The following is a 57260-nucleotide window of genomic DNA, read 5'->3' on the forward strand; positions in this document are numbered from 1 at the left end:
GCACGGCTGGGACGGAAGTCGCTGTCGTTCTCAAAATCGGTGGAGCTGCATGACAAAGTCATCGGGCATTATCTGAACATAAAACACTATCAATAAGTTGGAGTCATTACCCAGAAAATGAATTGGAAAATCAGGAGAGCGTTTTCAATCCTACCTCTGGCGCAGGTGATATGTAAGGCGGTGATGTTATATCGCGTTGATTATTGATGCTGTTTTTAGTTTTAACGGCAATTAATATATATGTTATTAATTGAATGACTTTTATTATTCATTATATATATATGTAGAATCGTGCGCAGGAGAAATATTCACTCAGGAAGCAAAGAGGATTACAGAATTATCTCATAACAAGTGTTAAGGGATGTTATTTCCCGGTTCTCTGTGGCATAATAAACGAGTAGATGCTCATTCCATCTCTTATGTTCGCCTTAGTGCCTCATAAACTCCGGAATGACGCAGAGCCGTTTACGGTGCTTATCGTCCACTGACAGATGTCGCTTATGCCTCATCAGACACCATGGACACAACGTTGAGTGAAGCACCCACTTGTTGTCATACAGACCTGTTTTAACGCCTGCTCCGTAATAAGAGCAGGCGTTTTTTTATGTATCAGAAAGGTCCCGGAGGTGCTTGCCTCTGGGTGAGAAAGAACTACTGTGGCGGGTTGTTCTGCAACGTTAACATCAAACCGTCGCGGCGCATCGCTGCAGCTTCTTCTGGTTTGTGCAGTCTGTCCAGCGCGTCGGCAAGCCATGCGTAATCGTAGGCGTCCGGACGTTGTTTCAGCGCCGCGCGGAAGGCGAGCGATGCTTCCTGCCATTCGCCGTGCTTCATCAGCGACTGACCCAGTGTGCTCCACAACAACGGGCGATCGCCCACGTTTTTGATCTGTTGGCGCAGCACTTTTTCCAGCTGTTCCGGGTTATTGGTTTTCAGACGCGGGATCGGCAGCAGCAGGCGATCGTCATACTGGCGTTTCAGGCCGTCGATGATAATTTGCTGGGCGGTGTCATGGTCATCACACTCAATAAGGTGTTCCGCCATTGCCACCTGTAACGCCACCTGATGACGCGTTTTCCGGCTTTGGTTTTTCCACCAGTTACGCAAACCTTCGCTACCGTTATCGGCACGCGCCTGATCCATCAGGCCAATCCATGCCTGTTGTTCCAGCATTGCACGATGTTCTTCATCGCCAACGTGGGCTTTCGCCATTGATGGGATGATATCCAGCAGCGAACTCCATGCACCAGTGCGGATATACGCCTGTTCCGCCAGACGTAATACTTCCGGATGGCGTGGCGTAACTTCCAGCAGCTTATCCACGCCGTGGCGTGCAGCATGGTTTTCATTACGGGCCAGTTGCAGACGTACACGGGTGATTTCTACCGGAATTGTGTCGTTGCCGGCCAGCTCCGCTGCGCGTTCCAGATGTTGGTTGGCGCGTGCTTCATCACCGCGTTGTTGCGCGGCTTCGGCAGCCAGCAGATAGTTCACCACCGGTTGTTCAGCGTGATCGGCATTTTTCGCCATCAGCTTTTCAACTTGCTGATAATCGCCTTCCGCTAGTTTCAGCAGCGCCTGTTCGGTCTGCTTACGGGCACGGCGACGCTTACGTCCGACAAACCACCCACGGGTGTGTGCGCCTGTGCGGAAGATCCGCCGCAGTAGCCACTCAATGGCAAACAGCACTACCATCGCCAGAATCAAAATAATCGCCAGGCCAGTGACGCTGGTTTCGATATTGTAGTTGTCGGTCTGGATCAGCACGTAACCCTGATGACCGGCAATCATCGGGCCAACCACGATCCCCGCAATCAGCAAAACAAAGAGCAATAACACTTTTAGCATGGTTATTCTCCTTGCGGCGCGGCTGCCGGAGTATCAGCTTGCGGTGCAGGTGCAGGTGCAGGTGCAGGTGCAGGTGCAGGTTTAGCTTCCGTTGTCCCCGCTGCCGGTTGTGCCAGCAGGTTACGCACGCGAGTCTGCATCAGTTTTTCCAGCATCGCCTGGCTTTGCAGGGTTTCCGGGAGATCCATCGAGATATTTTGCTGGCTTAACTGGTCCACCTCGTCGAGGAACGCTTTGGTGGTGGCATCATCAGTATCGTAGTAAGCACGTACCCAGGTGGAGACATTCTCCAGCGCCTGGCGATAAGTCTCTTCCTGATGACGCGGTACAGCTTGTGCAGCGACCAGCAGGCGAGAGCGAATATTTTCGCGCAGATAGATATCCTGATTTGGCGCTAACAGCGGTACGGCGGTGTCATCACGACGGCGAATCGTAATGAAGTTGTCCATAAAGTTCTGCCAGCTTTTTTGCAGATTGATACGCCATTCGCTGATGGAACTGGAAAGCTCTTCACCGTCGGAATCCATCGGCGAACCATCGCTGTCATTATCAGCCAGACGCAGGTTATCTACCTGATTTGAAAGCTGATTAAGCTTAAGGATAATGCCGTCATAATCCACCTGCGATACCGCAGAAAGGCTGGCGATATCATCGGTAATTGCCCGGCGAACGGTAATCAGACTCGGGTCATTCATATCCGCCAGGCTGGCGTCTGCACTTTTCAGCAACGCTGCAGCGGTCGTGACGTCCTGATCGCTCCACAGCTTCCGTCCGGCGAGTTTCACCAGGAAATCAGCCTGAGCCAGCAGCCAGGTTTTAGCATCGCTGCCGGAAATAGTCGCGACCTTTTGTTGGACTTCATCCAGCTGTTTTGCCAGCGTTTCTTGCTGACGATTCGCCTGCTCAAGCTGTACAGCTTGTTGCTTGATAATGCCTTCCAGCTCAGCTTTTTGGCTCTCCTGGGCTTTTTGCAGTGCCGTCAGTTGATTAGCCAGGGCATCGCTGGTGGCAGTCTGATTGACGGCCTGTTGTTTACCCCAGCCATACAAACCGACGCCCGCCGCCAGAGCAATAGCGATAGCCACCGCGCTGAGAATCAATGCGGTATTGTTCTTACTCTTTTTTTCTGTTGCGACAGGTTGTGACGTGGTGTCCACGGCCTCCCTGGTCTCTTCAACCACGGCGGAGGTTTTTTCTTGTTCCGTCATTATGGCTTCCTGTTATGAGAGTTATTGTAATGCCCGTAAAAGCGCATCGTTGTCAGCGTTATCGGCGACCTTAATGTCTTGCCAGCCCAGTTCCCGGGCTAGTTTCGCCAAACGCTCACTGACGACCAATAGTCGACAGCGTAGTAACCAGTGCTCACGATACCATTGTGGGATCAGCGACCAGAGTTGCTGCAACATTTCACCGCTGGTAACAACGACTGTCGTCACCTCGCGGGATTGCCAGCGCATCGCTTCTTCTGCACCATCGTAATGGATTGCGCATCGTTGATAACATTCACAAAAAGTGACCTCAGCACCGCGCGCCATCAGGGTATCCCCAATTAGCTCACGACCGCCATTGCCACGTAATATCAGCGCACGTTTGCCCGCAATATTTTGTAATTCAGGTAATTGTAGCAAGACTTCGCTGATTTCCCGATCCTGCGGGTAGAGAATCTTCTGTCCGCTTACGGTATGTAGTGCCAGTGCGGTGGTGCGTCCAATGGCGAAATAATCAGGTAGTCGGGGCCATTTACGATCTTGCTGATGCAGCTGTGATTGGGCAAAAGCAACCGCGTGTTGCGAGAGGGCAAACAACAGATCGCTCTCCCCCAGCGCCGCCAGTTGATCAGCAAGTTGTGGTAATTGTCGACCCGGAGAAAACTCAATCAGTGGAAAATGCCAGGCCACCTGCCCCAGTGTGCGCAGACGGCTCACTAACTCTTCTCCAGCGGGAGACGGGCGGGTGACAAGGATACTCATGCCGGGGCGTCTCCATTATAGACTTCAGCGAGGATCTCGCGCGCGCCGTTATTCAGTAGCTCTTCTGCCAGCGAAATCCCCATTTGTTCGGCATCTTGCGGCGCACCGCGGCGTTCACCGCGAATAATCTGCGAACCGTCCGGCGCGCCGACCAGCGCACGCAGCCAGATTTCACCATCAATAAGCTCGGCGTAGCTACCAATTGGCACCTGACATCCGCCTTCGAGACGGGTATTCATGGCGCGTTCTGCGGTAACGCGCAGTGCAGTTTCGTGGTGATTCAGCGCGGCAAGCAGCTCGCGAGTGCGAGAATCATCAAGGCGGCATTCAATACCCACCGCACCTTGTCCTACCGCCGGAAGAGAAATCTCGGGTGGCAATGCGGCGCGAATGCGGGACTCCAGACCTAAACGTTTTAGTCCGGCTACGGCAAGAATGATGGCATCGTATTCGCCGTTATCCAGTTTACTCAGGCGAGTGCCGACGTTGCCGCGCAGGGAGCGGATAATCAGATCCGGGCGGCGTTCAGCCAGTTGGCACTGGCGACGTAAACTGGACGTCCCGACGATACTGCCTGCCGGTAACGCATCCAGACTTTCATAGTTATTGGACACAAAGGCATCGCGAGGATCTTCACGCTCGCAAATGGTGACCAGCCCCAGACCTTGCGGGAATTCAACCGGCACATCTTTCATTGAATGTACGGCGATATCGGCGCGATTCTCCAGGAGCGCGACTTCCAGCTCTTTAACAAATAAGCCTTTTCCGCCTACTTTCGCCAGCGGCGTATCAAGAATCACATCGCCGCGCGTCACCATCGGTACCAGTTCAACGACCAGGCCCGGATGGCTCGCCATCAACTTGTCTTTGACATAGTGTGCCTGCCAGAGTGCAAGTGGGCTTTGGCGTGTGGCAATTCTTAAAACATTGTCTAACATGCTTGTTACCGTCATTATCATCCGTGGTCCATCCTAACATCCTTGCCAGAGCGATGTCAGTGTTGTGGTGAAACGTAGACGCCTGCGCAAACCGTAAAATGAGGTCTGGCAGTGGATCCTGACAGGCGTTTCACGCCGTCGTAATAAGGAATTTACAGAGAATAAACGGTGCTACACTTGTATGTAGCGCATCTTTCTTTACGGTCAATCAGCAAGGTGTTAAATTGATCACGTTTTAGACCATTTTTTCGTCGTGAAACTAAAAAAACCAGGCGCGAAAAGTGGTAACGGTTACCTTTGACATACGAAATATCCCGAATGCCGCGTGTTACCGTTGATGTTGGCGGAATCACAGTCATGACGGGTAGCAAATCAGGCGATACGTCTTGTACCTCTATATTGAGACTCTGAAACAGAGACTGGATGCCATAAATCAATTGCGTGTGGATCGCGCGCTTGCTGCTATGGGGCCTGCATTCCAACAGGTCTACAGTCTACTGCCGACATTGTTGCACTATCACCATCCGCTAATGCCGGGTTACCTTGATGGTAACGTTCCCAAAGGCATTTGCCTTTACACGCCTGATGAAACTCAACGCCACTACCTGAACGAGCTTGAACTGTATCGTGGAATGTCAGTACAGGATCCGCCGAAAGGTGAGCTTCCAATTACTGGTGTATACACCATGGGCAGCACCTCGTCCGTAGGGCAAAGCTGTTCCTCTGACCTGGATATCTGGGTCTGTCATCAATCCTGGCTCGATAGCGAAGAGCGCCAGTTGCTACAACGTAAATGTAGTCTGCTGGAAAGCTGGGCCGCCTCGCTGGGTGTGGAAGTCAGCTTCTTCCTGATTGATGAAAACCGTTTCCGTCATAATGAAAGCGGCAGCCTGGGGGGCGAAGATTGTGGCTCCACCCAGCATATACTGCTGCTTGACGAATTTTATCGTACCGCCGTGCGTCTCGCCGGTAAGCGTATTCTGTGGAATATGGTGCCGTGCGACGAAGAAGAGCATTACGACGACTATGTGATGACGCTTTACGCGCAGGGCGTGCTTACTCCTAATGAATGGCTGGATCTTGGTGGCTTAAGCTCACTTTCTGCCGAAGAGTACTTTGGTGCCAGCCTTTGGCAGCTCTATAAGAGTATCGATTCCCCATACAAAGCGGTGCTGAAAACACTGCTGCTGGAAGCCTATTCCTGGGAATACCCGAACCCACGTCTGCTGGCGAAAGATATCAAACAGCGTTTGCACGATGGCGAGATTGTATCGTTTGGCCTCGATCCATACTGCATGATGCTGGAGCGTGTTACTGAATACCTGACGGCGATTGAAGATTTTACCCGTCTGGATTTAGTACGTCGCTGCTTCTATTTAAAAGTGTGCGAAAAGCTCAGCCGTGAACGCGCCTGCGTAGGCTGGCGTCGTGAAGTGCTAACCCAGTTAGTGAAAGAGTGGGAATGGGACGATGGTCGTCTTGCAATGCTCGATAACCGCGCTAACTGGAAGATTGATCAGGTGCGTGAGGCGCACAACGAGCTGCTCGATGCAATGATGCAGAGCTACCGTAATTTGATCCGCTTTGCGCGTCGCAATAACCTTAGCGTCTCCGCCAGTCCGCAGGATATCGGCGTACTGACACGTAAGCTGTACGCCGCGTTTGAAGCATTGCCAGGTAAAGTGACGCTGGTAAACCCGCAGATTTCGCCCGATCTCTCGGAACCGAATCTGACCTTTATTTATGTGCCGCCGGGCCGGGCTAACCGTTCCGGTTGGTATCTGTATAACCGCGCGCCAAATATTGAGTCGATCATCAGCCATCAGCCGCTGGAATATAACCGTTACCTGAATAAACTGGTAGCGTGGGCATGGTTTAACGGCCTGCTGACCTCGCGTACCCGTTTGTATATTAAAGGTAACGGCATTGTCGATTTGCCTAAGTTGCAGGAGATGGTCGCCGATGTGTCACACCATTTCCCGCTGCGCCTGCCTGCACCGACGCCAAAAGCGCTCTACAGCCCGTGTGAGATTCGCCATCTGGCGATTATCGTTAACCTGGAATATGACCCGACAGCTGCGTTCCGCAATCAGGTGGTGCATTTTGATTTCCGTAAGCTGGACGTCTTCAGCTTTGGCGAGAATCAAAATTGCCTGGTAGGTAGCGTGGACCTGCTGTACCGCAACTCGTGGAACGAAGTGCGTACGTTGCACTTCAACGGCGAGCAGTCGATGATCGAAGCCCTGAAAACCATTCTCGGCAAAATGCATCAGGACGCCGCACCGCCAGATAGCGTGGAAGTCTTCTGTTATAGCCAGCATCTGCGCGGGTTAATCCGTACTCGCGTGCAGCAACTGGTTTCTGAGTGTATTGAACTGCGTCTTTCCAGCACCCGCCAGGAAACCGGGCGCTTCAAGGCGCTGCGCGTCTCCGGTCAAACCTGGGGCTTGTTCTTCGAACGGCTGAATGTATCGGTACAGAAACTGGAAAACGCCATCGAGTTTTATGGCGCTATTTCGCATAACAAACTGCACGGCCTGTCAGTGCAGGTTGAAACCAATCACGTCAAATTACCGGCGGTGGTGGATGGCTTTGCCAGCGAAGGGATCATCCAGTTCTTCTTCGAAGAAACGCAAGACGAGAATGGCTTTAATATCTACATTCTCGACGAAAGCAACCGGGTTGAGGTGTATCACCACTGCGAAGGCAGCAAAGAGGAGCTGGTGCGTGACGTCAGTCGCTTCTACTCGTCATCGCACGACCGTTTTACCTACGGCTCAAGCTTCATCAACTTCAACCTGCCGCAGTTCTATCAGATTGTGAAGGTTGATGGTCGTGAACAGGTGATTCCGTTCCGCACCAAATCGATTGGCAACATGCCGCCTGCCAATCAGGATCACGACACGCCGCTATTACAGCAGTATTTTTCGTGATGAGCGTGCCGGAAAGCGAGGCTTATCCGGCATGCAATCTTAGCGGAAACTGACTGTTTCACCCGCCTGCTGCGTTGCCGCCTGTTCCAGCAAATCCCAGAAGGTTTCGCCGCTGCGATCGCAAATCCACTCATCGCCTTTCATATCAAAATGGTAGCCGCCCTGTTTGGTTGCCAGCCATACCTGGTGCAGCGGTTCCTGGCGGTTGATAATGATTTTGCTGCCGTTTTCAAAGGTAATGGTCAGCACGCCGCCGTTGATTTCGCAGTCGATATCGCTATCGCCATCCCAGTCGTCCAGACGCTCTTCAATGGTCAGCCACAGTTGATCAGCCAGGCGATGAAATTCACTGTCGTTCATTGTTGTATCCTGTTTTTAAGTGATGGCGGCAGTATAGCGGCATGGTGTCAGGGCTTCAAAGTTTACCCGTCTGCTGCTGCGTTCCGGCACGATTCATCCGTCACCGAAATAATAATATCTCTATATAGCGAAAGATTGGTCTTTTCATAAGGGCGCAGGTATACCACGCCTTTTCCCTGTTTCTGGTAAATATTATGTTCAGGCGCGGAAAGCCGACATCCCCATGCCGATGATAAAAACAACGAACAAGACAACAAACAAACCACATTGCGATAGTGCATAAAGCCATCCTGGCGCGAGGTGCCGATCACGAAACTACCAGCAAAACATAAATCCCCACGAGTAAGCGTTATACTCGCAGCATTTCCTCACTTTTCAGACTTCATAAAGAGTCGCTAAACGCTTGCTTTTACGCCTTCTCCTGCGATGATAGAAAGCAGAAAGCGATGAACTTTACAGGCAATCCATAATGAAAAACGTGTTTAAGGCACTCACTGTATTACTTACTCTCTTCAGCCTGACGGGCTGCGGTCTGAAAGGTCCGCTCTATTTCCCGCCTGCAGATAAAAACACACCGCCGCCGACCAAACCGGTAGAGACGCAAACGCAATCCACGGTGCCGGATAAAAACGACCGCGCCACTGGCGATGGTCCATCCCAGGTGAATTACTAAAAGTCAGTTTCTGTACCCGCGTGATTGGAGTAAATGATGCAGTTCTCGAAAATGCATGGCCTTGGCAACGATTTTATGGTCGTCGACGCGGTAACGCAGAATGTCTTTTTTTCACCGGAGCTGATTCGTCGCCTGGCTGATCGGCACCTGGGGGTAGGGTTTGACCAACTGCTGGTGGTTGAGCCGCCGTATGATCCTGAACTGGATTTTCACTATCGCATTTTCAATGCTGATGGCAGTGAAGTGGCGCAGTGCGGCAACGGAGCACGCTGCTTTGCCCGTTTTGTGCGTCTGAAAGGGCTGACCAATAAGCGCGATATCCGCGTCAGCACCGCCAACGGGCGGATGGTTCTTACCGTCACCGATGATGATCTGGTCCGCGTAAATATGGGCGAACCCAACTTCGAACCTTCTGCCGTGCCGTTTCGCGCTAACAAAGCGGAAAAGACCTATATTATGCGCGCCGCCGAGCAGACAATCTTATGCGGCGTGGTGTCGATGGGAAATCCGCATTGCGTGATTCAGGTCGATGATGTCGATACCGCGGCGGTAGAAACGCTTGGTCCTGTTCTGGAAAGCCACGAACGTTTCCCGGAGCGCGCCAATATCGGTTTTATGCAAGTGGTTAAGCGCGAGCATATTCGTTTACGCGTTTATGAGCGTGGGGCAGGAGAAACCCAGGCCTGCGGCAGCGGCGCATGTGCGGCGGTGGCGGTAGGGATTCAGCAAGGTTTGCTGGCCGAAGAAGTACGCGTGGAACTCCCCGGCGGTCGTCTTGATATCGCCTGGAAAGGTCCGGGTCACCCGTTATATATGACTGGCCCGGCGGTACATGTCTACGACGGATTTATTCATCTATGAAGCAACCAGGGGAAGAACTGCAGGAAACACTCACGGAGCTTGATGACCGGGCGGTTGTCGATTATCTGATTAAAAATCCTGAGTTTTTTATCCGCAATGCGCGCGCAGTAGAAGCGATACGTGTGCCGCATCCGGTACGCGGCACCGTTTCGTTGGTCGAGTGGCACATGGCCCGCGCACGTAATCACATTCATGTTCTGGAAGAGAACATGGCGTTGTTGATGGAGCAGGCTATCGCCAACGAAGGCCTGTTTTATCGCTTACTCTACTTGCAGCGTAGTCTCACCGCCGCCAGCAGTCTCGACGATATGCTGATGCGCTTTCACCGCTGGGCGCGCGATCTCGGTCTGGCGGGCGCGAGTCTGCGCCTGTTTCCAGATCGCTGGCGCTTAGGTGCGCCGTCGAACCACACTCATCTGGCATTAAGCCGTCAGTCTTTCGAACCGCTGCGTATTCAGCGTCTGGGGCAGGAACAGCACTATCTGGGGCCACTTAACGGACCGGAGCTGCTGGTGGTGCTACCGGAAGCGAAAGCGGTGGGATCGGTGGCGATGTCGATGCTGGGAAGCGATGCTGATTTGGGTGTTGTGCTGTTTACCAGTCGCGATGCCAGTCACTATCAACAAGGGCAGGGAACGCAGTTACTTCATGAAATTGCGCTGATGTTGCCGGAGCTTCTGGAGCGTTGGATTGAACGCGTATGACCGATTTACACACCGATGTAGAACGCTACCTACGTTATCTGAGCGTGGAGCGTCAGCTTAGCCCGATAACCCTGCTTAACTATCAGCGTCAGCTTGAGGCGATCATCAATTTTGCCAGTGAAAACGGCCTGCAAAGCTGGCAGCAATGTGATGTGACGATGGTGCGCAATTTCGCTGTACGCAGCCGCCGTAAAGGGCTGGGAGCTGCAAGTCTGGCGTTACGGCTTTCTGCGCTACGTAGCTTTTTTGACTGGCTGGTCAGCCAGAACGAACTCAAAGCCAACCCGGCGAAAGGTGTTTCGGCACCGAAAGCGCCGCGTCATCTGCCGAAAAACATCGACGTCGATGATATGAATCGGCTGCTGGATATTGATATCAACGATCCCCTCGCCGTGCGCGATCGGGCAATGCTGGAAGTGATGTACGGCGCGGGTCTGCGTCTTTCCGAACTGGTGGGGCTGGATATCAAACACCTCGACCTGGAGTCCGGCGAAGTGTGGGTGATGGGGAAAGGCAGCAAAGAGCGCCGCCTGCCGATTGGTCGCAACGCTGTGGCGTGGATTGAGCACTGGCTTGATTTGCGCGACCTGTTTGGTAGCGAAGACGACGCGCTTTTTCTGTCGAAACTGGGCAAGCGTATCTCCGCGCGTAATGTGCAGAAACGCTTTGCCGAATGGGGCATCAAACAAGGGCTAAATAATCACGTTCACCCGCATAAATTACGTCACTCGTTCGCTACGCATATGCTGGAGTCGAGCGGCGATCTTCGTGGTGTGCAGGAGCTGCTGGGTCATGCCAACCTCTCCACCACGCAAATCTATACTCATCTTGATTTTCAACACCTTGCCTCGGTGTACGATGCGGCGCATCCACGCGCCAAACGGGGGAAATAATGCGTTTTTACCGGCCTTTGGGGCGCATCTCGGCGCTCACCTTTGACCTGGATGATACCCTTTACGATAACCGTCCGGTGATTTTGCGCACCGAGCGAGAGGCGCTTACCTTTGTGCAAAATTATCATCCGGCGCTGCGCAGCTTCCAGAATGAAGATCTGCAACGCCTGCGCCAGGCGGTACGGGAAGCGGAACCCGAGATTTATCACGACGTCACGCGCTGGCGTTTTCGTTCGATTGAACAAGCCATGCTCGACGCCGGGCTGAGTGCCGAAGAAGCCAGTGCAGGCGCACACGCAGCAATGATCAACTTTGCCAAATGGCGCAGCCGAATCGATGTCCCGCAGCAAACCCACGACACCTTAAAACAGCTGGCGAAGAAATGGCCGCTGGTGGCGATCACCAACGGTAACGCCCAGCCGGAGCTGTTTGGTTTAGGGGATTATTTTGAGTTTGTGTTGCGCGCTGGCCCGCACGGGCGCTCAAAACCGTTCAGCGATATGTACTTCCTGGCGGCGGAAAAACTCAACGTGCCGATCGGCGAGATCTTACATGTCGGGGACGATCTCACCACTGACGTGGGTGGGGCAATTCGCAGCGGAATGCAGGCCTGTTGGATCAGACCGGAAAATGGCGATCTGATGCAAACCTGGGACAGTCGTTTACTCCCGCATCTGGAAATTTCCCGGTTGGCATCTCTGACCTCGCTGATATAATCAGCAAATCTGTATATATACCCAGCTTTTTGGCGGAGGGCGTTGCGCTTCTCCGCCCAACCTATTTTTACGCGGCGGTGCCAATGGACGTTTCTTACCTGCTCGACAGCCTTAATGACAAACAGCGCGAAGCGGTGGCCGCGCCACGCAGCAACCTTCTGGTGCTGGCGGGCGCGGGCAGTGGTAAGACGCGCGTACTGGTGCATCGTATCGCCTGGCTGATGAGCGTGGAAAACTGCTCGCCATACTCGATTATGGCGGTAACGTTTACCAACAAAGCGGCGGCGGAGATGCGTCATCGTATCGGGCAGCTGATGGGCACCAGCCAGGGCGGCATGTGGGTCGGCACCTTCCACGGGCTGGCGCACCGTCTGCTGCGTGCGCACCATATGGACGCCAATCTGCCGCAGGATTTTCAGATCCTCGACAGCGAGGACCAGCTACGCCTGCTCAAACGCCTAATCAAGGCGATGAACCTCGACGAGAAGCAGTGGCCGCCGCGCCAGGCAATGTGGTACATCAACAGCCAGAAAGATGAAGGCCTGCGTCCACATCATATTCAAAGCTACGGTAATCCGGTGGAGCAGACCTGGCAGAAGGTGTATCAGGCGTATCAGGAAGCGTGTGACCGCGCGGGCCTGGTGGACTTCGCCGAGCTGCTGCTACGTGCTCACGAGTTGTGGCTTAACAAACCGCATATCCTTCAGCACTATCGCGAACGGTTTACCAATATCCTGGTGGACGAATTCCAGGATACCAACAACATTCAGTATGCGTGGATCCGCCTGCTGGCGGGCGATACCGGCAAAGTGATGATCGTTGGCGATGACGATCAGTCAATCTACGGCTGGCGCGGAGCGCAGGTGGAGAATATTCAGCGTTTCCTCAATGATTTCCCCGGTGCTGAAACTATCCGTCTGGAGCAGAACTACCGCTCTACCAGCAATATTCTGAGCGCCGCGAACGCCCTGATTGAAAACAACAACGGGCGTTTGGGTAAAAAACTGTGGACCGATGGCGCGGATGGTGAGCCTATTTCCCTCTATTGCGCTTTTAACGAACTCGATGAAGCGCGTTTTGTGGTTAACCGCATCAAAACCTGGCAGGACAACGGCGGGGCGCTTGCCGAGTGCGCCATTCTCTACCGCAGCAACGCCCAGTCGCGTGTGCTGGAAGAGGCGTTATTGCAGGCGAGTATGCCGTATCGTATTTACGGCGGGATGCGCTTCTTCGAACGCCAGGAAATCAAAGATGCGCTCTCGTATCTGCGCCTGATTGCCAACCGCAACGACGACGCGGCCTTTGAGCGTGTGGTGAATACGCCAACGCGGGGTATTGGTGACCGGACGCTGGACGTGGTACGTCAGACATCGCGCGATCGCCAGTTAACACTCTGGCAGGCATGTCGTGAACTGTTGCAGGAAAAAGCCCTCGCCGGACGTGCTGCCAGCGCCTTACAGCGGTTTATGGAGCTGATCGACGCCTTAGCGCAGGAAACTGCCGATATGCCGCTGCATGTACAGACTGACCGGGTAATTAAAGACTCCGGCCTGCGTACCATGTACGAGCAGGAGAAGGGCGAAAAAGGTCAGACGCGTATCGAAAACTTAGAGGAACTGGTGACGGCAACGCGCCAGTTCAGCTACAACGAAGAAGACGAAGATTTAATGCCGCTGCAGGCATTCCTCTCCCATGCGGCGCTGGAAGCGGGCGAGGGGCAGGCGGATACCTGGCAGGACGCGGTGCAGTTGATGACGCTACACTCGGCGAAAGGCCTGGAGTTCCCGCAGGTGTTTATCGTTGGTATGGAAGAGGGCATGTTCCCAAGCCAGATGTCGCTGGATGAAGGCGGACGTCTGGAAGAAGAACGCCGTCTGGCCTACGTTGGCGTAACCCGCGCGATGCAGAAACTGACGCTGACCTACGCGGAAACTCGCCGTCTGTATGGCAAAGAGGTTTACCATCGCCCGTCGCGCTTTATCGGTGAGTTGCCGGAAGAGTGTGTGGAAGAGGTGCGCCTGCGCGCTACGGTAAGCCGCCCGGTCAGCCATCAACGGATGGGGACGCCGATGGTCGAGAACGACAGCGGCTACAAGCTCGGCCAGCGCGTACGCCACGCTAAGTTTGGTGAAGGCACCATCGTCAATATGGAAGGCAGCGGCGAGCATAGCCGTTTGCAGGTGGCATTCCAGGGCCAGGGTATTAAATGGCTGGTGGCGGCTTATGCCCGACTGGAGACGGTGTAATTTACAACTCCGTTGCAGGATGCGGTGCGCCACACCGCATTCGGCATCAGCACCTTACTTAGCGCACTTCTTCACATCAATATTCCAGTCAGCACCAGACGCAACCTGATGTTTCTGCGCAAAATTATCCATATTCAGCGCCACGGAAACATTCAATAAGCTGTTCAGATACACCATCGGCTGGCCTTCCGGCACATCGCCGAAGCTTGCGACATACGGCATTTTCCCTGCGTATTTTTGCTGGGAACCTTCGGAAATGGTCACACACAACGTGTCGTTGAGTTTGATTCCTGCCTGATTCAGCAACTCGTCGCTGATATTGCTCCAGACGTTGCCGTACTGAATATCGAGAATCGGGATATTGCCCTTCACTTCACCTTTTGTTGCTTTTGCTTTCTGATAAGAAAGTTCGACAACTTTTGCAGGAAGCTCTGGCCCCACCTGTTCGAACGTGATCGCTCCGGAAGCCAGACGCGCACCGGTGTAGGCATATACATCGCGACCATGGAAGGTATATGACTTTTCAGAACCTTTCAGGCGGTTAGCTTTTTCGTCGATTTCCCGGACGCTATCAATACCCAGAGTTTGTGCCACCAAAGTGAGCGTACCGTTATCTGGTGAAACGAAGTATTGACCGTTTTTGGTTTTCAGCACTACCGATTTACGGTCAGTGCCTACGCCCGGATCGACCACGCTAACAAACACCGAACCTTGCGGCCAGTAACTGGCAGTCTGATACAGGCGATAAGCGCCTTCCCAGATGTTATACGGTGGAATTTCGTGTGTTAAATCAAAGATTTTAAGATTATGGTCAACGCCGAATGCGACCCCTTTCATCGCCGAGACGGCACCATCTTTCAGGCTAAAATCAGTTTGTAAAATCAAAGCGTTATCCGCATAGGCGGATGATGATCCCAGACACGTTAATAAAAATAACGTTGCGAGCGTTTTTTTCATTTTTGTTTCCCTTCATTTATCTGATGATTTTCCAGCTGTGTAGCCAGTCCCAGTTTGTCTGGCCTCCTCGAGTGTACAATGCTTAACCTTTCCACTCGACGGAAATCATGGTAACAAAAGGATAGTGTTGCCACGGAATTGCCCAGCCTTTCATATACATATGTGAAATTGTGCCATCAAGATAAAGCAGCTGCTCAACGTTCAGTTTCGCTTTGGCATAGCAGGCAAAATCATAAAAATTTGTCGCCTGCTGGCTCAACAAAAACACGGCGTTCCCTTGTTTATTAATCCCTACACCGTTACGAATTTTACGCGAGGCAACATTCGGGTGAATGCGTGGATTAATTACGCCGTTTTCTAATAACATTGGCCCTGACTGCACTGCAAACTGAATCTCTTTACTGGTTTTAAAGGCATCCAGACGAACGATGCCGACTTTATCTCCCGCGACATAAAACACGCCGCCAGGACGAATAAAGAAATTCCCTTCACCTGAAGCGAGATTTAACGCCACCTTCTGCTGACCGTTTTCGATGTACAAACCGAGCGGCGCATAGCTTTCATCATAGATGCCGCCGTTCATCGCCATCTGCACCTGACCCTGACTATTCATATCCGCCAGCAGAGCATGTAACGTTCCCCACGCTTCGCCATTGGCTTTTTGCCAGTACATTTTCACCCGCTCTGTTTGAGGATTAACGGTATACGCCTGTACGGTCAGCGTCGGATCTGAGAGTGCGCAATCATCAGCGGCAACAGCAAACAAGGGAAGTAAGGTGAAGGTGAGAAAAATCCGTTTGAGATTCAAGGTGATCATTCCTTTACCAATGAGTAGCCGATGCGCCATTATAGGTCCTGGATGTGGGATTTTTTTATCCTGTTAGCGACCTTGACGAGTACCAAAAAGCGCGAAGTTCAACTATTGTTCTGTGGTGTTCTGTTGCGTGTTGACGGCAAAATTTTGCTGGCGTAACATGCGCGCACGATCACTCTAAGAGGACATTCGCCTTGGACACACCCAGTAGATACTGGCTCACTATCCTGTCATCCAGGATCAACTCCTAAGGCTATCCCTTTTTGCTGATAGCCTTAGCGGTTGTCAGCGACCTCAATTTTTCCCGTCGCGCTGAGTCAGGCTGTTTAATGGTCTGAAACCCAATTTGTTTCTGTGTGCCCACCGAACTGTCCGATATTTTAAGCATTGGGAGTCCCGGTCATGCTGAGCGCATTTCAACTGGAAAATAACCGACTGACCCGGCTGGAAGTCGAAGAGTCACAACCCCTTGTAAATGCAGTATGGATTGATCTTGTCGAACCGGACGACGACGAGCGACTGCGCGTACAATCTGAACTTGGTCAGAGCCTGGCAACCCGCCCGGAACTGGAAGACATCGAAGCATCGGCACGTTTCTTTGAAGACGATGACGGCCTGCATATTCACTCCTTCTTCTTCTTTGAAGATGCGGAAGATCACGCCGGTAACTCCACTGTGGCATTTACCATCCGTGATGGTCGTCTGTTTACTCTGCGTGAGCGTGAACTGCCTGCATTCCGTCTGTATCGTATGCGTGCCCGTAGCCAGTCGATGGTGGACGGTAATGCCTACGAGCTGCTGCTGGATCTGTTCGAAACCAAAATCGAACAGTTGGCGGATGAAATTGAAAACATCTACAGCGATCTGGAGCAGTTGAGCCGGGTAATTATGGAAGGGCATCAGGGCGACGAGTATGACGAGGCGCTCTCCACGCTGGCGGAACTGGAAGATATCGGCTGGAAAGTTCGCCTGTGTCTGATGGATACCCAGCGCGCGCTCAACTTCCTGGTACGTAAAGCACGCTTACCGGGTGGGCAACTGGAGCAGGCGCGTGAAATCCTGCGAGATATCGAATCCCTGCTGCCGCATAACGAATCCCTGTTCCAGAAGGTGAACTTCCTGATGCAGGCGGCGATGGGCTTTATCAATATCGAGCAGAACCGCATCATCAAAATCTTCTCGGTGGTATCCGTGGTGTTCCTGCCGCCAACGCTGGTTGCTTCCAGCTACGGGATGAACTTTGAGTTTATGCCAGAACTGAAGTGGAGTTTCGGCTACCCAGGCGCGATTATCTTTATGATCCTCGCGGGCCTGGCACCGTATCTGTACTTTAAGCGGAAGAACTGGTTGTAACTTTACGATGTCGCTGTGAGTAAGTTAGTGTGCTGACAGCGACATTTTAGCCGAGGGAATCGCAGATAACATAATTGTTGTGAATAATATCCATGCTACGTTGAGTTGGACGCTTAATGAATCACATCTCACCCCTTCAATTACTGCCGAGATAATAGAAAAAAGTGTCAAACCCAATGAAATCAATACAAAATAGATTGCCTTACATCCAGTATCTCTTATTCTTTTAGCTCCGATATTGATATTCACATACGTATTAGTGATGACCAGAATGAAACTCAAAGCTAGGTTGATATCATTCAAAGTTATTAATATTGTCCATGATGTTAATGTGTAGATTATAAACTGCAAACGTGATAAATGCTCAAGCCTGGATGGGTATAATATATTTCTAATAGATGATTTAAACATTTTTATATTGTTTTGTATATGATTGGTTTAAGTGTATATACATTATTTAGAACATATAGCTTGTTATATCCATGCAATATGACAGCCTTTGTATTGATAACTATACAGTAGTAATTTAGAGTGTGTAAGTTTTTATTGAGGGGAACTATATTTAATTAAATATAATTAAATAATATTTGTTTCTATGAATAATATTTTTGGTGAATGTATTTTATATGGAAAATAGTAACTTTTGGCAGTTGTTCTTGGGTAAAGAACCTTACAGCAAAAAATCTGATTTTGTTAAGGCGTGGTTATTGTGGTGGGCTATTACCATCCTTGTTCTATTTATTTTAAGCCTGACTACGACATTAAATTTAAGAAGTATAGGTATAGGGTTAAGTTTTGGGTTTTGTCAAATCCTTGGTAGATATACGATGTCTCTAGGATGGAGTAAGTACTGGGGAGTTTTGGGGGTATTTCCTGTAACAAATATTGTTCTTTTTCTTATCTTAATTTTTTTCAAAAAAAGATAAATAAGTCAGTGGGTAGGCTTTTAAACGGCCTACCCATGTTAATGCCTAACTTTTTCTACGCTGCGTATAAATCGCATCCATCACAAAAATTGCCAGCGCCACCCAAATAAAGGCGAAGGTCACCATCTTATCGGCACCCGGTTTTTCACCATAAAACGTCACAGCCAGCAGGAACATCAGCGTCGGGCCAATGTACTGAAAAAAGCCTAACGTTGAGAGACGCAGGCGTGTCGCAGCCGCAGTAAAACACAACAGCGGTACTGTAGTGACAATCCCGGCGGCGATCAGCAGTAAATTCAGTGACATCGGGTTTTGCCCCATATGGCTGGTTGAGCTGTCGGCAATAGCAAACAGGTAAATCGCCGCCACGGGCAGCAACCACATAGTTTCGATTAACATGCCGGTTTGCGCTTCAACAGCAATCTTCTTGCGTACCAGGCCGTAGAAGGCAAAACTAAACGCCAGCCCCAGCGCGATAATCGGCAGTGAACCAAAAGTCCACAACTGAACCAACACGCCACATATCGCCAGAATCACCGCCAGCCATTGCATCCGGCGGAATCGCTCGCCGAGGAAAATCATCCCCAGCACAATGTTCACCAGCGGGTTAATAAAGTAACCAAGGCTCGCTTCCAGCATATGGTGATTGTTCACCGCCCAGATAAACAGTAGCCAGTTGCCACCAATCAGCACGGCAGAGACTGCCAGCATAAAAATTTTCTGTGGCGTCTGAATCAGCGTTTTTAAATAGGACCACTGGCGGCAAATGCTCATCAGCACCACCATAAAGAAAAACGACCAGATCACGCGATGCGTCAGGATCTCATCGGCGGGCACGTAGTAAATCAGCTTGAAGTACGCTGGCGCAATACCCCAAATAAAATAAGCGGCAAGAGCGAGTAATACGCCCTGCCGCGTTTGTTTTGCATCCATCGGGAATACTCATTTTTAATTGGTAACAGCAGTTTACCTGTTTTTAGATTTTCAACCTACCATATAGGTGGCGGTGGCACTGGCAATATAAAGCTGTTCTTCATTGTGTAATTCAACGCGGGCGACGGCGACTTTATTGCCTGCACGCAATAGACTACTGGTAGCAGTAAAACGCTCGCCCCTGCCTGGGCGCAGATAATCGACGCGAAGATCAATGGTCCCCATCCGCGATAGCCGCTGGCGTAGTTCATCTTCACTGATGGTTTCGTGGCGGGTTAAGGTACTTCCCACGCACACCAGACCGGCGGCGACATCCAGCGCCGACGCAATGACCCCGCCGTGCAAAATGCTTTGCGCCCAGTTACCCACCATCATTGGCTGATTTTTAAAGGCCAGCTGTGCGAACTCTTTTTCGTAACGCTCCAGTTCCATCCCCAATGCGCGGTTAAACGGCATGTGATAAACAAACATCTCACCCACTAATTTCAGGGCTTGTTCAGCGGTCAGTACGGCAGACATATCATCCTTACACTTCATTAGTTAATGAAATGTTGATTTTATGCTTCTTTGTTGTTGGTTTCTACTTTAGGAAGGGATAACTAACGGCAAAGGAGTTAAGTATGTAAAATAGCCCGCAGAAAAATATTCCTCTAATCAATAATTCGTTACGGAGAACACGACCGATGCGGACTCTGCAGGGCTGGTTGTTGCCGGTGTTTATGTTGCCTATGGCAGTATATGCACAAGAGGCAACGGTGAAAGAGGTGCATGACGCGCCAGCGGTGCGTGGCAGTATTATCGCCAATATGCTGCAGGAGCATGACAATCCGTTCACGCTCTATCCTTATGACACTAACTACCTCATCTACACCCAAACCAGCGATCTGAATAAAGAAGCGATTGCCAGTTACGACTGGGCGGAAAATGCGCGTAAGGATGAAGTAAAGTTTCAGTTGAGCCTGGCATTTCCGCTGTGGCGTGGGATTTTAGGCCCGAACTCGGTGTTGGGTGCGTCTTATACGCAAAAATCCTGGTGGCAACTGTCCAATAGCGATGAGTCTTCACCGTTTCGTGAAACCAACTACGAACCGCAATTGTTCCTCGGTTTTGCCACGGATTACAACTTTGCTGGCTGGACGCTGCGCGATGTGGAAATGGGCTACAACCACGACTCAAACGGGCGTTCAGACCCGACTTCCCGCAGCTGGAACCGCCTTTATACCCGCCTGATGGCAGAAAACGGTAACTGGCTGGTAGAGGTGAAGCCGTGGTATGTGGTGGGGAATACGGACGATAACCCGGACATCACCAAATATATGGGCTATTACCAGCTTAAAATCGGCTATCACCTCGGTGATGCGGTACTGAGCGCGAAAGGGCAGTACAACTGGAACACCGGTTACGGTGGTGCGGAGTTAGGTTTAAGTTACCCGATCACCAAACATGTGCGCCTTTATACTCAGGTTTACAGTGGTTACGGCGAATCGCTCATCGACTATAACTTCAACCAGACCCGCGTTGGTGTGGGAGTTATGCTAAACGACCTGTTTTGATGAATGGTTGTCAAATCTGGAATCCAGCATCCAGGATTACCCTCTCAGAGACTAAAAGCATTGCAGTTTCTCGCGCAGGCGCTGAAAATAGCGCCTGTTTTTATTTCAGGCAATCGGGGTGAATGTGGCGCAGGCGGAAGTGTTGAATCTGGAGTCCGGAGCTAAACAGGTTTTACAAGAAACCTTTGGCTACCAACAGTTTCGCCCCGGCCAGGAAGAAATTATCGACACTGTGCTTTCCGGCCGCGATTGCCTCGTCGTCATGCCCACTGGTGGCGGAAAATCCCTTTGCTATCAAATCCCTGCCTTATTGCTAAACGGCCTTACCGTGGTTGTTTCACCGCTGATTTCGTTGATGAAAGATCAGGTGGATCAACTGCAAGCCAACGGCGTGGCGGCGGCGTGCCTTAACTCGACGCAAACCCGCGAGCAGCAACTTGACGTGATGACAGGCTGTCGCACCGGGCAAATCCGCCTGCTTTATATCGCGCCGGAACGCCTGATGCTGGATAACTTTCTTGAGCATCTGGCGCACTGGAATCCGGTGTTATTAGCCGTTGATGAAGCGCACTGTATCTCCCAATGGGGCCACGATTTCCGCCCGGAATACGCTGCTCTCGGTCAGCTGCGTCAGCGATTCCCGACGCTGCCGTTTATGGCGCTGACTGCCACAGCCGATGACACCACGCGCCAGGATATCGTGCGCCTGCTGGGGCTGAACGATCCGCTGATTCAAATCAGCAGTTTTGACCGTCCGAATATTCGCTACATGCTGATGGAGAAATTCAAACCGCTCGATCAGTTGATGCGCTACGTGCAGGAACAGCGCGGTAAGTCGGGGATTATTTACTGCAACAGCCGGGCGAAAGTAGAAGACACCGCTGCGCGCCTGCAAAGCAAGGGTATTAGCGCGGCGGCCTATCATGCCGGGCTGGAAAATAATGTCCGCGCCGACGTGCAGGAAAAATTTCAGCGCGATGACCTGCAAATTGTGGTGGCGACCGTGGCGTTTGGCATGGGCATCAACAAGCCTAACGTCCGCTTCGTGGTCCACTTTGATATTCCGCGCAATATCGAATCCTATTATCAGGAAACCGGTCGTGCCGGGCGTGATGGCCTGCCCGCGGAAGCGATGCTGTTTTACGATCCGGCCGATATGGCGTGGCTACGCCGTTGTCTGGAAGAGAAGCCGCAGGGGCAATTGCAGGATATCGAGCGCCATAAACTCAATGCGATGGGCGCGTTTGCCGAAGCGCAAACTTGCCGTCGTCTGGTGCTGCTGAACTACTTTGGCGAAGGGCGGCAGGAGCCGTGCGGGAACTGCGATATCTGCCTCGATCCGCCGAAACAATACGATGGTTCAACCGATGCTCAGATTGCCCTTTCCACCATTGGTCGTGTGAATCAGCGGTTTGGGATGGGTTATGTGGTGGAAGTGATTCGTGGCGCTAATAACCAGCGTATCCGCGACTATGGTCATGACAAACTGAAAGTCTATGGCATGGGCCGTGATAAAAGCCATGAACATTGGGTGAGCGTGATCCGCCAGCTGATTCACCTCGGCCTGGTGACGCAAAATATTGCCCAGCATTCTGCCCTACAACTGACAGAGGCTGCGCGTCCGGTGCTGCGCGGCGAATCCTCTTTGCAACTTGCCGTGCCGCGTATCGTGGCGCTCAAACCGAAAGCGATGCAGAAATCGTTCGGCGGCAACTATGATCGCAAACTGTTCGCCAAATTACGCAAACTGCGTAAATCGATTGCCGATGAAAGCAATGTCCCGCCGTACGTGGTATTTAACGACGCAACCTTGATTGAGATGGCGGAACAGATGCCGATCACTGCCAGCGAAATGCTCAGCGTTAACGGCGTTGGGATGCGCAAGCTGGAACGCTTTGGCAAACCGTTTATGGCGCTGATTCGTGCGCATGTCGATGGCGATGACGAAGAGTAGTCAGCAGGATAAAAAAGTGCCAGGATGAAGACTCCGTAAACGTTTCCCCCGCGAGTCTAATGTATGTTGATGTTATTCCTCACCGTCGCCATGGTGCACATTGTGGCGCTTATGAGCCCCGGTCCCGATTTCTTTTTTGTCTCTCAGACCGCTGTCAGTCGTTCCCGTAAAGAAGCGATGATGGGCGTGCTGGGCATTACCTGCGGCGTAATGGTTTGGGCTGGGATTGCGTTGCTTGGCCTACATTTGATTATCGAAAAAATGGCCTGGCTGCATACGCTGATTATGGTGGGCGGTGGCCTGTATCTCTGCTGGATGGGTTACCAGATGCTACGCGGTGCACTGAAAAAAGAGGCGGTTTCTGCGCCTGCACCACAGGTTGAGCTGGCAAAAAGCGGGCGCAGTTTCCTGAAAGGCTTACTGACCAATCTCGCCAATCCGAAAGCGATTATCTACTTTGGTTCGGTATTCTCGCTGTTTGTCGGCGATAACGTCGGCACCACTGAGCGCTGGGGCATTTTCGCGTTGATTATTATCGAAACACTGGCGTGGTTTACCGTCGTTGCCAGCCTGTTTGCCCTGCCGCAAATGCGCCGTGGTTATCAACGTCTGGCGAAGTGGATTGATGGTTTTGCCGGGGCGTTATTTGCCGGATTTGGTATTCATTTGATTATTTCGCGTTAATGCCAGACGCGTCATCAGAGTAAGTCGGATAAGGCGTTTACGCCGCATCCGACATTATTTTCACGCATGCCTCGCCGATGCTAACAGCGCTCCCACCAGCATAAATAACGAGCCGAAAATCTTATTCAGCGCCTTCATCTGCTTTGGTCCTTTAATCCATAGAGCAATCCGTTGAGCAAGGGTGGCGTAACCGATCATCACAATAATATCGACCACAATAGTGGTGACGCCGAGCACGATATACTGCATCAGCTGCGGCTGTTGCGGCATGATGAATTGCGGAAATAGCGCCGCCAGAAACACAATACTTTTGGGATTGGTGAGATTCACAAAAACTGCGCGCTGGAACAAATGTCGGCGCGATTGAGTAGAGGCTAGCGATTTAAGGTCAATTGCACCAGCGGCGCGCCATTGCTGTATTCCCAGCCAAATCAAGTAAGCTGCGCCTGCCCACTTCAACACTTCAAACGCAATCACTGAGCGGGAAAATAGCGTCCCCAACCCCACGCCAACCAGCACAATATGAATCGCCAGTCCGGTCTGAAGCCCAGCAATAGACGCCACCGCGCCGCGATAACCGTGGTTGAGCGAGGTGGTCATGGTGTTGATTGCACCAGAGCCTGGCGACAGGCTTAAAATGATCGATGTCAGCAGGTAGGCAAACCACCATTCTAAGGTCATGATGAACTCCCGGTGTGTCTATTTTTGTGCCACAATACGCTACTGTCGCAGCGTTGTGTCAGGCACGCTTAAAAAAACGATTTTACGTGGTTTAAGAGGCAGATTACCCGATGTTTCAGCAGCAAAAAGACTGGGAAACAAGAGAAAACGCGTTTGCTGCTTTTACCATGGGACCGCTGACTGATTTCTGGCGTCAGCGTGATGAAGCAGAGTTTACTGGTGTGGATGACATTCCGGTGCGCTTTGTCCGTTTTCGCGCACAGCACCATGACCGGGTGGTAGTCATCTGCCCGGGGCGTATTGAGAGCTACGTAAAATATGCGGAACTGGCCTACGATCTGTTCCATTTGGGGTTTGATGTCTTAATCATCGACCATCGCGGGCAGGGACGTTCCGGTCGCCTGTTAGCCGATCCGCATCTCGGGCATGTTAATCGCTTTAATGATTATGTTGATGATCTGGCGGCATTCTGGCAACAGGAGGTTCAGCCCGGTCCGTGGCGTAAACGTTATATACTGGCACATTCGATGGGCGGTGCGATCTCCACATTATTTCTGCAACGCCATCCAGGTGTATGTGACGCCATTGCGCTAACTGCGCCAATGTTTGGCATCGTGATTCGTATGCCGTCATTTATGGCACGGCAGATCCTCAACTGGGCCGAAGCGCATCCACGTTTCCGTGATGGCTATGCAATAGGCACCGGGCGCTGGCGCGCGTTGCCGTTTGCTATCAACGTACTGACCCACAGCAGACAGCGATATCGACGTAACTTACGCTTTTATGCTGATGACCCAACGATTCGCGTCGGTGGGCCGACCTACCATTGGGTACGCGAAAGTATTCTGGCTGGCGAACAGGTGTTAGCCGGTGCGGGTGATGACGCCACGCCAACGCTTCTCTTACAAGCTGAAGAGGAACGCGTGGTGGATAACCGCATGCACGACCGTTTTTGTGAACTCCGCACCGCCGCGGGCCATCCTGTCGAAGGAGGACGGCCGTTGGTAATTAAAGGTGCGTACCATGAGATCCTTTTTGAAAAGGACGCAATGCGCTCAGTCGCGCTCCACGCCATCGTTGATTTTTTCAACAGGCATAACTCACCCAGCGGAAACCGCTCTACAGAGGTTTAAATTTCTTATGTACCAGGTTGTTGCGTCTGATTTAGATGGCACGTTACTTTCTCCCGACCATACGTTATCCCCTTACGCCAAAGAAACTCTGAAGCTGCTCACCGCGCGCGGCATCAACTTTGTGTTTGCGACCGGTCGTCACCACGTTGATGTGGGGCAAATTCGCGATAATCTGGAGATTAAGTCTTACATGATTACCTCCAATGGCGCGCGTGTTCACGATCTGGATGGCAATCTGATTTTTGCTCATAACCTGGATCGCGACATTGCCAGCGATCTGTTTGGCGTAGTCAACGACAATCCGGACATCATTACTAACGTTTATCGCGACGACGAATGGTTTATGAATCGCCATCGCCCGGAAGAGATGCGCTTTTTTAAAGAAGCGGTGTTCAAATATGCGCTGTATGAGCCTGGATTACTGGAGCCGGAAGGCGTCAGCAAAGTGTTCTTCACCTGCGATTCCCATGAACAACTGCTGCCACTGGAGCAAGCGATTAACGCTCGCTGGGGCGATCGCGTCAACGTCAGTTTCTCTACCTTAACCTGCCTGGAAGTGATGGCGGGCGGCGTGTCGAAAGGCCATGCCCTGGAAGCGGTGGCGAAGAAACTGGGCTACAGTCTGAAGGATTGTATTGCGTTTGGTGACGGGATGAACGACGCCGAAATGCTGTCGATGGCGGGGAAAGGCTGCATTATGGGCAGTGCGCACCAGCGTCTGAAAGATCTGCATCCGGAGCTGGAAGTGATTGGTACTAACGCCGAAGACGCAGTGCCGCATTATCTGCGTAAGCTCTATTTATCGTAATCGTTCTTTATTTGGTCAGTTGTCAACCTGATACTTCGCTACAATGGATACTCGTTAATCAAAGAGTTTTCCATTGTGGCGCTACTTATCATCACCACGATTCTGTGGGCCTTCTCCTTTAGCTTTTATGGCGAGTACCTTGCGGGGCACGTCGATAGCTATTTTGCGGTGCTGGTGCGCGTTGGCCTGGCGGCACTCGTTTTTCTGCCGTTTCTGCGTACCCGTGGCAATAGCCTGAAAACGGTCGGCCTGTATATGCTGGTGGGCGCGATGCAGCTCGGTGTGATGTATATGCTGAGTTTCCGCGCCTATCTCTACCTGACGGTCTCCGAACTGTTGCTGTTCACCGTACTGACGCCGCTCTACATCACGCTGATTTATGACATCATGAGTAAGCGCCGTCTGCGCTGGGGCTATGCTTTTAGCGCCTTGCTGGCGGTGATTGGTGCCGGGATTATTCGCTATGATCAGGTCACCGACCATTTCTGGACTGGCTTATTGCTGGTGCAACTCTCCAATATCACTTTTGCCATCGGCATGGTGGGTTACAAACGTCTGATGGAAACTCGCCCGATGCCGCAGCATAACGCCTTTGCGTGGTTCTATCTTGGCGCGTTCCTGGTGGCAGTGATTGCATGGTTCTTGCTGGGAAATGCGCAGAAAATGCCGCAAACCACGTTGCAATGGGGCATTCTGGTGTTTCTTGGCGTGGTGGCTTCCGGGATTGGCTACTTTATGTGGAACTACGGCGCGACGCAGGTGGACGCCGGAACGCTGGGCATTATGAATAATATGCACGTTCCGGCAGGGCTGCTGGTAAACCTGGCTATCTGGCACCAACAGCCGCACTGGCCAACGTTTATTACAGGCGCGCTGGTGATCCTGGCCTCACTGTGGGTGCATCGTAAGTGGGTCGCTCCGCGCTCTTCACAAACGGCAGATGATCGCAGGCGTGATTGCGCGCTGAGCGAATAAATGCTTCTGTAATCGGCTGACGCTGCTCGCCATCGCGCACGGCGGCGTACAGTCGGCTCCACAAGCCTTCGCCCAGGGTTTTGGTCACCACCAGACCCTGGCGTTCAAAACTCTCCACCACCCAATGCGGTAGTGCGGCAATACCCATCCGTGCGGCAACCATCTGAATCAACAATAAGGTGTTATCGACGCTTTTCAGTGACGGGCTGACGCCTGCCGGCTGAAGAAAATGCCGCCAGACATCCAGTCGACTACGCTGCACCGGATAAATCAACAGCGTCTCGCTGGCGAGATCTTCCGGTGTAATTCGCGTTTTCGCCGCCAGTGGATGGTCAGGTGCTAACACCAGACGCACTTCATAGTCGAACATCGGCGAATAATGCAGGCCACTGCGCGGCAGAATATCGGACGTCATCACCAGATCCAGCTCGCCCTGTTGCAACGCAGGCTGCGGATCAAACGTTACGCCCGATTTAAAATCCATCTCCACCTGCGGCCAGTTCTTATGGAAATTTTCTAATGCGGGCGTCAGCCACTGAATACAGCTATGGCACTCAATGGCAATGCGCAGGCGCGTCTGCTGCGGTTCATTGCAGGCTTGCAGTGCCTGGCTAATTTGCGGCAGCACCTGATTTGCCAGTTGCAACAGGATTTCTCCCTGCGGTGTAAAGCGAAGCGGCTGGCTTTTACGCACAAATAGCCGGAAGCCAAGGCGTTGTTCCAGATCGCTAAACTGGTGAGACAGGGCGGATTGCGTTTGATGCAACGTCGCCGCAGCGGCTGCGAGTGAGCCGCAGTTCCGCAACGCTTGTAGCGTTTTCAGGTGTTTTACTTCGATCATGAAAGTCCTTCACTTCGGCATGAATAATTTGCGCTTGAGGAATATACAGTAACCGCCAATTATGGATGTGTAAACATCTGGACGGCTAAATACTAAAAATTCCATAAGGGGCATATAATGACAATTCTTAATCACACCCTCGGTTTCCCTCGCGTTGGCCTGCGTCGCGAGCTGAAAAAAGCGCAAGAGAGTTATTGGGCGGGGAACTCCACGCGTGAAGAACTGCTGGCGGTAGGGCGTGAACTGCGTGCTCGTCACTGGGATCAACAAAAGCAAGCAGGTATCGACCTGCTGCCGGTGGGTGATTTTGCTTGGTACGATCATGTCCTGACCACCAGCCTGCTGCTGGGTAACGTTCCGGCGCGTCACCAGAACAAAGATGGTTCGGTAGATATCGACACCCTGTTCCGTATTGGTCGTGGACGTGCGCCGACTGGCGAACCTGCGGCGGCGGCGGAAATGACCAAATGGTTTAACACCAACTATCACTACATGGTGCCGGAGTTCGTTAAAGGCCAACAGTTCAAACTGACCTGGACGCAGCTGCTGGAGGAAGTGGACGAGGCGCTGGCGCTGGGCCACAAGGTGAAACCTGTGCTGCTGGGGCCAGTTACCTACCTGTGGCTGGGTAAAGTGAAAGGTGAACAGTTTGATCGCCTGAGCCTGCTGAACGACATTCTGCCGGTTTATCAGCAAGTGCTGGCAGAACTGGCGAAACGCGGCATCGAGTGGGTACAGATTGATGAACCCGCGCTGGTACTGGAACTGCCGCAGGCGTGGCTGGACGCATACAAACCCGCTTACGACGCGCTCCAGGGACAGGTGAAACTGCTGCTGACCACCTATTTTGAAGGCGTAACGCCAAATCTCGACACGATTACTGCGCTGCCTGTTCAGGGGCTGCATGTGGACCTTGTACATGGTAAAGATGACGTTGCTGAACTGCACAAGCGTCTGCCTTCTGACTGGCTGCTGTCTGCGGGTCTTATCAATGGTCGTAACGTCTGGCGCGCCGATCTTACCGAGAAATATGCGCAAATTAAGGACATTGTCGGCAAACGTGATTTGTGGGTGGCATCTTCCTGCTCATTGCTGCACAGCCCTATCGACCTGAGCGTGGAAACGCGTCTTGATGCAGAAGTGAAAAGCTGGTTTGCCTTCGCCCTGCAAAAATGTCATGAACTGGCATTGCTGCGCGATGCGTTGAACAGTGGTGATACGGCAGCTCTGGCAGAGTGGAGCGCTCCGATTCAGGCGCGTCGTCACTCTACTCGTGTACATAATCCGGCAGTAGAAAAGCGTCTGGCGGCGATCACCGCTCAGGACAGTCAGCGTGCGAATGTCTATGAAGTGCGTGCTGAAGCCCAGCGTGCGCGTTTTAAACTGCCCGCGTGGCCGACCACCACGATTGGTTCCTTCCCGCAAACCACGGAGATTCGTACCCTGCGTCTGGATTTTAAAAAAGGTAATCTCGACGCCAATAACTACCGCACGGGCATTGCGGAACATATCAAGCAGGCCATTGTTGAGCAGGAACGTTTGGGACTGGATGTGCTGGTACATGGCGAGGCCGAGCGTAATGACATGGTGGAATACTTTGGCGAGCATCTGGATGGCTTTGTCTTTACGCAAAACGGTTGGGTACAGAGCTACGGTTCCCGCTGCGTGAAGCCACCGATTGTTATTGGTGACGTTAGCCGCCCGGCACCGATTACCGTGGAGTGGGCAAAATATGCGCAATCCCTGACTGATAAACCGGTGAAAGGGATGTTGACCGGCCCGGTGACTATTCTCTGCTGGTCGTTCCCGCGTGAAGATGTCAGCCGTGAAACCATCGCCAAACAAATTGCGCTGGCGCTGCGTGATGAAGTGGCGGACCTGGAAGCCGCTGGAATTGGCATCATCCAGATTGATGAACCGGCGCTGCGCGAAGGTTTACCGCTGCGTCGCAGCGACTGGGATGCCTATCTCCAGTGGGGCGTAGAGGCCTTCCGTATCAATGCCGCTGTAGCGAAAGATGACACGCAAATCCACACCCACATGTGTTATTGCGAGTTCAACGACATCATGGATTCGATTGCGGCGCTGGACGCAGACGTCATCACCATCGAAACCTCGCGTTCCGACATGGAGTTGCTGGAGTCGTTCGAAGAGTTTGATTATCCAAATGAAATCGGTCCTGGCGTCTATGACATTCACTCGCCAAACGTACCGAGCGTGGAATGGATTGAAGCCTTGCTGAAGAAAGCGGCAAAACGCATTCCGGCAGAGCGTCTGTGGGTCAACCCGGACTGTGGCCTGAAAACGCGCGGCTGGCCAGAAACCCGCGCGGCACTGGCGAACATGGTGCAGGCGGCGCAGAATTTGCGTCGGGGATGACGAATATTAACGAGTCACTGTAAATTGCAGTACGATAATGGCTTCCAGTACTGGAAGCCATTTTGCTATGTATGCCAGGTATGATGTGGATCTTCAGGAACAGAAAATTAATTGCGGATTTCTTAAATATTCTATGCACCACTGACAGGCTTTGCCCATACCATCGGAACGAGCGGCAAGAAATAACTTGGTGGCGTGTTTATGTTCGCGCATTGGCTTTTTAAGCAATTTACCGCTGTTCAATAACGGCAATGCCAGATGATGTGGAATATAACCAATACCGACGTTTTGTTCTATTAAGGCGATTGCCGTAGCGAAGTCAGGAACAAAAATGGGTTTTTGTCCTTCCAACAACCAGGCTTGCATCGGGGGGAAGTTAACGGAGGTATCGCGGATACAAACCGCTGGATAATGACGCAATTCACTGTTTTCTAATGGATGCCGCTTCGCTGCCAGTGGGTGGAGTGGGCTGACGACAAAATCCCATTCCATTTGTCCGACCGGTTCGCTAATGATGCCTTCACTGCTTGGCACTGCATGAGGAGCACCGTAGACCAGATCGGCACGCTTACTGTACAGCGCATCCCAGCAGCCGTTGTATACCTCAAGATCTACCGTCAGTGTTGTTGATGTGAATTGCCGTTCAAAATCTCGAATAAATGCCACCAGCAAATCACCAGGAATAATATTGTTTACCGCAATTGTCAGTTCACGCTCAATACCATCGTGAATCAGCACTGTGTTGCGCTTTAATGCTTCCAGGTCGCCAAGAATAGTTTTGCTATGTTCGATGAAGTAACTTCCCGCTGGCGATAATTCAATATAGCGTCCCTTACGAATGAACAGTTCAACGCCCAGGCTCTCTTCCGCTTTCTTGATGGTGTAACTGATAGCGGAAGGGACTTTATTTAACTGCTCGGCTGCGGTGGTAATGCTCTGGTGTCTGGCGACCAGATGAATAACACGAAGCGTTTCGTCTGAGATGAACATAAGGCTCCCTGGTCAGTGGTAAAGTGGCTGAATCTCTCCAGATTCAGCCGTAATCATTGCCTGAGTATACCCAGGAATTAGCGGTGTTGACTTGCCTGACTGAGAATCGCATACGCGATACATGCCACCAGAATCGAGTCTACCGAAGGGATCGTCGTCAGGGTGAATAAGCCTTTTACGGTCATAAAGCCAACCGCTGCGCCTATGATCCATGCTGCGAATGTCAGCACTTTAATCTGTGACTCCTGGGCTAACACTGACTCTTGATAGCCATTACGGCGATAAAGGAAAAAGTCAGCGATATAAATTCCGGCAACGGGTGGCGTGGCGATACCCAGGAACAGCAGAAACGGAATAAACCACGCCATAATATCCATACTGCCTACGATGGCGGAAAGGATACCCAGCGCCACGGTAATCTGCCATTTGGGAAAGCGGGTAAGCAGTGTGGAAACCACCAGCGTGCCCTGGAACATATTGCCCGCGTTACCGGTGACGCAGGCGAAAATCAACAACAGCGCCGCAGGCAGAACCGCACCGAATACCGCCATCGCACCCAGTAAAGATCCCTGACCACTAATGGCGCTCGGCGTTGCACCCGCCCAGTAGAGCAGAGGGTAGGCAACCAGAAACGTCACGCCTGCGGCAATCAGCGCATGTTTGCGGTTATGCACAAAACTACCGAAATCAGGCAGTGTGGCAACCAGCACAATAATGGTGCCAACAACGGTGGAAACGGCGACACCTGTATTCATCTCCACAATCGCCGCTGGTACTGCCACTTCGGTATGGGTTGCCACATAGAGGATGTAACACAGCACCAGCGCGATAACCGGCACGGCAACCTGGGCAATTTTTCCCAGAACGGTAAAGCCAAATGCCGTAGAGGCGACAAAAATGACACAGCCAGCCGCCACTAACAGTGCCAGTGGAACTTCCAGTCCATGTTGAGCCAGTAAGTCATGTACCGAATGACCAAACATATTGGCGGTAACGGCAATCCAGCCGAACAGACTTATCGCCATCAAAATGTTAATGGCGATGGCCCCTTTTTCGCCAAACGAATATTTCACAATGCCATACGTTGGCAGGCGGGCTTTTTCTCCCACGCTAATGGTGATGGCTGAAAGTAAGGTCAGAATGACGCCGCCTAACAATACGACGCTAATTAAACTGCTGCTGGAAAGTTGATTGCCGAGGCTTGAGGATGACAACAGCACAGGTGTGACGGCAATACCCAGCAAAATCATGGCAATACGCAATCCTGATGCCGTATTCAGATTCTCTTCTTTTTTACGCATAGTATGTTCCCTTTATAAATGCGCGTTACACAGTATGAAAATGCCCGGTGTATTTGCGCCAGCTACCCAGTTCTGTAATTTCCCGTTGGCCTTCGGTCAGCCAGTTTTCTGCCAGTACGCCCAGCACTTCGCTACCATCGGCAAGTTTGATTTTGCCAATTGCCAGCCCAGCGGGTTCGCTCATTAACAGAGCGGCAAAACTGGCCAGCGGTAATTGCCAAATTTCTACGTCGACGTGTGTTCCTCCTTCATTCACGCGAATCATTCCCGGATGGCGATCATTAATACTCCACAACCGGTAATGGGCGTCAGTTCGGTCTTCACGGACAAAAATACCGCCCGCTTTTTGCATATTTGGGTTGAGTTCCAGGCCGCGCATCAGCGTTCCGTTAACGGCTAAAAGCGTTGTAGTCATTGTGTTCTCCAGAGAATTAAAGGGTTATCCATGTACCGCTCTGATGCGCCAGGGCTGCTTTTATGGTTTGCGGTGAAGTAATCAGGCCGCTGGCCTGTTTGCCTTGTTGCTGGCTGGCATTGATGAAATCAACAATGGCTTCCACTTTGGGTTGCATACTGCCGACACCAAACTGACCTTCCCGCAACAGCGTTTGCGCTTCGGCAACGCTGATAGCGTCGAGCCACTGTTGTTGTGGTGTACCAAAGTTAATCGCCACTTTTTCTACACCGGTGGGGATCACCAGCAGATCTGCGCCTAACTGACTGGCGAGCAGCGCGGAGGCCAGATCTTTATCGATCACGGCTTCTACACCTTTCAGTTGTTGCCCGTCTCGCACCACCGGAATACCGCCGCCGCCGCAGGCAATAACCAGATATCCCTGGCGCACCAGGTGAGCGATGGTGTCGTGCTCAATAATTTCCAGTGGTGCAGGAGAGGGAACTGTACGCCGCCAACCACGCCCGGCGTCCTCCATCAGCGTCCAGCCGAGTTGTTGTTGGCGTTGTTGGGCCGTTGCTTCATCGAGAAACGCGCCAATTGGTTTACTGGGGCTGGCGAAAGCATCGTCATGTGGGCTGACTCGCGTTTGTGTCACCAGGGCAATTACCGGTTTGTTTATGCCACGGCGAGCCAATTCGTTATGCAGTGCTTTCTGGAACATGTAGCCAATTGCACCTTGTGTATCACCCACGGCGTAATCAAGTGGAACCGGAGAAACTTCGTTACTGGCGAGTTCAGAGCGGCGCAGAATAAAGCCCACCTGCGGGCCATTACCGTGGGTTAGTACCAGGTCCCATCCGGCTTCAACCATATCAACGATATGCTGCACGCTTTCCATCACTGCAACATATTGATCGGGAATACTATTGCGTTGCTCGTCCTGAATGAGCGCATTGCCGCCAACCGCGACGACAGCCAGTGGCTTAACCATGATGGTTCTCCTTTGCGACGATCTCCGCCAGTGCACGTACAGCGGCGACAAAACAGGCCATCGGCGCAGTGGTGATCCCGGCACCAATTTGCCCGACCCCCGCTTGTTTGTGGGCGATACCCGTATTGATGACCGGTAAAATGCCGCGATCGGTCACTTTACGCGCATCAATCCCTGCTGCGGTGGGGGCAAAATTGAGGGCTGGAAGTGTAAATGCGGGGTTACCGCCGAGGGTGATGGCTTGCATCCGACGGCTGTTATTGGTGGCATCGGCAGGGGTGCCGCCCACAAATTTGACGATCGCCGGAGACGACGCCATCGCGAAGCCACCCACACCTGCGGTTTCAGTAATTGCGCTATCACCCAGGTCAGCAGCAGCGTCGTCAACGCCAAATCCGGGGAAGAACAGACCTTCAACGGCATTGGCAGGAGCCTGGAACCAGCGATCGCCAGTACCGGAAATCCGAATACCAAAATTCACCCCGTTACGCGCCATCACCGTAACCATTGAACTGAACGGTACATTGGCGGCGGCATCCATCATTGCTTTACAGGCGGCCATCGACAGATTGAGGAAGAAGTGATCGTTACCGGTGATAAATGCCACGACGCGCTGGATATGTTCCTGTGGAAGAGAGCAGGCCAGCAATGCCGGGAGCAGGCGCTTAATCAGCAAACCGGTAGCGGCAGCATTGCGGTTATGAACTTCATCCCCCATATGCAGCGCCTGCGCCATTAATGGCTTGAGTTCCAGCTCGCCGTGTTGTGCGATTGCTGCTTTCATTGCCGGCGCCAGTTCATCGCGCATCCAGGCCAGACGATTGAGAACTTCATCGTTATTGGCGCCAAAACGGAGAACCTTACCCAGACCTTCATTGAAATTGCTAAAAGTACGATGGCCGTTGGTTTTGTTTTCTACCACCCATAACGGCATCGACGGGCTGATGATGCCTGCCATTGGGCCAACCGCGTGATAATGATGACAAGGGGCAAGGTCGATTTCGCCTGCGTTTATTTGGTTTTCAGCGTCTTGCTGGCTGGTGGCCCAACCTTCGTACAGCATGGCACCAATAATCGCCCCTTTTACCGGACCACACATCTCTTCCCAGGCAATCGGCGGGCCAGAGTGCAAAATACGTTTTTGTTCAGCCATTGCTGGAATGGCCTCTTTAGCGAGCATGACATCCACCAGCACGGGCTGTGCTTCGAGATAACGTGTCATGGCGATTTGGTTGGCATTTTCTACCAGGGGATGACGTAGCAACGATGCCAGATCCAATCCAGCGTCAATATCGCCTTGTGCTGGTGGCTGCCAGTTGAGTGCAATTGCGCTTCCCCCGGCATGTTGAATATTGTCAGCAAAACTGTGTAGTCCCGCGTTCACGACCTTCAAAGGCTGATTAAATAAGGTATTCATGCGTTTAGCCCCTTTTTCTGCAACTGAGTCTGTGCAACGGTGCTGGCCCATAACGCCGCCTGTGCATTGCTGCTGGCGATGATGACCCCTGCATTTTGTAGTGCGCTTATCTGCTGACTGCGTATTTGCGGATCAGCTTCCGTTCCGCAAACGTGCGCAATCAGCAACGGTGCGTTATTCATGTCGATGTGTGAAAGTTGGTCCAGTAATTCGCTGGCAGGCGTCGTGGAAGCGCCATAACCAAGTACCAGGTCGAATAACACGACGGCAGTGTGTGAGTCGTTGAGTTCGTTGAGCAGACGTTGATTGCGCAGAGTCGGGTCGATCATTGGATGCGGTTTGCCACGGGTGAAATCATCGTCGCCCATATCGATCAACGTGTGATCTTCGCTTTGCCAGATATTTGCCAGAGCACGATTACCCGCAACTGGCGTATTGGAGGCTGCGCTGAATCCCTTTTGTTGGCAGATAAGTTGCGCTTCGTAGCAGAAGGTTCCTCCGGCGAAAACACCGCGTATCGCCTGGCGATGGGCTGGCAGGCGCTGGCAGGCGTTTTGTAACATTGTGAGATCGTCGCAGGAAATTTCGGTCTCGATAGTCGGAATTGGTTGATCATTCAGTAACGCCACGGCGATATTTGCGGCGCTGGCAAGTGTGGTGGCGGCAGTGATATTGGGACGTGCCAGATCATGCGGATTCGCACCGAGGAAATTCACCACCACGGGTTTTCCACAAGCCTCGGCACGCTCCAGAATAGTCCGGGCAACGATCGGTGAAGGCGGTTTTGAAATAAGCACAATCACGCGAGTTTCATCGTCTTGCGCCAGCGCATCTAAAGCGAAGAGCATCGATATTCCACCAATCTCTTCACTGAGATCATGTCCGCCTGTTCCCAACGCCTGAGAAATACCCGCTCCGAGCTGGTCGATTCGGCAAGTCACTTCCTGTAGCCCGGTGCCTGACGCGCCAATAACACCAATTGCTCCGCGTTTCACCACATTAGCGAAGCCTAACGGAATGCCGTTAACAATGGCGGTTCCACAGTCAGGTCCCATTACGATGCGCTGACGTTCTCGGGCAAGCGTTTTGATGGATTTTTCCTGCACGATACTGACGTTATCGCTGAACATCATCACGTTCATTCCGAGGTTTAACGCTTTAATTGCTTCGGCGGCGGCGTAGTCTCCCGGTACAGAAATGAGTGCCAGGTTGGCTTCGGGCTCGGCTTCCAGTGCCATTTCCAGGCTGACCTTTTCCGGTGTTTTAATGCCACTATCCGTTTCATCATCAGGTTTGCTGGTCAGACGTTGCTGGGCCAGTACCAGTGCTTCATTGCAAATATCTTCTTCACCCATGACTGCAATCACTAAATCATTGGGACTGGCGTTGATTTCGTTACCCAGACCCGCATCGCGCAATTGCTCGAGATTATTGGGTGTTCCCATGACGACCGAGGCCTGTTGAATACCGGGCAACTTGCTGATTTGCGCGGAAATCTGCATCAGAGAAACTGAGTCCTGATAAAGATTACTGAAAACTTTATATTTAACTTTCATGCTGTTACGCCTGTTTCATTCCGCCCGATAGCAAAATTCGGGCAAAGTATCCCCGTGTAGCCCCATAAACGGGCTACGGGAGAAAAGGTTGAAATCAATTCATGGTGTTCAGGGTTCGAAAGCCATGCAGCATTCCTGCAAGGCAATCTACTCCTGACGTTGCGCCAAATTGCATGACCTGTTCTGCACAGGATGCGATTGTCATTGCCGATGCGCTCCCAACCAGTTGTGCGAGTAACTGGCAAATCGGTTCTGAAAAATGTCCCTGAAGCGCACGCTCCAGATAATGACGACTGATATCCGTGGTGTTGTGCGCATGTTGATCAATTGCCTGCTGCAACCGGTATTGATGATCGGCAAGTGGTGCAGGGAGTTGCCATAACCAGAGCGCTGCCAGATAGCCCAACAAATAGTCATCTCCATCGGGCGTTAAGCCTTTACCAAAGCCGATCAGTTGTGGCACCTGGCGTTCCAGCGCATCTGGATGCTCCATAATCGCTAATCCCTGGTGCGTGAGACTATCCGGCAGGTGCAATGTGCTTTGAACGTTATGTTCCAGACAAAATAAAAGCCGTTGCGATGCCATCGTTGGGTAGTGCTGGAAAACCAAAGGGAATGCCTCAAGTGTCAGCATTCCCCCCACAAATGGCGACTGCCAGAGCGTTGCGTTATCGAGCGCCACACAAAATCGAGGTGTCCGCAGTAAGCCTGGGGTTAACTGAATGGGATCTGAATGGGCAATCTCTCTTCGCCAGTCCCAACATTCAGGTAGCCAGACTCTGGCAGCATCAGGGAGATTCAGATACGTTTGCGCACACAACAGAGTGATGAATGTTCCCGCGTCTGAATACAGATTTACCGCATGTTTAAAAGCGCTATGCAGACGTAAATCTTGCGTTTCATTCTGCGGGAAAATATATCCCAACGACGATGCGCAAAGCGTAACCTGTACCATCGGCGTTAGCCTTCCAGACCTGCAATAATGGCTTTGGAATCAGTAACCCAACCGAAAATGGCACCTTGTGCTTTGATCATCTCGAGGGCGTATTTCTGGAATTCCGGGAAATAGGAGCCGACACAATCTTCCGGGATAATGCATTCATAGCCACGATCATTTGCTTCGCGCACGGTGGTGGTTACGCAAACTTCGGTTGTAACACCACAAACTATCAGCGTCTTGATACCGTGGTTTTGCAAAATCAGATGTAAGTCGGTTTGATAAAACGCGCCTTTGCCAGGCTTATCAATCACCGGTTCGCCTGCCACCGGGTACAGTTCAGGAATGATGTCATGACCTGCTTCACCTCTGACCAGAATGCGTCCCATCGGTCCTGGTTCACCAATAAAGGTTTTTCCGCCGCGCGTCAGTTTGGCTGGCGGGCAGTCGCTTAAGTCTGCACGATGGCCTTCACGAGTATGAATAACCATAATTCCTTTTTGACGTGCGGCTGCCAGCACCTCTGTACATGGTGCGATAGCCGTGCGTACCAGTGAAACATCATTGCCCAGTGCCTCACCGAAGCCCCCTGCTTCGACAAAGTCACGCTGCATGTCGATCATGACCAGTGCAGTTGTGCGCGGATCAAAAGGTAATTCAAAGGGTTGAGCCTGAAAAATGGATTGCGTCATGGTAAATCTCCTGTCTGATGTTTAAACGATCCAGTTGTTCTGAGAACGAGTATTCAGGAGAAAAGCGGCACAAAACAGGAAAAAAGTTTGCCGCACAGCAACGAAATTTTTGCATTCAGCAGGTGGTGTGATGACGAATGTGAAGGGAGTCAAAGAGTGGCATACAGCAACAAATTTTTTGATGCTGTATGGTTTTGAGATTAAAAAAATCGTTGAAATTGTGTGAGCTTAATCATCAGATTTAGCGACTATGGCGTTACTTTTTAACACCATACTGTGTAAACCATTCCAACATTCGCTGCCAGCCGTCTTTCGCAGACTCGGCATGATAGCTCGGACGATAATCGGCGTTGAACGCATGCCCTGCATCCGGGTACACGATAATCTCTGCTTTCGCGTTTGCTGCCCGCAGCGCCTGGCGCATCGTTTCCACACTCTCTTGCGGAATGCTGTTATCCTGGCCGCCATATAAGCCGAGAACCGGCGCGTTAAGATCGGTTGCGATATCAACAGGTTGTTTCGGTGAATTCAGCGACTTATCGCCCGTCAGTTTGCCGTACCACGCCACTGCGGCTTTTAGCTGTGGATTATGCGCGGCATACAGCCAGGTGATACGTCCACCCCAGCAGAATCCGGTGATCATTAAGCGATGAACATCGCCGCCGTTGCGTGACGCCCAACTGGCGACATGATCGAGATCGGCCAGCACCTGCGAGTCAGGCACTTTTGCTACCAGACCGCTAAGCAGCGTAGGGATATCGGCAAAATCATTCGGATCGCCTTCGCGGAAGTAAAGTTCAGGTGCGATAGCCAGATACCCCTCCAGCGCCAGACGGCGACAAATATCGCGGATATGTTCATGCACGCCAAAAATTTCCTGCACTACAATGACCACTGGCAGTGGGCCATCGCTTTGCTTTGGTCTGGCATGGTAAGCAGGCATGTTATCCCCTTGTGAAGGGATAGAGGTGAAGCCCGCCACAATCGCGTCGTCCGGAGTCTGAACGATGGTCGAAGCGAGAGGCGATGCAGCAGGTGCAAATCCAGATTGTTGTGTTGTTGCCATGGTATTCTCCGTACCCTTATAAAAATGTTGCGCAATGTTAACTATAGTCAGCATGCAACAAATCACATTGCCTGAATCGGCTCATCTTTTATGCAGTCCTGCAGAATGAAGAGTGATTTATGTGATTTGCATCACTTTTGGCGGGTAAATTTATGCAACGCATTTTCGTCATGGTGATGAGTATCACGAAAAAATGTTAAACCCTTCGGTAAAGTGTCTTTTTGCTTCTTCTGACTAAACCGATTCACAGAGGAGTTGTATATGTCCAAGTCTGATGTTTTTCATCTCGGCCTCACTAAAAACGATTTACAAGGGGCTACGCTTGCCATCGTCCCTGGCGACCCGGATCGTGTGGAAAAGATCGCCGCGCTGATGGATAAGCCGGTTAAGCTGGCATCTCATCGCGAATTCACCACCTGGCGTGCAGAGCTGGATGGTAAACCTGTTATCGTCTGCTCTACCGGTATCGGCGGCCCGTCTACCTCTATTGCTGTTGAAGAGCTGGCACAGCTGGGCATTCGCACCTTCCTGCGTATCGGTACAACGGGCGCTATTCAGCCGCATATTAATGTGGGTGATGTCCTGGTTACCACGGCGTCTGTTCGTCTGGACGGCGCGAGCCTGCACTTCGCACCGCTGGAATTCCCGGCTGTCGCTGATTTCGAATGTACGACTGCGCTGGTTGAAGCGGCGAAGTCAATTGGTGCCACCACTCACGTTGGTGTGACGGCTTCTTCTGATACCTTCTACCCGGGTCAGGAACGTTACGATACTTACTCTGGTCGCGTAGTTCGTCACTTTAAAGGTTCTATGGAAGAGTGGCAGGCGATGGGCGTAATGAACTATGAAATGGAATCTGCAACCCTGCTGACCATGTGTGCAAGTCAGGGCCTGCGTGCCGGTATGGTAGCGGGGGTTATCGTTAACCGCACCCAGCAAGAGATCCCGAATGCTGAGACGATGAAACAAACCGAAAGCCATGCGGTGAAAATCGTGGTGGAAGCGGCGCGTCGTCTGCTGAAATAAAAAACGCTCCCCAACGTCGGGGAGCGATATCAGTTATTGACGCCGTAAACGCATTATTTTGCGGATTATTGGCGTCAGTAGCGTAAAGGCTGCCAGAGTCAGCAATGCCAGAGTGATCGGTCGGGTATACAGAAAGTCGAGTGACCCACCAGAAAGCGACAGCGCACGGCGAAAATTACTTTCCGCCATTGGCCCCATAATCAATGCCAGCACTACGGGTGATGCCGGATATCCTCCTTTCTGCATGAAATAGCCCACCACGCCTGCAATCAGCATAATGCCAACATCAAAAAGGCTATTGTTCAACGCATAAGTCCCGACCACACAAAGTGCGAGGATCATCGGTGTGAGAATATTGCCGGGAATTTTCACCACATTACCGATGACTTTCAAAGAGAGCAGTCCAAGAACTAGTAGCATGAAGTAACAGAAGATCATGCCGACAAACAGTGTATAAACCATATCGCCGTGGTCGGTAAACATCAGCGGGCCTGGTTGCATTCCCTGTAACGTTAACGCGCCCAGCATGATGGCGGTTACCGCATCGCCAGGGATCCCCAGCGTCAGCATAGGTAACAATGCGCCACCGGTGCAGCCATTCGCGCCTGCCTCACAGGAGGCCACAGCTTTAATTTCACCCTTACCAAAGTTTTCTGGTGTCTTACTGAAACGACGAGTTTCGTTATAGGCAACAAAAGCTGCAATATCCGCCCCCGCACCGGGGATCATGCCGATAAAAACCCCTAATCCTGATGAGCGCAAAATGGTTAATGCAATGCGGCGTAGTGTTTGCCAGGGCAGTAACAGACTGCCGATAGCCACCTTCGCCCCCTGACGAATTTGCTGGTTTTGCTCCATAGAGCGGAATGCTTCTGAAGCAGCAAATAAACCAATCATCACCGGGATAAATGGCACATTCATCAGCTCCACAAATCCACCTGTAAACCGTGGAAAACCGCCCATTGGATCAAGGCCTATCGTTGCGATCAGCAATCCGCCAACCCCGGCAATCAGCCCTTTAATCAGTGACTCACCGGAAATACTGGCAATAATGCTCAGTCCGAAGGTTGCCAGGGCGAAGGACTCCGAGGCACTAAATTTCAGCGCCCAACTGGCAAGTACCGGAGAGAGAAACATCAGCACGATAATGCTGAGCGTTCCGCCACTAAAGGAAGAGAACGTGGCGGCACTCAATGCCAGCCCTGCTTTTCCCTGTTTCGTCAGCTCATAACCATCAATAGCGGTGGCTGCGGCGGCAGGCGTTCCGGGAATTTTGAGCAAAATTGCGGTGATAGAACCACCGTAGACGCCACCAAAAAAGACGCCGCAAATCATCAACAAGCCAGAAACAGGCTCCATGCCGTAGGTGAAAGGCAGCAAAATCGCCACACCCATGGTCGCTGTCAGACCAGGCAAAGCGCCAATCACAATACCCAGCATCACCCCAAAAGTGGCAAACAGCAGCGCCTGAGGATTATTGAGTAATGTCGAAAAACCCTGAGTTAAAAGTTCACTTTCAAACATTGCTGGCCCCTGTTATTCGAAAAATGTGCCGACAGGCAATGGCACCTGTAACGCTTCGACAAACAGCAACCAGAGGATTGCCGTTAACAGCAGCGCAATACCCGGTGTGAGTACCCATCGCCTGTAGCCCATCAACGTCATAATGACGATGAGGAAAACAGGAGTAGTAATGAGATAACCGCAGTAGCTCATCGTCACAATATAAAACGCGGTTGCCGCAATTCCTGTTGCCGTTTTCCTGAATGCCGGTTTTTCCTGTGCGTTGGCGCAAGAGGCTGGTTTTGCCTGCAAAAGATCGCGTATCACCAGCAAGACAGCGAGCACAATCAGGGCACAGGCATAGAAGGTAGGGAAGGCACTTGCACCGGGATCCGTTTCAATGGCAGTTGCTGGAAAATCAGCGGCATTAATCATCACCGCGCCAGCAACCACACAAAGTAACAGCGCCACCACCATCGTTGATGAAAGGCGCTTGCGGTGCGGTACGGCGAGTTGAGCAACAGACTGTTTTGTGTTCATCAACCGTACCTCAGGTTTATTTTTTCAGGCCCAGGCGAGTCAGCAACTCGTCAAAGTACTTTTCCTGTTCGCTGATTTGGGTCTGGAAGCTGGCAGCGTCAAGCCATGCATAGTTGAGATTCAACTTTTGCAGTGCATCCTGGAATGCAGGCTCTTCAGCCGTCTCTTTTGCTGCCTTTGCCAGAACATCCACCACATCCTGCGGCGTTTTTTGCGACACAATCAGGCCGCGCCAGGTGCCGATGGAGAGATCAACGCCTTTCTCTTTTAACGTCGGGACGTCAGGCATGGTTTTCATTCGCTCATCCGCCATCACTACCAGTGTCTTCAGCTTGCCGCCTTTCACATGATTGATAACTTCACCTGGGCTTACGGAAACCGCTTCAATATGCCCGCCTAACAGGCCTGTAATGGCAGGGGCTGCGCCGTCATACGGGACATGAGAAAACTTCGCACCCGTTTTGTCTTCCAGTGCAGCTGCCGCCAGATGCCAGATAGCTCCGGTGCCTGAGTTACCAATGCGTACTTTTCCGGGATTCGCTTTGGCGTAAGTCATAAATTCTTCATAGCTATTCCACGGCGCATCAGAACGGACGGTGATAGCAGCCGGATCCGCGTTTAGACGGGCAATGGGTTTAAAGTCGCTGGTTTTAAAACGCACCATTCCGAGGCTGGGAAGGGTGGTCAGTTCAACCGTGCCTAAACCAATTTTGTAACCGCCAGGGCGGGCAGCGGCGATTTCACTCAGGCCGATAGCACCGCCTCCGCCAGGTTTATTGATAACCCCGATGCTGACGGGTAAATGGTTTTTGGCGGCATCAGCAAAGGCACGGGCAACCAGATCCGTACCGCCTCCGGCAGCGTAGGGAACGACTAACTCGATCTGTTTGGTTGGGTAGGAGGCTGCCTGTACAGGCGCAATGCTGAGGGCAGCGCCTGCAAGAAGTACCATTGCAGCCATTTTTTTCGGTAAGGTAAGATGTTTTATCATTGCTTTTATATCCTTATTTATCAGTTAGTTGCTATTTAAATTGTTCCATGCGTTCATAAACAGTACTGCATTTTCATAGACTTGCTCTGGCGTCATGCCGGGGTGATATAGCGCAGAACCGAGGCCAAAGCCGTTTGCGCCGTGGCTCAGATAACGCGCCATGGTTTCCGGTGTGATACCGCCAACCGGTAACATCGGAACGGATTGTGGAATAACCGCACGCCAGGCTTTGGTAACTTCTGGCGTAATTTGTTCAGCCGGGAACAGCTTGATGGCATTAGCACCATGTTCAATGGCAGCAAAGGCTTCGGTGGGCGTGGCGACGCCAGGCGCACAATACATACCCAGCGCACGGGCGCGACGGATCACCGCAGTATCGCAATGCGGCATCACGATAATCTGGCCCCCAGCCTCTTTAACCGCAACCACCTGCTCTACCGAAAGCACAGTTCCGGCTCCGACCAGGCAGTCCTTAGGCAGGGCGTCGCGCAGTAAACTGATACTTTGCAACGCCTCCGGCGAGTTCATAGGAATCTCAATCAGGCGGAATCCGGCGGCGTACAGTTTTTCACCGATGGCGACAATCTCATCCGGTTTCACGCCGCGTAAAATGGCGACTAACCCGGTTTTTTGCAAAAGCGTCTTAAATGGCATGGGTACATTCCCTGGCGTTGGTGGACAGTAACCCGGCAGCGTGGGCGATTCGCCATAATCCCTGTTCAGTGGCATTAGGAATGGCGTGTATCTGTCTGTCGGGAAAAACGTGGCTGAATGCTTGTGAATAGCGGCTGTTCAGATTTGCGCTACCGATTAAGGCGATCGGTGTTGTGGCGGGTAAATCACGTAGCAAACTGGATGCCAGACCACATAATTCATGGCCTATCAGTAATCCGGAAAGGTAATCCCCCTGCGAGGACGACGTAAGATTACTGGTCAGCAGGCGCGAACGGGTCGAAAACAGCGTCGATAATAATCCGGTCTGATGATGCTCTTGTGCTGCTGTCAGCCCGTGGGTGAAGGCATCCCAGTGCGGTTCATCTCCAGGATGCATGGTGGCACCGAGAATCGAATGGCGGGATAAAACATCAAATAACTCGCCCGTCATAAAGGTTCGGAAATCGGTAATGGTGTTGTTTTCAACTACTGCCCATTTCGCATGTGTGCCGGGTAAGCCTATCAGCACTGGCATACCCTGATGGATCGCGTTTTGCAGGGCCGGTTCCATCGAGATAGCACCGAAGATTTGTGTCTCTTCGCCACGCATCACTTCGGGCATTTCACCTTCTTTAATCACGCCAGGAATGATGTGCAGCATTGTCTGCTGCTGGTGGATAACAGGCGTCAACTGCTTCGCCAGACCCTCGAGAGTGACCGGGCAAGGTAAATAAGCTGCTGGTTGCCACCCTTGCGCACTGCCGAGCATGCCGCAAGCCAGTACCGGGCATGGGGTTTGTGCCAGCCAGTCGCCGCAGACACGTAAAAACGTATCGTGGAAAGCGTCCTCACGTGTTGCTGCCTGGGAGGGTAATTTCATGATCCCCCAGGGGAATTCACGTTTTTCTTGTGGATTTGGTGATTCGCCAAAACGCCATGCCCGAAGCGATGACGTTCCCCAGTCCAGGGCAATAAATGAGGGTGCTCCCGGCATTAGTCGTTTCCTTTAATCATGGTTTATTTATCTTTGCGGACGTGCTTACCCCAGCCCAGTTCAGCGGATATCTCTTCTGCACAGGATTTGACGTAAGGTGCCAGTTCTTCCAGACGCGCCAGCGACATATACGTGGTGGTACTGGCGACAGAAATAGCCGCCACAATTTCATCCCGGGCGTTGTAAACCGGCGCTGCAACGCAACGGATAGTCGGCTCGTTCTCTTCCAGATCAAAAGCAAAACCACTGGCGGCATAACGACGCATGTTCTGAATAAATGCGCCCAGTTTTGTTTCATCACCACAGGTCTTAAACAGCGTGCGCCACTCTTCTTCTGTTCGGTTGAGGATCAATGCCTTGCCGATGCCGGTGATTGCCAGTGGCATGCGATGGCCTGGGCGTGAGCGCATTTCCAGCCCGCGCTGACTGTTGATCTTCTCCAGATACAGCACTTCGTCGCCTTCAACGATCCCCAGATGCACGGTGTCCAGGGTGTAACGGGCAAGGCGTTGCAAAACGGGCTGGGCAATTTCGTACAGCGAGGTGCTTTCCAGTGCTCTGGCACCGAATTCGATCAGTTTGGCACCCAGTTGGTAGCCCTGCGTTGGGACATGGCGCAGGTAGCGTTGTTCCACCAGAACGGTGACTAAACGATGGGTTGTGCTCCGGGTCGTGCCGGTGAACTCGCCGATACTTTTTAGGTCATGGCAGCCGTTATAAACAGCATTAAGAACCGCCAGTCCACGTAATAACGTTTGTGCGCCTGCGGTGGTTGAAGAGGTTTCTGCCATACGTTTCTCCTGATGATATTGCTGAAGTGTTCCACATAATGACGTGGGGAAAAGGTGATATATCCCACAATATAAACTCCATCTCATATTGTGGGATAAAATAATGAAAATTAACGATCGTTTTGCGTAGCGCCTCGCAGGAAACTTCTTTCAAACTGGACGTTTGTACAGCACAATTCTATTTTGTGCGGGTAAGTTGTTGCGTCAGGAGGCGTTGTGGATTTCTCAATCATGGTTTACGCAGTTATTGCATTGGTGGGTGTGGCAATTGGCTGGCTGTTTGCCAGTTATCAACATGCGCAGCAAAAAGCCGAGCAATTAGCTGAACGTGAAGAGATGGTCGCGGAGTTAAGCGCGGCAAAACAACAAATTACTCAAAGCGAGCACTGGCGCGCTGAGTGCGAGTTACTCAATAACGAAGTGCGCAGCCTGCAAAGTATTAACACCTCTCTGGAGGCCGATCTGCGTGAAGTAACCACGCGGATGGAAGCTGCACAGCAACATGCTGACGATAAAATTCGCCAGATGATTAACAGCGAGCAGCGCCTCAGTGAGCAGTTTGAAAACCTCGCCAACCGTATTTTTGAGCACAGCAATCGCCGGGTTGATGAGCAAAACCGTCAGAGCCTGAACAGCCTGTTGTCGCCGCTACGTGAACAACTGGACGGTTTCCGCCGTCAGGTCCAGGACAGCTTTGGTAAAGAAGCCCAAGAACGTCATACCCTGACTCACGAAATCCGCAACCTCCAGCAACTCAACGCCCAGATGGCCCAGGAAGCGATCAACCTGACGCGTGCGCTGAAAGGCGACAATAAAACCCAGGGCAACTGGGGCGAGGTAGTATTGACGCGGGTGCTGGAGGCTTCCGGTCTGCGTGAAGGGTATGAATATGAAACCCAGGTCAGCATCGAAAATGACGCCCGCTCGCGGATGCAGCCGGATGTCATCGTGCGGTTGCCGCAGGGAAAAGATGTGGTGATCGACGCCAAAATGACGCTGGTCGCCTATGAACGCTATTTCAACGCCGAAGATGACTACACCCGCGAAAGCGCGCTACAGGAACATATCGCGTCGGTACGTAACCATATCCGTTTGCTGGGACGCAAAGATTATCAACAGCTGCCGGGGCTGCGAACTCTGGATTACGTGCTGATGTTTATTCCCGTTGAACCCGCTTTTTTACTGGCGCTTGACCGTCAGCCGGAGCTGATCACCGAAGCGTTGAAAAACAATATCATGCTGGTTAGCCCGACTACGCTGCTGGTGGCGCTGCGCACTATCGCCAACCTGTGGCGTTATGAGCATCAAAGCCGCAACGCCCAGCAAATCGCCGATCGTGCCAGCAAGCTGTACGACAAGATGCGTTTGTTCATCGATGACATGTCCGCGATTGGTCAAAGTCTCGACAAAGCGCAGGATAACTATCGCCAGGCAATGAAAAAACTCTCTTCAGGTCGCGGAAATGTGCTGGCGCAGGCAGAAGCGTTTCGCGGTTTAGGGGTAGAAATTAAACGCGAGATTAATCCGGATTTGGCTGAACAAGCGGTGAGCCAGGATGAAGAGTATCGACTGCGGTCGGTTCCGGAGCAGCCGAATGATGAAGCTTATCAACGCGATGATGAATATAATCAGCAGTCGCGCTAGCCCATTGGGGGTAGTTAAGCCGGGTAGAAATCTAGGGCATCGACGCCCAATCTGTTACACTTCTGGAACAATTTTTTGATGAGCAGGCATTGAGATGGTGGATAAGTCACAAGAAACGACGCACTTTGGTTTTCAGACCGTCGCGAAGGAACAAAAAGCGGATATGGTCGCTCACGTTTTCCATTCCGTGGCATCAAAATACGATGTCATGAATGATTTGATGTCATTCGGTATTCATCGTTTGTGGAAGCGATTCACGATTGATTGCAGCGGCGTACGCCGTGGGCAGACCGTGCTGGATCTGGCTGGTGGCACCGGCGACCTGACAGCGAAATTCTCTCGCCTGGTCGGAGAAACTGGCAAAGTGGTCCTTGCTGATATCAATGAATCCATGCTCAAAATGGGCCGCGAGAAGCTGCGTAATATCGGTGTGATTGGCAACGTTGAGTATGTTCAAGCGAACGCTGAGGCGCTGCCGTTCCCGGATAACACCTTTGATTGCATCACCATTTCGTTTGGTCTGCGTAACGTCACCGACAAAGATAAAGCACTGCGTTCAATGTATCGCGTGCTGAAACCCGGCGGCCGCCTGCTGGTGCTTGAGTTCTCGAAGCCAATTATCGAGCCGCTGAGCAAAGCCTATGATGCATACTCCTTCCATGTGCTGCCGCGTATTGGCTCACTGGTCGCGAACGACGCCGACAGCTACCGTTATCTGGCAGAATCCATCCGTATGCATCCCGATCAGGATACCCTGAAAGCCATGATGCAGGATGCCGGATTCGAAAGTGTCGACTACTACAATCTGACGGCAGGGGTTGTGGCGTTGCATCGTGGTTATAAGTTCTGACAGGAGACCGGAAATGCCTTTTAAACCTTTAGTGACGGCAGGAATTGAAAGTCTGCTCAACACCTTCCTGTATCGCTCACCCGCGCTGAAAACGGCCCGCTCGCGTCTGTTGGGCAAAGTGCTGCGCGTGGAGGTAAAAGGCTTTTCGACGTCATTGATTCTGGTGTTCAGCGAACGCCAGGTTGATGTACTGGGCGAATGGGCAGGCGATGCTGACTGCACCGTTATCGCTTACGCCAGTGTGTTGCCGAAACTTCGCGATCGCCAGCAGCTTGCCGCCCTGATTCGTAGCGGTGAGCTGGAAGTACAGGGCGATATTCAGGTGGTGCAAAACTTCGTTGCGCTGGCAGATCTGGCAGAGTTCGACCCTGCGGAACTGCTGGCCCCTTATACCGGTGATATCGCCGCTGAAGGTATCAGCAAAGCCATGCGCGGAGGCGCAAAGTTCCTGCATCACGGCATTAAGCGCCAGCAACGTTATGTGGCAGAAGCCATTACTGAAGAGTGGCGTATGGCACCCGGTCCGCTTGAAGTGGCCTGGTTTGCGGAAGAGACGGCTGCCGTCGAGCGTGCTGTTGATGCCCTGACCAAACGGCTGGAAAAACTGGAGGCTAAATGACGCCAGGTGAAGTACGGCGCCTATATTTCATCATTCGCACTTTTTTAAGCTACGGACTTGATGAACTGATCCCCAAAATGCGTATCACCCTGCCGCTACGGCTATGGCGATACTCATTATTCTGGATGCCAAATCGGCATAAAGACAAACCTTTAGGTGAGCGACTACGACTGGCCCTGCAAGAACTGGGACCGGTATGGATCAAGTTCGGGCAGATGTTATCAACCCGCCGCGATCTTTTTCCGCCGCATATTGCCGATCAGCTGGCGTTATTGCAGGACAAAGTCGCTCCGTTTGATGGCAAGCTGGCGAAGCAGCAGATTGAAGCTGCAATGGGCGGCTTGCCGGTAGAAGCGTGGTTTGACGATTTTGAAATCAAGCCGCTGGCTTCTGCTTCTATCGCCCAGGTTCATACCGCGCGATTGAAATCGAATGGTAAAGAGGTGGTGATTAAAGTCATCCGCCCGGATATTTTGCCGGTTATTAAAGCGGATCTGAAACTTATCTACCGGCTGGCTCGCTGGGTGCCGCGTTTGCTGCCGGATGGTCGCCGTCTGCGCCCAACCGAAGTGGTGCGCGAGTACGAAAAGACCTTGATTGATGAACTGAATTTGCTGCGGGAATCTGCCAACGCCATTCAGCTTCGGCGCAATTTTGAAGACAGCCCGATGCTCTACATCCCGGAAGTTTACCCTGACTATTGTAGTGAAGGGATGATGGTGATGGAGCGCATTTACGGCATTCCGGTGTCTGATGTTGCGGCGCTGGAGAAAAACGGCACTAACATGAAATTGCTGGCGGAACGCGGCGTGCAGGTGTTCTTCACTCAGGTCTTTCGCGACAGCTTTTTCCATGCCGATATGCACCCTGGCAACATCTTCGTAAGCTATGAACACCCGGAAAACCCGAAATATATCGGCATTGATTGCGGGATTGTTGGCTCGCTAAACAAAGAAGATAAACGCTATCTGGCAGAAAACTTTATCGCCTTCTTTAATCGCGACTATCGCAAAGTGGCAGAGCTACACGTCGATTCTGGTTGGGTGCCACCAGATACCAACGTTGAAGAGTTCGAATTTGCCATTCGTACGGTCTGTGAACCTATCTTTGAGAAACCGCTGGCCGAAATTTCGTTTGGACATGTACTGTTAAATCTGTTTAATACGGCGCGTCGCTTCAATATGGAAGTGCAGCCGCAACTGGTGTTACTCCAGAAAACCCTGCTCTACGTCGAAGGGGTAGGACGCCAGCTTTATCCGCAGCTCGATTTATGGAAAACGGCGAAGCCTTTCCTGGAGTCGTGGATTAAAGATCAGGTCGGTATTCCTGCGCTGGTGAGAGCATTTAAAGAAAAAGCGCCGTTCTGGGTCGAAAAAATGCCAGAACTGCCTGAACTGGTTTACGACAGTTTGCGCCAGGGCAAGTATTTACAGCACAGTGTTGATAAGATTGCCCGCGAGCTTCAGTCAAATCATGTACGTCAGGGACAATCGCGTTATTTTCTCGGAATTGGCGCTACGTTAGTATTAAGTGGCACATTCTTGTTGGTCAGCCGACCTGAATGGGGGCTGATGCCCGGCTGGTTAATGGCAGGTGGTCTGATCGCCTGGTTTGTCGGTTGGCGCAAAACACGCTGATTTTTTCATCGCTCAAGGCGGGCCGTGTAACGTATAATGCGGCCTTGTTTAATCATCATCTACCACAGAGGAACATGTATGGGTGGTATCAGTATTTGGCAGTTATTGATTATTGCCGTCATCGTTGTACTGCTTTTTGGCACCAAAAAGCTCGGCTCCATCGGTTCCGATCTTGGTGCGTCGATCAAAGGCTTTAAAAAAGCAATGAGCGATGATGAACCAAAGCAGGATAAAACCAGTCAGGATGCTGATTTTACTGCGAAAACTATCGCCGATAAGCAGGCGGATACGAATCAGGAACAGGCTAAAACAGAAGACGCGAAGCGCCACGATAAAGAGCAGGTGTAATCCGTGTTTGATATCGGTTTTAGCGAACTGCTATTGGTGTTCATCATCGGCCTCGTCGTTCTGGGGCCGCAACGACTGCCTGTGGCGGTAAAAACGGTAGCGGGCTGGATTCGCGCGTTGCGTTCACTGGCGACAACGGTGCAGAACGAACTGACCCAGGAGTTAAAACTCCAGGAGTTTCAGGACAGCCTGAAAAAGGTTGAAAAGGCGAGCCTCACTAACCTGACGCCCGAACTGAAAGCGTCGATGGATGAACTACGCCAGGCCGCGGAGTCGATGAAGCGTTCCTACGTTGCAAACGATCCTGAAAAGGCGAGCGATGAAGCGCACACCATCCATAACCCGGTGGTGAAAGACAATGAAGCTGCGCATGAAGGCGTAACGCCTGCCGCTGCACAAACGCAGGCCAGTTCGCCGGAACAGAAGCCAGAAACCACGCCAGAGCCGGTGGTAAAACCTGCTGCGGACGCTGAACCGAAAACCGCTGCACCTTCCCCTTCGTCGAGTGATAAACCGTAAACATGTCTGTAGAAGATACTCAACCGCTTATCACGCATCTGATTGAGCTGCGTAAGCGTCTGCTGAACTGCATTATCGCGGTGATCGTGATATTCCTGTGTCTGGTCTATTTCGCCAATGACATCTATCACCTGGTATCCGCGCCATTGATCAAGCAGTTGCCGCAAGGTTCAACGATGATCGCCACCGACGTGGCCTCGCCGTTCTTTACGCCGATCAAGCTGACCTTTATGGTGTCGCTGATTCTGTCAGCGCCGGTGATTCTCTATCAGGTGTGGGCGTTTATCGCCCCAGCGCTGTATAAGCATGAACGTCGCCTGGTGGTGCCGCTGCTGGTTTCCAGCTCTCTGTTGTTTTATATCGGCATGGCGTTCGCCTACTTTGTGGTCTTTCCGCTGGCATTTGGCTTCCTTGCCAATACCGCGCCGGAAGGGGTACAGGTATCCACCGACATCGCCAGCTATTTAAGCTTCGTTATGGCGCTGTTTATGGCGTTTGGTGTCTCCTTTGAAGTGCCTGTGGCAATTGTGCTGCTGTGCTGGATGGGAATTACCTCGCCAGAAGACTTACGCAAAAAACGTCCGTATGTGCTGGTTGGCGCATTTGTTGTCGGGATGCTGCTGACGCCGCCGGATGTCTTCTCGCAAACGCTGCTGGCGATCCCGATGTACTGCCTGTTTGAAATCGGTGTCTTCTTCTCACGCTTTTACGTTGGTAAAGGGCGAAATCGGGAAGAGGAAAATAACGCTGAAGCAGAAAGCGAAAAAACTGAAGAATAAATTCAACCGCCCGTCAGGGCGGTTGTCATATGGAGTTCAGGATGTTTGATATCGGCGTTAATTTGACCAGTTCGCAATTTGCGAAAGACCGTGATGATGTTGTAGCGTGCGCTTTTGACGCGGGAGTTAATGGGCTACTCATCACCGGCACTAACCTGCGTGAAAGCCAGCATGCGCAAAAGCTGGCGCGTCAGTATTCGTCCTGTTGGTCAACGGCGGGCGTACATCCTCACGACAGCAGCCAGTGGCAAGCTGCGACTGAAGAAGCGATTATTGAGCTGGCCGCGCAGCCAGAAGTGGTGGCGATTGGTGAATGTGGCCTCGACTTTAACCGCAACTTTTCGACGCCGGAAGAGCAGGAACGCGCTTTTGTTGCCCAGCTACGCATTGCCGCAGAATTAAACATGCCGGTATTTATGCACTGTCGCGATGCCCACGAGCGGTTTATGACATTGCTGGAGCCGTGGCTGGATAAACTGCCTGGTGCGGTTCTTCATTGCTTTACCGGCACACGCGAAGAGATGCAGGCGTGCGTGGCGCGTGGAATTTATATCGGCATTACCGGTTGGGTTTGCGATGAACGACGCGGGCTGGAGCTGCGGGAATTGTTGCCGTTGATTCCGGCGGAGAAATTGCTGATCGAAACTGATGCGCCGTATTTGCTCCCGCGCGATCTCACGCCGAAACCATCATCCCGGCGCAACGAGCCAGCCCATCTGCCCCATATTTTGCAACGTATTGCGCACTGGCGTGGAGAAGATGCCGCATGGCTGGCTGCCACCACGGATGCCAATGTTAAAACACTGTTTGGGATTGCGTTTTAGAGTTTGCGGAACTCGGTGTTCTTCACACTGTGCTTAATCTCTTTATTGATAAGATTAAGTAACAGCATGGAGCGAGCCTCGCCGTCGGGTTCGGTGAAAATGGCCTGAAAACCTTCGAACGCGCCTTCGGTAATAATCACCTTATCACCCGGATAAGGGGTTGCCGGATCGACAATGTCTTTCGGTTTATATACCGATAGCTGATGAATCACCGCCGATGGGACTATCGCTGGCGACGCGCCAAAGCGCACGAAGTGGCTGACACCGCGGGTCGCGTTGATAGTCGTGGTATGAATCACTTCCGGATCGAACTCCACAAACAAGTAGTTGGGGAACAATGGCTCACTGACTGCAGTACGTTTGCCACGCACGATTTTTTCCAGGGTGATCATCGGTGCCAGGCAATTCACAGCCTGTCTTTCGAGGTGTTCCTGGGCACGTTGAAGTTGCCCGCGCTTGCAGTACAGTAAATACCAGGATTGCATAATGACTCTTATCCGTTTAATCGGGGCGCAAGGATAGCAAAAGCTTTACGCTAAGTTAATTATATTCCCCGGTTTGCGTTATACCGTCAGAGTTCACGCTAATTTAACAAATTTACAGCATCGCAAAGATGAACGCCGTATAATGGGCGCAGATTAAGAGGCTACAATGGACGCCATGAAATATAACGATTTACGCGACTTCTTGACGCTGCTTGAACAGCAGGGTGAGCTAAAACGTATCACGCTCCCGGTGGATCCGCATCTGGAAATCACTGAAATTGCTGACCGCACTTTGCGTGCCGGTGGGCCTGCGCTGTTGTTCGAAAACCCTAAAGGCTACTCAATGCCGGTGCTGTGCAACCTGTTCGGTACGCCAAAGCGCGTGGCGATGGGCATGGGGCAGGAAGATGTTTCGGCGCTGCGTGAAGTTGGTAAATTATTGGCGTTTCTGAAAGAGCCGGAGCCGCCAAAAGGTTTCCGCGACCTGTTTGATAAACTGCCGCAGTTTAAGCAAGTATTGAACATGCCGACAAAGCGACTGCGTGGTGCGCCTTGCCAACAAAAAATCGTCTCTGGCGATGACGTCGATCTCAATCGTATTCCCATTATGACCTGCTGGCCGGAAGATGCCGCGCCGCTGATTACCTGGGGGCTCACCGTAACGCGCGGCCCGCATAAAGAGCGGCAGAATCTGGGCATTTATCGCCAGCAGCTAATTGGTAAAAACAAACTGATTATGCGCTGGCTGTCGCATCGCGGCGGCGCGTTGGATTATCAGGAGTGGTGTGCGGCGCATCCGGGCGAACGTTTCCCGGTTTCTGTGGCGCTGGGTGCCGATCCTGCCACGATTCTCGGTGCAGTCACCCCCGTTCCGGATACGCTTTCAGAGTATGCGTTTGCCGGATTGCTGCGCGGCACCAAGACCGAAGTAGTAAAGTGTATTTCCAATGATCTCGAAGTGCCCGCCAGTGCGGAGATTGTGCTGGAAGGGTATATCGAACAAGGCGAAACTGCGCCGGAAGGGCCGTATGGCGACCACACCGGTTACTATAACGAAGTTGATAGTTTCCCGGTATTCACCGTGACGCATATTACCCAGCGTGAAGATGCGATTTACCATTCCACCTATACCGGGCGTCCGCCTGATGAGCCTGCGGTACTGGGCGTGGCGTTGAACGAAGTGTTTGTGCCGATTCTGCAAAAACAGTTCCCGGAAATTGTCGATTTTTACCTGCCGCCTGAAGGCTGTTCTTATCGTCTGGCGGTAGTGACGATCAAAAAACAGTACGCCGGACACGCGAAGCGCGTCATGATGGGCGTCTGGTCGTTCTTACGCCAGTTTATGTACACTAAATTTGTGATCGTTTGCGATGATGACGTCAACGCACGCGACTGGAACGATGTGATTTGGGCGATTACCACCCGTATGGACCCGGCGCGGGACACGGTGTTGGTCGAAAATACGCCTATTGATTATCTGGATTTTGCCTCGCCTGTCTCCGGGCTGGGTTCAAAAATGGGGCTGGATGCCACGAATAAATGGCCAGGGGAAACCCAGCGTGAATGGGGACGTCCCATCAAAAAAGATCCGGATGTTGTCGCGCGTATTGACGCCATCTGGGATGAACTGGCTATTTTTAACAACGGTAAAAGCGCCTGATGCGCGTTTGTTTTGCCCTATTTATCGATCCGACAGAGAAAGCGCATGACAACCTTAAGCTGTAAAGTGACCTCGGTAGAAGCTATCACGGATACCGTATACCGTGTCCGAATCGTACCAGACGCGGCCTTTTCTTTTCGTGCTGGTCAGTATTTGATGGTAGTGATGGATGAGCGTGACAAACGTCCGTTCTCAATGGCTTCGACGCCAGATGAAAAAGGGTTCATCGAGCTGCATATTGGCGCTTCTGAAATCAACCTTTACGCGAAAGCAGTCATGGACCGCATTCTTAAAGATCATCAAATCGTGGTCGATATTCCGCACGGTGAGGCATGGCTGCGCGATGATGAAGAACGTCCGATGATTTTGATTGCGGGTGGCACCGGGTTCTCTTATGCGCGCTCGATTTTGCTGACGGCGCTGGCGCGTAACCCAAACCGTGATATCACCATTTACTGGGGCGGGCGTGAAGAGCAGCATCTTTATGATCTCTCCGAGCTTGAGGCGCTTTCGCTTAAGCATCCTGGTCTGCAAGTGGTGCCGGTGGTTGAACAACCGGAAGCGGGCTGGCGTGGGCGTACTGGCACTGTGTTAACGGCGGTATTGCAGGATCACGGTACGCTGGCAGAGCATGATATCTATATTGCCGGACGTTTTGAGATGGCGAAAATTGCCCGTGACCTGTTTTGCAGTGAGCGTAATGCGCGGGAAGATCGCCTGTTTGGCGATGCGTTTGCATTTATCTGAGATATAAAAAACCCGCCCCTGACAGGCGGGAAGAACGGCAACTAAAACTTTATACAGTGGCATTTAGATCTATGTCGCATCCGGCAATCGGTGCACGATGCCTGATGCGACGCTGGCGCGTCTTATCAGGCCTATATTGGTGCAGGATCGGTAGACCGGATAAGGCGTTCACGCCGCATCCGGCAAGTGGTTAAATCCGCTCAAACACCGTCGCAATACCCTGACCCAGACCGATACACATCGTCGCCAGACCAAACTGGGCATCTTTGCGCTCCATCAGATTCAGCAGCGTGGTGCTGATACGCGCACCGGAACAACCCAGCGGATGACCCAGCGCGATCGCGCCACCGTTGAGGTTGATCTTCTCGTCAATCTGCTCAATCAGTCCCAGATCTTTAATACATGGCAGGATCTGCGCGGCAAAGGCTTCGTTCATCTCAAACACGCCGATATCACTGGCAGAAAGCCCCGCTTTTTTCAGCGCCAGCTTCGAGGCCGGAACCGGACCGTAACCCATAATCGACGGATCACAACCAACGACCGCCATCGAACGCACACGGGCGCGCGGCTTAAGACCTAATTCATGGGCGCGGCTTTCACTCATCACCAGCATGGCAGCTGCGCCATCGGAAAGCGCAGAAGATGTACCCGCCGTTACCGTACCGCTTACTGGATCAAACGCCGGACGCAGCGTGGCGAGGGCTTCCACGGTGGTTTCCGGGCGAATCACTTCGTCGTAATTAAACTGCTTCAGGACGCCGTCGGCATCGTGACCACCGGTCGGGATAATTTCATTTTTAAATGCACCCGACTGCGTGGCAGCCCAGGCGCGGGCGTGTGACCGCGCGGCAAAGGCATCCTGCATTTCACGGCTGATACCGTGCATACGCGCCAGCATTTCTGCCGTTAAGCCCATCATGCCCGCCGCTTTGGCGACATTGCGGCTCAGGCCGGGGTGAAAATCGACGCCGTGACTCATCGGCACATGGCCCATATGCTCCACGCCGCCAACCAGACATGCCTGCGCATCGCCGGTCATGATCATTCGTGCTGCGTCATGTAATGCTTGCATGGATGAACCACACAAGCGATTGACGGTCACCGCCGGGACAGAGTGTGGTACTTCTGCCAACAGCGCCGCGTTACGGGCGATATTAAAACCTTGCTCC

Annotated in this window: 57 protein-coding genes and 1 pseudogene (1 of these 58 running past the window's edge); 29 read left to right on the forward strand and 29 right to left on the reverse strand. The window is 52.1% G+C overall.

Features of this window, described 5'->3' with window-relative positions; genetic code table 11:
• Positions 1-96 (forward strand): IS1 family transposase (locus ACJHX7_RS21630; protein WP_000851394.1); only part of this gene is annotated, 96 nt, incomplete at its 5' end.
• Between the two features lie 555 nt (positions 97-651).
• On the opposite strand, the gene hemY is transcribed toward ACJHX7_RS21630, so the two are convergent.
• The 4 genes from hemY to hemC are packed head-to-tail and all read right to left on the reverse strand — an operon-like array spanning position 652 to position 4756.
• The gene (gene hemY / locus ACJHX7_RS21635; RefSeq protein ID WP_000921791.1) at positions 652-1848 is read right to left on the reverse strand and encodes a protoheme IX biogenesis protein HemY; all 1197 of its coding nucleotides are present in this window, start codon (positions 1846-1848) and stop codon (positions 652-654) included.
• Between the two features lie 2 nt (positions 1849-1850).
• Positions 1851-3056, reverse strand: a complete 1206-nt coding sequence (gene hemX / locus ACJHX7_RS21640) for a uroporphyrinogen-III C-methyltransferase (RefSeq protein ID WP_001599344.1) — start codon at positions 3054-3056, stop codon at positions 1851-1853.
• Between the two features lie 21 nt (positions 3057-3077).
• Positions 3078-3818 (reverse strand): uroporphyrinogen-III synthase, encoded by a 741-nt coding sequence (gene hemD / locus ACJHX7_RS21645; RefSeq protein WP_094030190.1) that lies wholly within the window; start codon positions 3816-3818, stop codon positions 3078-3080.
• On the reverse strand, positions 3815-4756 hold the full coding sequence (gene hemC / locus ACJHX7_RS21650; RefSeq protein WP_032188510.1) for a hydroxymethylbilane synthase: 942 nt from the start codon (positions 4754-4756) through the stop codon (positions 3815-3817). Before hemC ends, hemD begins: the two co-directional genes overlap by 4 nt.
• Positions 4757-5142: 386 nt before the next feature.
• Here hemC and cyaA point away from each other — a divergent pair, with 386 nt between their 5' ends.
• Positions 5143-7689 (forward strand): class I adenylate cyclase, encoded by a 2547-nt coding sequence (gene cyaA, locus ACJHX7_RS21655; RefSeq protein ID WP_000281697.1) that lies wholly within the window; start codon positions 5143-5145, stop codon positions 7687-7689.
• Positions 7690-7728: 39 nt separating this feature from the next.
• Here the strand turns inward: cyaA and cyaY are convergent, their stop codons facing one another.
• Complete coding sequence (cyaY, locus tag ACJHX7_RS21660) at positions 7729-8049, reverse strand: iron donor protein CyaY (RefSeq protein WP_000999950.1); 321 nt, start codon at positions 8047-8049, stop codon at positions 7729-7731.
• Between the two features lie 125 nt (positions 8050-8174).
• Positions 8175-8360 (reverse strand): annotated as a pseudogene (locus ACJHX7_RS21665) (DKNYY family protein); the annotation flags it as partial.
• Positions 8361-8518: 158 nt separating this feature from the next.
• Between ACJHX7_RS21665 and lptM the strand changes: the two are divergent.
• The 6 genes from lptM (at position 8519) to uvrD (ending at position 14142) form a co-directional block, all read left to right on the forward strand.
• On the forward strand, positions 8519-8722 hold the full coding sequence (gene lptM, locus ACJHX7_RS21670; RefSeq protein ID WP_086623805.1) for an LPS translocon maturation chaperone LptM: 204 nt from the start codon (positions 8519-8521) through the stop codon (positions 8720-8722).
• A gap of 36 nt (positions 8723-8758) precedes the next feature.
• Positions 8759-9583, forward strand: coding sequence for a diaminopimelate epimerase (dapF, locus tag ACJHX7_RS21675; RefSeq protein ID WP_001160654.1), 825 nt, complete (start codon positions 8759-8761; stop codon positions 9581-9583).
• Positions 9580-10287, forward strand: coding sequence for a DUF484 domain-containing protein (locus ACJHX7_RS21680; RefSeq protein WP_000812796.1), 708 nt, complete (start codon positions 9580-9582; stop codon positions 10285-10287). Before dapF ends, ACJHX7_RS21680 begins: the two co-directional genes overlap by 4 nt.
• A complete protein-coding gene (xerC, locus tag ACJHX7_RS21685) occupies positions 10284-11180 on the forward strand; it encodes a tyrosine recombinase XerC (protein WP_000130691.1) in 897 nt (298 codons plus the stop codon). The genes ACJHX7_RS21680 and xerC overlap by 4 nt, the downstream gene beginning before the upstream one ends.
• Positions 11180-11896: a 5-amino-6-(5-phospho-D-ribitylamino)uracil phosphatase YigB gene (gene yigB / locus ACJHX7_RS21690; RefSeq protein WP_001213584.1), complete on the forward strand. Its 717-nt coding sequence runs from the start codon at positions 11180-11182 to the stop codon at positions 11894-11896. Before xerC ends, yigB begins: the two co-directional genes overlap by 1 nt.
• 83 nt (positions 11897-11979) lie before the next feature.
• Positions 11980-14142, forward strand: a complete 2163-nt coding sequence (uvrD, locus tag ACJHX7_RS21695; RefSeq protein WP_000383407.1) for a DNA helicase II — start codon at positions 11980-11982, stop codon at positions 14140-14142.
• 54 nt (positions 14143-14196) lie between these two features.
• Here uvrD and ACJHX7_RS21700 read toward each other — a convergent pair whose 3' ends face one another.
• Complete coding sequence (locus ACJHX7_RS21700) at positions 14197-15099, reverse strand: S-adenosyl-l-methionine hydroxide adenosyltransferase family protein (protein ID WP_000751627.1); 903 nt, start codon at positions 15097-15099, stop codon at positions 14197-14199.
• 82 nt (positions 15100-15181) lie between these two features.
• Positions 15182-15946: a phosphodiester glycosidase family protein gene (locus tag ACJHX7_RS21705; RefSeq protein WP_000951170.1), complete on the reverse strand. Its 765-nt coding sequence runs from the start codon at positions 15944-15946 to the stop codon at positions 15182-15184.
• Between the two features lie 161 nt (positions 15947-16107).
• Between ACJHX7_RS21705 and ysgD the strand changes: the two genes are divergently transcribed.
• From ysgD to ACJHX7_RS21720, 3 genes are all read left to right on the forward strand, one after another.
• Entirely contained in the window at positions 16108-16164 is a 57-nt protein-coding gene (gene ysgD / locus ACJHX7_RS21710) for a protein YsgD (protein WP_211180520.1), read from the forward strand.
• A gap of 151 nt (positions 16165-16315) precedes the next feature.
• On the forward strand, positions 16316-17266 hold the full coding sequence (gene corA, locus ACJHX7_RS21715) for a magnesium/cobalt transporter CorA (RefSeq protein ID WP_000947159.1): 951 nt from the start codon (positions 16316-16318) through the stop codon (positions 17264-17266).
• 626 nt (positions 17267-17892) lie between these two features.
• Entirely contained in the window at positions 17893-18192 is a 300-nt protein-coding gene (locus ACJHX7_RS21720; RefSeq protein ID WP_001330510.1) for a hypothetical protein, read from the forward strand.
• 45 nt (positions 18193-18237) lie between these two features.
• Here ACJHX7_RS21720 and rarD read toward each other — a convergent pair whose 3' ends face one another.
• Entirely contained in the window at positions 18238-19125 is an 888-nt protein-coding gene (gene rarD, locus ACJHX7_RS21725; RefSeq protein ID WP_000339103.1) for an EamA family transporter RarD, read from the reverse strand.
• Between the two features lie 51 nt (positions 19126-19176).
• Positions 19177-19644, reverse strand: coding sequence for an acyl-CoA thioesterase YigI (gene yigI, locus ACJHX7_RS21730; protein WP_001277142.1), 468 nt, complete (start codon positions 19642-19644; stop codon positions 19177-19179).
• Between the two features lie 164 nt (positions 19645-19808).
• On the opposite strand from yigI, the gene pldA reads away from it, so the two are divergent.
• From pldA to rhtC, 3 genes are all read left to right on the forward strand, one after another.
• Positions 19809-20678 carry a phospholipase A gene (gene pldA / locus ACJHX7_RS21735; protein ID WP_001259695.1) on the forward strand — a complete coding sequence of 290 codons (870 nt, stop codon included), beginning with the start codon at positions 19809-19811 and terminating at the stop codon, positions 20676-20678.
• A gap of 124 nt (positions 20679-20802) precedes the next feature.
• On the forward strand, positions 20803-22632 hold the full coding sequence (gene recQ / locus ACJHX7_RS21740; RefSeq protein WP_088170619.1) for an ATP-dependent DNA helicase RecQ: 1830 nt from the start codon (positions 20803-20805) through the stop codon (positions 22630-22632).
• 63 nt (positions 22633-22695) lie between these two features.
• On the forward strand, positions 22696-23316 hold the full coding sequence (rhtC, locus tag ACJHX7_RS21745; protein WP_000928828.1) for a threonine export protein RhtC: 621 nt from the start codon (positions 22696-22698) through the stop codon (positions 23314-23316).
• Between the two features lie 60 nt (positions 23317-23376).
• On the opposite strand, the gene rhtB is transcribed toward rhtC, so the two are convergent.
• The gene (gene rhtB / locus ACJHX7_RS21750) at positions 23377-23997 is read right to left on the reverse strand and encodes a homoserine/homoserine lactone efflux protein (protein WP_000171710.1); all 621 of its coding nucleotides are present in this window, start codon (positions 23995-23997) and stop codon (positions 23377-23379) included.
• Positions 23998-24107: 110 nt separating this feature from the next.
• On the opposite strand from rhtB, the gene pldB reads away from it, so the two are divergent.
• The 3 genes from pldB to bioP all read left to right on the forward strand — a co-directional run bounded on the left by pldB (position 24108) and on the right by bioP (position 26913).
• Complete coding sequence (pldB, locus tag ACJHX7_RS21755) at positions 24108-25130, forward strand: lysophospholipase L2 (RefSeq protein ID WP_000487654.1); 1023 nt, start codon at positions 24108-24110, stop codon at positions 25128-25130.
• A 7-nt stretch (positions 25131-25137) separates the two neighbouring features.
• Positions 25138-25938, forward strand: coding sequence for a sugar/pyridoxal phosphate phosphatase YigL (yigL, locus tag ACJHX7_RS21760; RefSeq protein WP_000285353.1), 801 nt, complete (start codon positions 25138-25140; stop codon positions 25936-25938).
• A gap of 75 nt (positions 25939-26013) precedes the next feature.
• The gene (bioP, locus tag ACJHX7_RS21765; protein ID WP_001196238.1) at positions 26014-26913 is read left to right on the forward strand and encodes a biotin transporter; all 900 of its coding nucleotides are present in this window, start codon (positions 26014-26016) and stop codon (positions 26911-26913) included.
• On the opposite strand, the gene metR is transcribed toward bioP, so the two are convergent.
• Positions 26801-27754: an HTH-type transcriptional regulator MetR gene (metR, locus tag ACJHX7_RS21770; protein WP_000573618.1), complete on the reverse strand. Its 954-nt coding sequence runs from the start codon at positions 27752-27754 to the stop codon at positions 26801-26803. The genes bioP and metR overlap by 113 nt on opposite strands.
• Positions 27755-27871: 117 nt before the next feature.
• On the opposite strand from metR, the gene metE reads away from it, so the two are divergent.
• On the forward strand, positions 27872-30133 hold the full coding sequence (gene metE, locus ACJHX7_RS21775; protein WP_000153917.1) for a 5-methyltetrahydropteroyltriglutamate--homocysteine S-methyltransferase: 2262 nt from the start codon (positions 27872-27874) through the stop codon (positions 30131-30133).
• A gap of 93 nt (positions 30134-30226) precedes the next feature.
• On the opposite strand, the gene ACJHX7_RS21780 is transcribed toward metE, so the two are convergent.
• From ACJHX7_RS21780 to ACJHX7_RS21820, 9 genes are all read right to left on the reverse strand, one after another.
• Positions 30227-31123: a LysR substrate-binding domain-containing protein gene (locus ACJHX7_RS21780; protein WP_000470717.1), complete on the reverse strand. Its 897-nt coding sequence runs from the start codon at positions 31121-31123 to the stop codon at positions 30227-30229.
• 77 nt (positions 31124-31200) lie between these two features.
• The gene (locus ACJHX7_RS21785; protein ID WP_094030188.1) at positions 31201-32424 is read right to left on the reverse strand and encodes a cytosine permease; all 1224 of its coding nucleotides are present in this window, start codon (positions 32422-32424) and stop codon (positions 31201-31203) included.
• Between the two features lie 25 nt (positions 32425-32449).
• Positions 32450-32839, reverse strand: a complete 390-nt coding sequence (locus ACJHX7_RS21790) for a glutamyl-tRNA amidotransferase (protein ID WP_000214035.1) — start codon at positions 32837-32839, stop codon at positions 32450-32452.
• 16 nt (positions 32840-32855) lie between these two features.
• Positions 32856-33812: a carbamate kinase gene (gene arcC / locus ACJHX7_RS21795; protein WP_000240546.1), complete on the reverse strand. Its 957-nt coding sequence runs from the start codon at positions 33810-33812 to the stop codon at positions 32856-32858.
• The gene (locus ACJHX7_RS21800; RefSeq protein WP_001093943.1) at positions 33805-35229 is read right to left on the reverse strand and encodes a DUF1116 domain-containing protein; all 1425 of its coding nucleotides are present in this window, start codon (positions 35227-35229) and stop codon (positions 33805-33807) included. The genes arcC and ACJHX7_RS21800 overlap by 8 nt, the downstream gene beginning before the upstream one ends.
• A complete protein-coding gene (gene fdrA, locus ACJHX7_RS21805) occupies positions 35226-36785 on the reverse strand; it encodes an acyl-CoA synthetase FdrA (RefSeq protein ID WP_094030187.1) in 1560 nt (519 codons plus the stop codon). Before fdrA ends, ACJHX7_RS21800 begins: the two co-directional genes overlap by 4 nt.
• A 94-nt stretch (positions 36786-36879) precedes the next feature.
• Entirely contained in the window at positions 36880-37740 is an 861-nt protein-coding gene (locus tag ACJHX7_RS21810; protein ID WP_001330509.1) for a DUF2877 domain-containing protein, read from the reverse strand.
• A gap of 5 nt (positions 37741-37745) precedes the next feature.
• A complete protein-coding gene (locus tag ACJHX7_RS21815) occupies positions 37746-38414 on the reverse strand; it encodes a cysteine hydrolase family protein (protein WP_000194414.1) in 669 nt (222 codons plus the stop codon).
• A gap of 256 nt (positions 38415-38670) precedes the next feature.
• Entirely contained in the window at positions 38671-39480 is an 810-nt protein-coding gene (locus tag ACJHX7_RS21820; protein WP_001298606.1) for a dienelactone hydrolase family protein, read from the reverse strand.
• Positions 39481-39741: 261 nt separating this feature from the next.
• Here ACJHX7_RS21820 and udp point away from each other — a divergent pair, with 261 nt between their 5' ends.
• The gene (gene udp, locus ACJHX7_RS21825; RefSeq protein ID WP_000045178.1) at positions 39742-40506 is read left to right on the forward strand and encodes a uridine phosphorylase; all 765 of its coding nucleotides are present in this window, start codon (positions 39742-39744) and stop codon (positions 40504-40506) included.
• Between the two features lie 33 nt (positions 40507-40539).
• Here udp and ACJHX7_RS21830 read toward each other — a convergent pair whose 3' ends face one another.
• From ACJHX7_RS21830 to ACJHX7_RS21855, 6 genes are read right to left on the reverse strand one after another with little or no spacing between them, the layout of a single operon-like run.
• Positions 40540-42030, reverse strand: coding sequence for a tripartite tricarboxylate transporter permease (locus tag ACJHX7_RS21830; protein WP_000463026.1), 1491 nt, complete (start codon positions 42028-42030; stop codon positions 40540-40542).
• Between the two features lie 12 nt (positions 42031-42042).
• Positions 42043-42549, reverse strand: coding sequence for a tripartite tricarboxylate transporter TctB family protein (locus ACJHX7_RS21835; RefSeq protein ID WP_001093395.1), 507 nt, complete (start codon positions 42547-42549; stop codon positions 42043-42045).
• A gap of 16 nt (positions 42550-42565) precedes the next feature.
• Positions 42566-43540 (reverse strand): Bug family tripartite tricarboxylate transporter substrate binding protein, encoded by a 975-nt coding sequence (locus ACJHX7_RS21840; RefSeq protein WP_000589803.1) that lies wholly within the window; start codon positions 43538-43540, stop codon positions 42566-42568.
• 24 nt (positions 43541-43564) lie between these two features.
• The gene (locus tag ACJHX7_RS21845; RefSeq protein ID WP_001116112.1) at positions 43565-44194 is read right to left on the reverse strand and encodes a 2-dehydro-3-deoxy-6-phosphogalactonate aldolase; all 630 of its coding nucleotides are present in this window, start codon (positions 44192-44194) and stop codon (positions 43565-43567) included.
• Complete coding sequence (locus ACJHX7_RS21850) at positions 44184-45188, reverse strand: 2-dehydro-3-deoxygalactonokinase (RefSeq protein WP_001117529.1); 1005 nt, start codon at positions 45186-45188, stop codon at positions 44184-44186. The genes ACJHX7_RS21845 and ACJHX7_RS21850 overlap by 11 nt, the downstream gene beginning before the upstream one ends.
• Positions 45189-45211: 23 nt before the next feature.
• A complete protein-coding gene (locus tag ACJHX7_RS21855; RefSeq protein ID WP_000852398.1) occupies positions 45212-45979 on the reverse strand; it encodes an IclR family transcriptional regulator in 768 nt (255 codons plus the stop codon).
• Between the two features lie 216 nt (positions 45980-46195).
• Here ACJHX7_RS21855 and rmuC point away from each other — a divergent pair, with 216 nt between their 5' ends.
• The 8 genes from rmuC to tatD all read left to right on the forward strand — a co-directional run bounded on the left by rmuC (position 46196) and on the right by tatD (position 53199).
• The gene (gene rmuC / locus ACJHX7_RS21860; protein WP_000347714.1) at positions 46196-47623 is read left to right on the forward strand and encodes a DNA recombination protein RmuC; all 1428 of its coding nucleotides are present in this window, start codon (positions 46196-46198) and stop codon (positions 47621-47623) included.
• 94 nt (positions 47624-47717) lie between these two features.
• On the forward strand, positions 47718-48473 hold the full coding sequence (gene ubiE, locus ACJHX7_RS21865) for a bifunctional demethylmenaquinone methyltransferase/2-methoxy-6-polyprenyl-1,4-benzoquinol methylase UbiE (RefSeq protein ID WP_000227958.1): 756 nt from the start codon (positions 47718-47720) through the stop codon (positions 48471-48473).
• Positions 48474-48486: 13 nt separating this feature from the next.
• A complete protein-coding gene (ubiJ, locus tag ACJHX7_RS21870) occupies positions 48487-49092 on the forward strand; it encodes a ubiquinone biosynthesis protein UbiJ (protein WP_001309097.1) in 606 nt (201 codons plus the stop codon).
• A complete protein-coding gene (gene ubiB, locus ACJHX7_RS21875) occupies positions 49089-50729 on the forward strand; it encodes a ubiquinone biosynthesis regulatory protein kinase UbiB (protein WP_000187543.1) in 1641 nt (546 codons plus the stop codon). The genes ubiJ and ubiB overlap by 4 nt, the downstream gene beginning before the upstream one ends.
• 78 nt (positions 50730-50807) lie before the next feature.
• Positions 50808-51077 (forward strand): Sec-independent protein translocase subunit TatA, encoded by a 270-nt coding sequence (gene tatA / locus ACJHX7_RS21880; protein ID WP_001295260.1) that lies wholly within the window; start codon positions 50808-50810, stop codon positions 51075-51077.
• Positions 51078-51080: 3 nt separating this feature from the next.
• A complete protein-coding gene (gene tatB, locus ACJHX7_RS21885; RefSeq protein WP_000459594.1) occupies positions 51081-51596 on the forward strand; it encodes a Sec-independent protein translocase protein TatB in 516 nt (171 codons plus the stop codon).
• 2 nt (positions 51597-51598) lie between these two features.
• The gene (gene tatC, locus ACJHX7_RS21890) at positions 51599-52375 is read left to right on the forward strand and encodes a Sec-independent protein translocase subunit TatC (RefSeq protein WP_001521780.1); all 777 of its coding nucleotides are present in this window, start codon (positions 51599-51601) and stop codon (positions 52373-52375) included.
• Positions 52376-52416: 41 nt separating this feature from the next.
• Positions 52417-53199, forward strand: a complete 783-nt coding sequence (gene tatD / locus ACJHX7_RS21895; RefSeq protein ID WP_089583313.1) for a 3'-5' ssDNA/RNA exonuclease TatD — start codon at positions 52417-52419, stop codon at positions 53197-53199.
• Here tatD and rfaH read toward each other — a convergent pair.
• On the reverse strand, positions 53196-53684 hold the full coding sequence (gene rfaH / locus ACJHX7_RS21900) for a transcription/translation regulatory transformer protein RfaH (protein ID WP_001192396.1): 489 nt from the start codon (positions 53682-53684) through the stop codon (positions 53196-53198). The two genes, tatD and rfaH, sit on opposite strands and share 4 nt — an antisense overlap.
• A gap of 166 nt (positions 53685-53850) precedes the next feature.
• Here rfaH and ubiD point away from each other — a divergent pair, with 166 nt between their 5' ends.
• Together ubiD and fre are read left to right on the forward strand one after the other, a co-directional pair.
• Positions 53851-55344, forward strand: coding sequence for a 4-hydroxy-3-polyprenylbenzoate decarboxylase (gene ubiD / locus ACJHX7_RS21905; RefSeq protein WP_000339805.1), 1494 nt, complete (start codon positions 53851-53853; stop codon positions 55342-55344).
• Positions 55345-55389: 45 nt separating this feature from the next.
• A complete protein-coding gene (gene fre / locus ACJHX7_RS21910; RefSeq protein ID WP_001306785.1) occupies positions 55390-56091 on the forward strand; it encodes an NAD(P)H-flavin reductase in 702 nt (233 codons plus the stop codon).
• Positions 56092-56281: 190 nt separating this feature from the next.
• Here the strand turns inward: fre and fadA are convergent, their stop codons facing one another.
• Positions 56282-57260: the 3' portion of an acetyl-CoA C-acyltransferase FadA gene (fadA, locus tag ACJHX7_RS21915; RefSeq protein WP_000438699.1), read on the reverse strand. It continues 185 nt past the right edge of the window; 979 of the gene's 1164 nt are visible here — the last part of the coding sequence; the start codon falls outside the window, past its right edge; its stop codon occupies positions 56282-56284.

It is taken from the genome of Escherichia sp. WS1451 (assembly GCF_046487365.1).
GTDB classification, from domain to species: Bacteria; Pseudomonadota; Gammaproteobacteria; order Enterobacterales; family Enterobacteriaceae; genus Escherichia; species Escherichia coli.

What these genes read in the sequence shown, in the direction of transcription:
- ACJHX7_RS21680 (WP_000812796.1), top strand. Translation starts at nt 9,580, where the DNA reads ATGAAGCAACCAGGGGAAGAACTGCAGGAAACACTCACGGAGCTTGAT.
- hemX (WP_001599344.1), bottom strand. Translation starts at nt 3,056, where the DNA reads ATGACGGAACAAGAAAAAACCTCCGCCGTGGTTGAAGAGACCAGGGAG.
- ACJHX7_RS21780 (WP_000470717.1), bottom strand. Translation starts at nt 31,123, where the DNA reads ATGTTCATCTCAGACGAAACGCTTCGTGTTATTCATCTGGTCGCCAGA.
- hemD (WP_094030190.1), bottom strand. Translation starts at nt 3,818, where the DNA reads ATGAGTATCCTTGTCACCCGCCCGTCTCCCGCTGGAGAAGAGTTAGTG.
- rhtC (WP_000928828.1), top strand. Translation starts at nt 22,696, where the DNA reads ATGTTGATGTTATTCCTCACCGTCGCCATGGTGCACATTGTGGCGCTT.
- ubiD (WP_000339805.1), top strand. Translation starts at nt 53,851, where the DNA reads ATGGACGCCATGAAATATAACGATTTACGCGACTTCTTGACGCTGCTT.
- ACJHX7_RS21815 (WP_000194414.1), bottom strand. Translation starts at nt 38,414, where the DNA reads ATGACGCAATCCATTTTTCAGGCTCAACCCTTTGAATTACCTTTTGAT.
- ACJHX7_RS21820 (WP_001298606.1), bottom strand. Translation starts at nt 39,480, where the DNA reads ATGGCAACAACACAACAATCTGGATTTGCACCTGCTGCATCGCCTCTC.
- yigB (WP_001213584.1), top strand. Translation starts at nt 11,180, where the DNA reads ATGCGTTTTTACCGGCCTTTGGGGCGCATCTCGGCGCTCACCTTTGAC.
- ACJHX7_RS21855 (WP_000852398.1), bottom strand. Translation starts at nt 45,979, where the DNA reads ATGGCAGAAACCTCTTCAACCACCGCAGGCGCACAAACGTTATTACGT.
- pldA (WP_001259695.1), top strand. Translation starts at nt 19,809, where the DNA reads ATGCGGACTCTGCAGGGCTGGTTGTTGCCGGTGTTTATGTTGCCTATG.
- tatA (WP_001295260.1), top strand. Translation starts at nt 50,808, where the DNA reads ATGGGTGGTATCAGTATTTGGCAGTTATTGATTATTGCCGTCATCGTT.
- arcC (WP_000240546.1), bottom strand. Translation starts at nt 33,812, where the DNA reads ATGGTTAAGCCACTGGCTGTCGTCGCGGTTGGCGGCAATGCGCTCATT.
- hemC (WP_032188510.1), bottom strand. Translation starts at nt 4,756, where the DNA reads ATGTTAGACAATGTTTTAAGAATTGCCACACGCCAAAGCCCACTTGCA.
- metE (WP_000153917.1), top strand. Translation starts at nt 27,872, where the DNA reads ATGACAATTCTTAATCACACCCTCGGTTTCCCTCGCGTTGGCCTGCGT.
- yigI (WP_001277142.1), bottom strand. Translation starts at nt 19,644, where the DNA reads ATGTCTGCCGTACTGACCGCTGAACAAGCCCTGAAATTAGTGGGTGAG.
- hemY (WP_000921791.1), bottom strand. Translation starts at nt 1,848, where the DNA reads ATGCTAAAAGTGTTATTGCTCTTTGTTTTGCTGATTGCGGGGATCGTG.
- ACJHX7_RS21705 (WP_000951170.1), bottom strand. Translation starts at nt 15,946, where the DNA reads ATGGCGCATCGGCTACTCATTGGTAAAGGAATGATCACCTTGAATCTC.
- rfaH (WP_001192396.1), bottom strand. Translation starts at nt 53,684, where the DNA reads ATGCAATCCTGGTATTTACTGTACTGCAAGCGCGGGCAACTTCAACGT.
- fre (WP_001306785.1), top strand. Translation starts at nt 55,390, where the DNA reads ATGACAACCTTAAGCTGTAAAGTGACCTCGGTAGAAGCTATCACGGAT.
- metR (WP_000573618.1), bottom strand. Translation starts at nt 27,754, where the DNA reads ATGATCGAAGTAAAACACCTGAAAACGCTACAAGCGTTGCGGAACTGC.
- rhtB (WP_000171710.1), bottom strand. Translation starts at nt 23,997, where the DNA reads ATGACCTTAGAATGGTGGTTTGCCTACCTGCTGACATCGATCATTTTA.
- ACJHX7_RS21810 (WP_001330509.1), bottom strand. Translation starts at nt 37,740, where the DNA reads ATGGTACAGGTTACGCTTTGCGCATCGTCGTTGGGATATATTTTCCCG.
- ubiB (WP_000187543.1), top strand. Translation starts at nt 49,089, where the DNA reads ATGACGCCAGGTGAAGTACGGCGCCTATATTTCATCATTCGCACTTTT.
- ACJHX7_RS21700 (WP_000751627.1), bottom strand. Translation starts at nt 15,099, where the DNA reads ATGAAAAAAACGCTCGCAACGTTATTTTTATTAACGTGTCTGGGATCA.
- rarD (WP_000339103.1), bottom strand. Translation starts at nt 19,125, where the DNA reads ATGGATGCAAAACAAACGCGGCAGGGCGTATTACTCGCTCTTGCCGCT.
- corA (WP_000947159.1), top strand. Translation starts at nt 16,316, where the DNA reads ATGCTGAGCGCATTTCAACTGGAAAATAACCGACTGACCCGGCTGGAA.
- udp (WP_000045178.1), top strand. Translation starts at nt 39,742, where the DNA reads ATGTCCAAGTCTGATGTTTTTCATCTCGGCCTCACTAAAAACGATTTA.
- ACJHX7_RS21785 (WP_094030188.1), bottom strand. Translation starts at nt 32,424, where the DNA reads ATGCGTAAAAAAGAAGAGAATCTGAATACGGCATCAGGATTGCGTATT.
- ACJHX7_RS21720 (WP_001330510.1), top strand. Translation starts at nt 17,893, where the DNA reads ATGGAAAATAGTAACTTTTGGCAGTTGTTCTTGGGTAAAGAACCTTAC.
- ACJHX7_RS21850 (WP_001117529.1), bottom strand. Translation starts at nt 45,188, where the DNA reads ATGCCGGGAGCACCCTCATTTATTGCCCTGGACTGGGGAACGTCATCG.
- ACJHX7_RS21790 (WP_000214035.1), bottom strand. Translation starts at nt 32,839, where the DNA reads ATGACTACAACGCTTTTAGCCGTTAACGGAACGCTGATGCGCGGCCTG.
- ubiE (WP_000227958.1), top strand. Translation starts at nt 47,718, where the DNA reads ATGGTGGATAAGTCACAAGAAACGACGCACTTTGGTTTTCAGACCGTC.
- tatC (WP_001521780.1), top strand. Translation starts at nt 51,599, where the DNA reads ATGTCTGTAGAAGATACTCAACCGCTTATCACGCATCTGATTGAGCTG.
- uvrD (WP_000383407.1), top strand. Translation starts at nt 11,980, where the DNA reads ATGGACGTTTCTTACCTGCTCGACAGCCTTAATGACAAACAGCGCGAA.
- ACJHX7_RS21840 (WP_000589803.1), bottom strand. Translation starts at nt 43,540, where the DNA reads ATGATAAAACATCTTACCTTACCGAAAAAAATGGCTGCAATGGTACTT.
- fdrA (WP_094030187.1), bottom strand. Translation starts at nt 36,785, where the DNA reads ATGAAAGTTAAATATAAAGTTTTCAGTAATCTTTATCAGGACTCAGTT.
- ACJHX7_RS21835 (WP_001093395.1), bottom strand. Translation starts at nt 42,549, where the DNA reads ATGAACACAAAACAGTCTGTTGCTCAACTCGCCGTACCGCACCGCAAG.
- ACJHX7_RS21845 (WP_001116112.1), bottom strand. Translation starts at nt 44,194, where the DNA reads ATGCCATTTAAGACGCTTTTGCAAAAAACCGGGTTAGTCGCCATTTTA.
- cyaY (WP_000999950.1), bottom strand. Translation starts at nt 8,049, where the DNA reads ATGAACGACAGTGAATTTCATCGCCTGGCTGATCAACTGTGGCTGACC.
- xerC (WP_000130691.1), top strand. Translation starts at nt 10,284, where the DNA reads ATGACCGATTTACACACCGATGTAGAACGCTACCTACGTTATCTGAGC.
- ACJHX7_RS21830 (WP_000463026.1), bottom strand. Translation starts at nt 42,030, where the DNA reads ATGTTTGAAAGTGAACTTTTAACTCAGGGTTTTTCGACATTACTCAAT.
- yigL (WP_000285353.1), top strand. Translation starts at nt 25,138, where the DNA reads ATGTACCAGGTTGTTGCGTCTGATTTAGATGGCACGTTACTTTCTCCC.
- ACJHX7_RS21800 (WP_001093943.1), bottom strand. Translation starts at nt 35,229, where the DNA reads ATGAATACCTTATTTAATCAGCCTTTGAAGGTCGTGAACGCGGGACTA.
- pldB (WP_000487654.1), top strand. Translation starts at nt 24,108, where the DNA reads ATGTTTCAGCAGCAAAAAGACTGGGAAACAAGAGAAAACGCGTTTGCT.
- tatD (WP_089583313.1), top strand. Translation starts at nt 52,417, where the DNA reads ATGTTTGATATCGGCGTTAATTTGACCAGTTCGCAATTTGCGAAAGAC.
- dapF (WP_001160654.1), top strand. Translation starts at nt 8,759, where the DNA reads ATGCAGTTCTCGAAAATGCATGGCCTTGGCAACGATTTTATGGTCGTC.
- ubiJ (WP_001309097.1), top strand. Translation starts at nt 48,487, where the DNA reads ATGCCTTTTAAACCTTTAGTGACGGCAGGAATTGAAAGTCTGCTCAAC.
- lptM (WP_086623805.1), top strand. Translation starts at nt 8,519, where the DNA reads ATGAAAAACGTGTTTAAGGCACTCACTGTATTACTTACTCTCTTCAGC.